Annotated in this window: 51 protein-coding genes and 1 tRNA gene (2 of these 52 cut by a window edge); 15 read left to right on the top strand and 37 right to left on the bottom strand. The window is 39.8% G+C overall.

All coding sequences use genetic code 11. The features are described from left to right. The 4 genes from IEE83_RS15740 to IEE83_RS15725 all read right to left on the bottom strand — a co-directional run. Positions 1 to 368 carry the 5' portion of a YdeI/OmpD-associated family protein gene (locus IEE83_RS15740; protein WP_194121491.1) on the bottom strand. The gene continues 211 nt to the left of window position 1, outside the view, so the window shows 368 of its 579 coding nt (coding positions 1-368); its start codon is at positions 366 to 368; its stop codon lies beyond the left edge, outside the window. 102 nt (positions 369 to 470) lie between these two features. Beyond that, entirely contained in the window at positions 471 to 848 is a 378-nt protein-coding gene (locus IEE83_RS15735; RefSeq protein ID WP_194121490.1) for a DoxX family protein, read from the bottom strand. Between the two features lie 6 nt (positions 849 to 854). After that, complete coding sequence (locus IEE83_RS15730; RefSeq protein ID WP_194121489.1) at positions 855 to 1,322, bottom strand: SRPBCC family protein; 468 nt, start codon at positions 1,320 to 1,322, stop codon at positions 855 to 857. Between the two features lie 6 nt (positions 1,323 to 1,328). After that, positions 1,329 to 1,652 carry an ArsR/SmtB family transcription factor gene (locus IEE83_RS15725; protein WP_194121488.1) on the bottom strand — a complete coding sequence of 108 codons (324 nt, stop codon included), beginning with the start codon at positions 1,650 to 1,652 and terminating at the stop codon, positions 1,329 to 1,331. 150 nt (positions 1,653 to 1,802) lie between these two features. Here IEE83_RS15725 and IEE83_RS15720 point away from each other — a divergent pair, with 150 nt between their 5' ends. Next, complete coding sequence (locus tag IEE83_RS15720; RefSeq protein WP_194121487.1) at positions 1,803 to 2,360, top strand: hypothetical protein; 558 nt, start codon at positions 1,803 to 1,805, stop codon at positions 2,358 to 2,360. 48 nt (positions 2,361 to 2,408) lie between these two features. Here the strand turns inward: IEE83_RS15720 and IEE83_RS15715 are convergent, their stop codons facing one another. Further along, positions 2,409 to 2,849 (bottom strand): GNAT family N-acetyltransferase, encoded by a 441-nt coding sequence (locus IEE83_RS15715; RefSeq protein WP_194121485.1) that lies wholly within the window; start codon positions 2,847 to 2,849, stop codon positions 2,409 to 2,411. Positions 2,850 to 2,934: 85 nt separating this feature from the next. After that, the gene (locus IEE83_RS15710; protein ID WP_194121484.1) at positions 2,935 to 3,333 is read right to left on the bottom strand and encodes an aminotransferase-like domain-containing protein; all 399 of its coding nucleotides are present in this window, start codon (positions 3,331 to 3,333) and stop codon (positions 2,935 to 2,937) included. A gap of 41 nt (positions 3,334 to 3,374) precedes the next feature. Here IEE83_RS15710 and IEE83_RS33285 point away from each other — a divergent pair, with 41 nt between their 5' ends. Further along, positions 3,375 to 3,506: a carboxymuconolactone decarboxylase family protein gene (locus IEE83_RS33285; protein ID WP_262893231.1), complete on the top strand. Its 132-nt coding sequence runs from the start codon at positions 3,375 to 3,377 to the stop codon at positions 3,504 to 3,506. Between the two features lie 116 nt (positions 3,507 to 3,622). Here the strand turns inward: IEE83_RS33285 and IEE83_RS15705 are convergent, their stop codons facing one another. Together IEE83_RS15705 and IEE83_RS15700 are read right to left on the bottom strand one after the other, a co-directional pair. Further along, positions 3,623 to 4,894: a YeiH family protein gene (locus IEE83_RS15705; protein ID WP_194121483.1), complete on the bottom strand. Its 1,272-nt coding sequence runs from the start codon at positions 4,892 to 4,894 to the stop codon at positions 3,623 to 3,625. 284 nt (positions 4,895 to 5,178) lie between these two features. After that, positions 5,179 to 6,714: a sulfatase family protein gene (locus IEE83_RS15700; RefSeq protein ID WP_194121482.1), complete on the bottom strand. Its 1,536-nt coding sequence runs from the start codon at positions 6,712 to 6,714 to the stop codon at positions 5,179 to 5,181. 585 nt (positions 6,715 to 7,299) lie between these two features. Between IEE83_RS15700 and IEE83_RS15695 the strand changes: the two genes are divergently transcribed. The 3 genes from IEE83_RS15695 (at position 7,300) to IEE83_RS15685 (ending at position 9,806) form a co-directional block, all read left to right on the top strand. After that, complete coding sequence (locus IEE83_RS15695) at positions 7,300 to 8,145, top strand: alpha/beta fold hydrolase (protein ID WP_194121481.1); 846 nt, start codon at positions 7,300 to 7,302, stop codon at positions 8,143 to 8,145. 200 nt (positions 8,146 to 8,345) lie between these two features. Next, on the top strand, positions 8,346 to 8,933 hold the full coding sequence (locus IEE83_RS15690; protein WP_194121480.1) for a TetR/AcrR family transcriptional regulator: 588 nt from the start codon (positions 8,346 to 8,348) through the stop codon (positions 8,931 to 8,933). A 72-nt stretch (positions 8,934 to 9,005) separates the two neighbouring features. Beyond that, complete coding sequence (locus tag IEE83_RS15685) at positions 9,006 to 9,806, top strand: nucleotidyltransferase domain-containing protein (RefSeq protein ID WP_194121479.1); 801 nt, start codon at positions 9,006 to 9,008, stop codon at positions 9,804 to 9,806. Positions 9,807 to 10,309: 503 nt separating this feature from the next. On the opposite strand, the gene IEE83_RS15680 is transcribed toward IEE83_RS15685, so the two are convergent. Next, positions 10,310 to 10,396 (bottom strand) — tRNA-Ser (locus IEE83_RS15680). Between the two features lie 237 nt (positions 10,397 to 10,633). Here IEE83_RS15680 and IEE83_RS15675 point away from each other — a divergent pair. Together IEE83_RS15675 and IEE83_RS15670 are read left to right on the top strand one after the other, a co-directional pair. Continuing rightward, the gene (locus IEE83_RS15675) at positions 10,634 to 10,987 is read left to right on the top strand and encodes a YciI family protein (RefSeq protein WP_194121478.1); all 354 of its coding nucleotides are present in this window, start codon (positions 10,634 to 10,636) and stop codon (positions 10,985 to 10,987) included. Positions 10,988 to 11,023: 36 nt separating this feature from the next. Continuing rightward, positions 11,024 to 12,265 carry an RNA polymerase sigma factor gene (locus IEE83_RS15670; protein WP_194121477.1) on the top strand — a complete coding sequence of 414 codons (1,242 nt, stop codon included), beginning with the start codon at positions 11,024 to 11,026 and terminating at the stop codon, positions 12,263 to 12,265. A gap of 31 nt (positions 12,266 to 12,296) precedes the next feature. On the opposite strand, the gene IEE83_RS15665 is transcribed toward IEE83_RS15670, so the two are convergent. From IEE83_RS15665 to ypfJ, 3 genes are all read right to left on the bottom strand, one after another. Continuing rightward, the gene (locus tag IEE83_RS15665; protein ID WP_194121475.1) at positions 12,297 to 12,776 is read right to left on the bottom strand and encodes a DUF6265 family protein; all 480 of its coding nucleotides are present in this window, start codon (positions 12,774 to 12,776) and stop codon (positions 12,297 to 12,299) included. 12 nt (positions 12,777 to 12,788) lie between these two features. Next, on the bottom strand, positions 12,789 to 13,265 hold the full coding sequence (locus IEE83_RS15660; RefSeq protein ID WP_194121474.1) for a YybH family protein: 477 nt from the start codon (positions 13,263 to 13,265) through the stop codon (positions 12,789 to 12,791). Between the two features lie 272 nt (positions 13,266 to 13,537). Then, positions 13,538 to 14,389 (bottom strand): KPN_02809 family neutral zinc metallopeptidase, encoded by an 852-nt coding sequence (gene ypfJ, locus IEE83_RS15655; RefSeq protein WP_194121473.1) that lies wholly within the window; start codon positions 14,387 to 14,389, stop codon positions 13,538 to 13,540. A gap of 596 nt (positions 14,390 to 14,985) precedes the next feature. Between ypfJ and IEE83_RS15650 the strand changes: the two genes are divergently transcribed. Together IEE83_RS15650 and IEE83_RS15645 are read left to right on the top strand one after the other, a co-directional pair. Beyond that, positions 14,986 to 15,771, top strand: a complete 786-nt coding sequence (locus tag IEE83_RS15650; protein WP_194121472.1) for a mechanosensitive ion channel family protein — start codon at positions 14,986 to 14,988, stop codon at positions 15,769 to 15,771. 42 nt (positions 15,772 to 15,813) lie between these two features. After that, positions 15,814 to 17,172: a Gfo/Idh/MocA family protein gene (locus IEE83_RS15645; RefSeq protein WP_194121471.1), complete on the top strand. Its 1,359-nt coding sequence runs from the start codon at positions 15,814 to 15,816 to the stop codon at positions 17,170 to 17,172. 25 nt (positions 17,173 to 17,197) lie between these two features. On the opposite strand, the gene IEE83_RS15640 is transcribed toward IEE83_RS15645, so the two are convergent. Beyond that, a complete protein-coding gene (locus tag IEE83_RS15640) occupies positions 17,198 to 18,127 on the bottom strand; it encodes a Nif3-like dinuclear metal center hexameric protein (RefSeq protein WP_228101828.1) in 930 nt (309 codons plus the stop codon). Between the two features lie 81 nt (positions 18,128 to 18,208). Beyond that, positions 18,209 to 20,674, bottom strand: coding sequence for a TonB-dependent receptor domain-containing protein (locus tag IEE83_RS15635; protein WP_194121470.1), 2,466 nt, complete (start codon positions 20,672 to 20,674; stop codon positions 18,209 to 18,211). Between the two features lie 351 nt (positions 20,675 to 21,025). On the opposite strand from IEE83_RS15635, the gene IEE83_RS15630 reads away from it, so the two are divergent. Both IEE83_RS15630 and IEE83_RS15625 read left to right on the top strand, forming a co-directional pair. After that, positions 21,026 to 22,150, top strand: coding sequence for a sensor histidine kinase (locus IEE83_RS15630; RefSeq protein WP_194121469.1), 1,125 nt, complete (start codon positions 21,026 to 21,028; stop codon positions 22,148 to 22,150). A gap of 19 nt (positions 22,151 to 22,169) precedes the next feature. Then, positions 22,170 to 22,895: a LytR/AlgR family response regulator transcription factor gene (locus IEE83_RS15625; RefSeq protein ID WP_194121468.1), complete on the top strand. Its 726-nt coding sequence runs from the start codon at positions 22,170 to 22,172 to the stop codon at positions 22,893 to 22,895. 2 nt (positions 22,896 to 22,897) lie between these two features. Here IEE83_RS15625 and IEE83_RS15620 read toward each other — a convergent pair whose 3' ends face one another. The 13 genes from IEE83_RS15620 to IEE83_RS15560 all read right to left on the bottom strand — a co-directional run bounded on the left by IEE83_RS15620 (position 22,898) and on the right by IEE83_RS15560 (position 38,968). Next, complete coding sequence (locus IEE83_RS15620) at positions 22,898 to 23,101, bottom strand: KTSC domain-containing protein (RefSeq protein ID WP_194121467.1); 204 nt, start codon at positions 23,099 to 23,101, stop codon at positions 22,898 to 22,900. A 12-nt stretch (positions 23,102 to 23,113) separates the two neighbouring features. After that, positions 23,114 to 23,797: a lipid-binding SYLF domain-containing protein gene (locus tag IEE83_RS15615; protein WP_228101827.1), complete on the bottom strand. Its 684-nt coding sequence runs from the start codon at positions 23,795 to 23,797 to the stop codon at positions 23,114 to 23,116. A gap of 170 nt (positions 23,798 to 23,967) precedes the next feature. After that, positions 23,968 to 24,255 (bottom strand): HU family DNA-binding protein, encoded by a 288-nt coding sequence (locus tag IEE83_RS15610; protein WP_137344307.1) that lies wholly within the window; start codon positions 24,253 to 24,255, stop codon positions 23,968 to 23,970. 145 nt (positions 24,256 to 24,400) lie between these two features. Continuing rightward, positions 24,401 to 26,866: an outer membrane beta-barrel family protein gene (locus IEE83_RS15605; RefSeq protein WP_194121466.1), complete on the bottom strand. Its 2,466-nt coding sequence runs from the start codon at positions 26,864 to 26,866 to the stop codon at positions 24,401 to 24,403. A gap of 31 nt (positions 26,867 to 26,897) precedes the next feature. Continuing rightward, entirely contained in the window at positions 26,898 to 27,173 is a 276-nt protein-coding gene (locus tag IEE83_RS15600) for a transcriptional repressor (RefSeq protein WP_194121465.1), read from the bottom strand. A 132-nt stretch (positions 27,174 to 27,305) separates the two neighbouring features. After that, positions 27,306 to 28,466 carry a PepSY-associated TM helix domain-containing protein gene (locus IEE83_RS15595; protein WP_194121464.1) on the bottom strand — a complete coding sequence of 387 codons (1,161 nt, stop codon included), beginning with the start codon at positions 28,464 to 28,466 and terminating at the stop codon, positions 27,306 to 27,308. A 90-nt stretch (positions 28,467 to 28,556) separates the two neighbouring features. Beyond that, on the bottom strand, positions 28,557 to 29,777 hold the full coding sequence (locus IEE83_RS15590; RefSeq protein ID WP_194121463.1) for a DUF4374 domain-containing protein: 1,221 nt from the start codon (positions 29,775 to 29,777) through the stop codon (positions 28,557 to 28,559). 34 nt (positions 29,778 to 29,811) lie between these two features. Further along, a complete protein-coding gene (locus tag IEE83_RS15585; protein WP_194121462.1) occupies positions 29,812 to 32,208 on the bottom strand; it encodes a TonB-dependent receptor in 2,397 nt (798 codons plus the stop codon). Between the two features lie 244 nt (positions 32,209 to 32,452). Next, the gene (locus IEE83_RS15580) at positions 32,453 to 33,685 is read right to left on the bottom strand and encodes a DUF4374 domain-containing protein (RefSeq protein ID WP_194121461.1); all 1,233 of its coding nucleotides are present in this window, start codon (positions 33,683 to 33,685) and stop codon (positions 32,453 to 32,455) included. Then, positions 33,682 to 34,350, bottom strand: coding sequence for a hypothetical protein (locus IEE83_RS15575; protein ID WP_194121460.1), 669 nt, complete (start codon positions 34,348 to 34,350; stop codon positions 33,682 to 33,684). The genes IEE83_RS15580 and IEE83_RS15575 overlap by 4 nt, the downstream gene beginning before the upstream one ends. A gap of 83 nt (positions 34,351 to 34,433) precedes the next feature. After that, a complete protein-coding gene (locus IEE83_RS15570) occupies positions 34,434 to 34,973 on the bottom strand; it encodes an RNA polymerase sigma-70 factor (RefSeq protein WP_194121459.1) in 540 nt (179 codons plus the stop codon). Between the two features lie 288 nt (positions 34,974 to 35,261). After that, positions 35,262 to 36,575, bottom strand: a complete 1,314-nt coding sequence (locus IEE83_RS15565) for a DUF4374 domain-containing protein (RefSeq protein WP_194121458.1) — start codon at positions 36,573 to 36,575, stop codon at positions 35,262 to 35,264. A gap of 65 nt (positions 36,576 to 36,640) precedes the next feature. After that, positions 36,641 to 38,968, bottom strand: coding sequence for a TonB-dependent receptor (locus tag IEE83_RS15560; protein WP_194121457.1), 2,328 nt, complete (start codon positions 38,966 to 38,968; stop codon positions 36,641 to 36,643). Positions 38,969 to 39,235: 267 nt separating this feature from the next. Here IEE83_RS15560 and IEE83_RS15555 point away from each other — a divergent pair, with 267 nt between their 5' ends. The 4 genes from IEE83_RS15555 (at position 39,236) to IEE83_RS15540 (ending at position 44,718) form a co-directional block, all read left to right on the top strand. Further along, positions 39,236 to 39,424 (top strand): hypothetical protein, encoded by a 189-nt coding sequence (locus IEE83_RS15555; RefSeq protein WP_194121456.1) that lies wholly within the window; start codon positions 39,236 to 39,238, stop codon positions 39,422 to 39,424. A gap of 222 nt (positions 39,425 to 39,646) precedes the next feature. Then, the gene (locus IEE83_RS15550; RefSeq protein WP_194121455.1) at positions 39,647 to 41,398 is read left to right on the top strand and encodes an SMP-30/gluconolactonase/LRE family protein; all 1,752 of its coding nucleotides are present in this window, start codon (positions 39,647 to 39,649) and stop codon (positions 41,396 to 41,398) included. Positions 41,399 to 41,540: 142 nt separating this feature from the next. Beyond that, complete coding sequence (locus IEE83_RS15545) at positions 41,541 to 44,054, top strand: phosphocholine-specific phospholipase C (protein WP_194121454.1); 2,514 nt, start codon at positions 41,541 to 41,543, stop codon at positions 44,052 to 44,054. A 100-nt stretch (positions 44,055 to 44,154) separates the two neighbouring features. Beyond that, a complete protein-coding gene (locus tag IEE83_RS15540; RefSeq protein WP_194121453.1) occupies positions 44,155 to 44,718 on the top strand; it encodes a hypothetical protein in 564 nt (187 codons plus the stop codon). Position 44,719: 1 nt separating this feature from the next. Here IEE83_RS15540 and IEE83_RS15535 read toward each other — a convergent pair whose 3' ends face one another. The 10 genes from IEE83_RS15535 to IEE83_RS15490 all read right to left on the bottom strand — a co-directional run. Continuing rightward, entirely contained in the window at positions 44,720 to 45,793 is a 1,074-nt protein-coding gene (locus tag IEE83_RS15535; protein WP_194121452.1) for an asparaginase, read from the bottom strand. Between the two features lie 19 nt (positions 45,794 to 45,812). Then, positions 45,813 to 46,580, bottom strand: a complete 768-nt coding sequence (locus tag IEE83_RS15530) for a TatD family hydrolase (protein ID WP_194121451.1) — start codon at positions 46,578 to 46,580, stop codon at positions 45,813 to 45,815. A 19-nt stretch (positions 46,581 to 46,599) separates the two neighbouring features. Then, entirely contained in the window at positions 46,600 to 47,601 is a 1,002-nt protein-coding gene (locus IEE83_RS15525) for a glycosyltransferase (protein ID WP_194121450.1), read from the bottom strand. Between the two features lie 53 nt (positions 47,602 to 47,654). Then, positions 47,655 to 48,278: a polysaccharide deacetylase family protein gene (locus IEE83_RS15520; RefSeq protein WP_194121449.1), complete on the bottom strand. Its 624-nt coding sequence runs from the start codon at positions 48,276 to 48,278 to the stop codon at positions 47,655 to 47,657. Positions 48,279 to 48,447: 169 nt separating this feature from the next. Beyond that, positions 48,448 to 49,956, bottom strand: a complete 1,509-nt coding sequence (locus tag IEE83_RS15515) for a glutamate synthase subunit beta (RefSeq protein WP_194121448.1) — start codon at positions 49,954 to 49,956, stop codon at positions 48,448 to 48,450. A 93-nt stretch (positions 49,957 to 50,049) separates the two neighbouring features. Further along, positions 50,050 to 54,633: a glutamate synthase large subunit gene (gltB, locus tag IEE83_RS15510; RefSeq protein WP_379992946.1), complete on the bottom strand. Its 4,584-nt coding sequence runs from the start codon at positions 54,631 to 54,633 to the stop codon at positions 50,050 to 50,052. A gap of 398 nt (positions 54,634 to 55,031) precedes the next feature. Continuing rightward, positions 55,032 to 55,454 (bottom strand): anti-anti-sigma factor, encoded by a 423-nt coding sequence (locus IEE83_RS15505; protein WP_194121446.1) that lies wholly within the window; start codon positions 55,452 to 55,454, stop codon positions 55,032 to 55,034. 53 nt (positions 55,455 to 55,507) lie between these two features. Beyond that, on the bottom strand, positions 55,508 to 56,443 hold the full coding sequence (locus IEE83_RS15500) for a phosphoribosylaminoimidazolesuccinocarboxamide synthase (RefSeq protein ID WP_194121445.1): 936 nt from the start codon (positions 56,441 to 56,443) through the stop codon (positions 55,508 to 55,510). A gap of 18 nt (positions 56,444 to 56,461) precedes the next feature. Further along, positions 56,462 to 57,181 carry a tetratricopeptide repeat protein gene (locus IEE83_RS15495; protein ID WP_194121444.1) on the bottom strand — a complete coding sequence of 240 codons (720 nt, stop codon included), beginning with the start codon at positions 57,179 to 57,181 and terminating at the stop codon, positions 56,462 to 56,464. Between the two features lie 37 nt (positions 57,182 to 57,218). Then, positions 57,219 to 57,671 carry the end of a vWA domain-containing protein gene (locus IEE83_RS15490; RefSeq protein WP_194121443.1) on the bottom strand. It continues 510 nt past the right edge of the window, so the window shows 453 of its 963 coding nt (coding positions 511-963); its start codon lies beyond the right edge, outside the window — the gene reads right to left on this strand; the stop codon is at positions 57,219 to 57,221.

The raw sequence follows: 57,671 nt of genomic DNA, 5'->3' as shown, positions 1-57,671 counted from the left end.
AATTCAACTTTTAACCCTGCTTTTTCCACCTCCATGGCTTCGTAAATGTGGGTTTTTACAATGGATTCCTGATCAGTTATTTCCTTCAAATTAGTGAAACGAATCTGACGCGCTGCCTGCACATTTTCGCTTTGCTGGATCAATATTCCATGCGTGTCCTGCAACAAAGCACCTTTGAAAAACAACAGCGCACAATATTCCTTAAAGACATGTATTAAAACAATATTACCTTTTTGAAATGTGTAACATGGACAGCCCCATTTCAATTCTTCGGTAAGCCCGCAATCAAGAACGATGGCTCGCAATTTCACGATTTCTTTATCCCACTGTCCGGTTTTATCGAAGTAAAAATCAACTTTTGGATTCATTTTGGTCACAGGTTAATCAAAAGAAAATATAACTGCTTACGCTTGCCCGCACGACATCTCATTAATTCAAAACGGTGCAAAAGTATCGGAGCAGAATATCAGTTACTGCATGACCTGAGCTGTACGGTAAGATCTGAAATACCAAGATAATACAGTCAGAATCAATAGTAATACAGGTCCGGAAAATTCTTTGGCACCATCTCCAACGGCTAAATGGGAAAACACAGCACCCGACATAGCGAAAAAGAAACCTGCGTACGCCCATTCCTTCACCACAGGAAATTTCGGAACAAGCACGGCAACGACCCCAAGTATTTTCCAAACCCCTAGTATGGTCAAAAAGTAAAGCGGATATCCCAGATGAGTCATCATGTCGACCTCTTCTTTCATTTTTATGATCTGTACAATTCCGGTTGAAACCATTCCCAGAGAAAGCCAAAGTGTGGCAATCCAGTAGATAATTTTATTTCTTTTTATCATGATATCTTATTTTAATTTGTTGACTGCTTCCTGTAACCGGTTGTGTGCCATATTGATACCTTGGGCAAAAGGTAGTCGCAGCATTTGATCTCTTAGCGCAACAGACCGATATACGACATGCATGATGAGTTTGCTGGTTTCATCAGTAAGTTTTTTAAATTCCAGAAATTCAAGCTGGACATCGAAAGGCGTATTTTCCATTTCGAATGTTCGTATGATTTTCTTGTACGGGGCAAACTCGTGAATTGTTCCGTTGGAACGAAATACCACATTCCCCTGTGCATCGGATGTTTCGAACTGGTAACCGCCGTGCTTTTTATTTTCCAGTTTCAGCACTTTGGTTCCCATCCATTGCTCCACAATTTCAGGCTCCGCGTATGCTTTAAAAAGTAATTCAACAGGAAGATCAAACTCTCTGGTAATCACTAACTCCTGTTTGCCTTCTTCGGCATTGACTTTTGTTTTTCTTTCCATACAAATCTATTTTTCGGGTTTATAATTTTTCATAATACTTTCCAGCTTGTTAAACCTGTCATCCCACATTTGACGGAAAGGCTCAATAAAGTCAGCTACTTCCTTCATCTTTTTAGCGTTGATATGATAATAAATTTCCCTTCCGTTTTGCTCCTGTGCAATCAACTCGCACTCGGTGAGTATCTGCAAATGTTTTGAAACGGTTGGTCTTGCCGTATCAAAATTTGATGCAATGGCACCTGCGGTCATAGCTTGCGAAGCCACCAACAACAGAATGGCACGTCTTGTCGGGTCGGCTATGGCTTGAAATACGTCTCGTCTTAAATTCATTATGTAGTTATTTGACTACGAATATATATGTAGTTATTTAGCTACGCAAATTTTTTTGAAATTTTTGTTTATATTCTGTTTTGAAACTCGGTGCGGAAAGAATCTGATGGAGTAAAATGATATTGTCAAATATCTCAAAATGATCATATTATGAAAAAAGGTAAACTGCTTCTGGTTCTGGTTGCTTTGGTTTTGTTTTATGTCTGGACTAAATGGGAGCACAAGCATGATCGTCCCTGGGCATATTCATCTGATCCCGAACAGCCTGTGCTTTTGGGAAAGTGGGAGGGAGAATTCCGTGATCCGAATGGCATTACAAAACATATGACTGTCGAAATTGACGAGCCGGAGGAGGAAAGCGGGAGCGGTCATTACGAAGACGTAAAATTTGACGAGGCACATACTTTCAAGGGACATGCAACAATTACCAGTAAGCTGGGAACGGAGCGCGACAGAATAAAAGGTGGTTTGGCATCAACTGATGGTCATGATATCGAGCGTATCGATTTTATTCCGCTGGATGAGTCAAAGCAGATACGTGAATCTTTTAATGTATCTGATACGGCACCGGGCGGGATATGGGACGGCGATGAAATCAAATTGACGCTTATGTTTACTTACAGAAGTAAAACAGGATCTGCCTATTCTGATTTCAGCGATCCGAAATATAAAAGCAAGATTCCTATAACATTACGAAGAATAAAATGAGATAACAATGAAATATGTGATAAATGAAAGGGAAATTCCTCTTCCCTTTCATTTTTTCAGATCACTGGCGAGATGTATTGCCACAAGTTCAAATCCATTTTTAAGATATACCTTTTGTGCCGTATTGTTATCGAAATTTGTATCAAGTACCAGGGCGTCCATGTTAGCGGCAAGCGCGGCAGCTTCTATATATTTCAATAATTGAGAAGCAAATCCTTTACCTCTGTGAGATTCCAGTGTGCAGAGATCATCGATATAAATCATATTTCCAGTGTGCAGCGAAGTCATAATGCGGTAGCCGGCAAATGCGACAAATTTATCCTGCTCCCGGATTCCGGCCATGATGTACTTTTCGTTTTTCATCATTTCCGAAATCATTGGCAACCACTTGTTTTTATCCAGATGTGGCCTTAATAAAAAGGCAACTTCCCAGCATTGTTCGATTTCAAGATCTGTCTCGATTTGTTTTATTTGATAAGTATTGTCCATAATTTGTTTTTGTTTGTCTCAAAATTAGAGCAGGGACATTTTACCAAATTATACCAATTTTAAAATAAAGGACGATCCAGGGAAATCAACCTGTTACCTTTTTCAGAATACCGAGTGCATTTATCATTTCCTTTTCTTCCAGTGAGGCAAAACCCATTCGAAGTGCATTGGTAACAAAAGATTCGTTCTGACTAAAAGTGCCGTTTCCAATATAAAGTCCTTGTCTGGAGGCTTCCTCAGACATTAGATTTAAATCGATTTTTTTGTCAAAATCTGCCCAAACCGGAAATCCTCCTTCCGGAACTTTAAAGTCAATTTTATCATGAAAATCGGTTTTTAATATTTCACAAAACAAATTTCTGCGTTGTTTATACATCTTCAAAGATTTTCGAAAATGCCGGTCCATTTCTCCATTATCAAACATGACTGCAAAAGCCTCTTCAAGTAAAGTATCACCTTGTCTGTCTATCAGATGAACAGGCAATATTAGCGCTCACAGAAGAAGTTACCCTGATTGCCAACCATGTGAAGGACGAAACTTATGCGCAGGCGGCCAAAGTGCTGGATGAAGCATATCTGGCGCAGGTGATCATGGCCATTATCACAATTAATGTGTGGAACAGAATTGGTATTACAACCCAATTAGTTCCTGCATAAGATGTGGGAAATGTTAATGATAAAGAAAATTGAATGTTTGTTGTAATATATAATGGCGGCGAGGAATTTTCCTTGCCGCCATTTTTTTAAATTAAATTTTGTTTTTTCGAGACGGTTTAATCAAACAACACATAGGCAATGGCCAGTGTGATAAAGATGTTAAATGTTTGCGCTATCAAAAATGCGTAAAGTGGTTTGCGGTTGTCAGCATTTAATAAATCTGCAAGTCTGGTTTCCAGTCCGATACTTGTGAAAGCAAGCGCAAACCACAATCCTTGCAAACTTTTCAAACTTCCTTTTACGCTATCAATGGCTTCGGCGTTTAATACAAATGAAAAAATTAATGAAGCAGCCATAAAACCCAGGATAAATTTGGGGAAACGCTCCCAGATTACAGACGCAGAAGGCTTGGCTTGCTTAACCGTCTCAGATTCATTTTTGGTATAAGTCCAGTAAACACTGATGGCGAAAGCGGCGACACCCAAAAGTACATTTTGAGAGAATTTGACAATTGTACTGATCTTTAATGCTTCTTCGCCGGCAAGCGTACCGGCAGCAACCACTGCACCGCTGGTATCAATGGTGCCACCGAGCCAGGCTCCGGTAACCTGGGGAGACAAGCCAAGATAGTCTGCGGCATAGGGCATTAAAAGCATCATGGGAATTGCCGTGATCAGAACCAGCGAAATCACATAAGACAATTTTTTACTGTCACCATCAATGGCGCCTGATGTGGCAATGGCAGCGGAAACCCCGCAGATGGATACGGCGGAGGATAACATCATGGTCAGCTCGTCATCCACTTTCAATTTTTTGCAAACCCAGAAAGCAAAATACCAGACTGATAAAACGACTACCAGTGCCTGAATAAGACCAAGTGACCCGGCTTTTAAAACATCACCAAAAATTACACTGGTACCCAGCAGTACCAATCCGATTTTGACAAATAATTCAGTCGATAAAGAGGCGCGGAGCCAGGCCGGAAGATTAACCAGATTCCCGATTAAAAGCCCGATGGCAAGACTGAAAATTACAGCTTCAAGATTCAGGTCTTTCAGGGTTTTATTGCCGGCAAGAAGCAAAGCTCCCAAAGTCAGTATAAAAACAACAGGGAAACCGGGCAGAATTGCTTTGAGCGATTTACCGGTTAGGGCAGTTCCGGCGATAGCGAAAAAATAAGTAAACACGAACTGCTGAAATATGATCCAGCCATTTTCTGCATTAAATACTTTTTCAAAAAGATCGCTGCCGTTTTTCCACCCGAATGAAGGTGCCGGAATCACCAGTCCGGATAGTGAAATGGCAATGATCGCAAGGCCGAGCACAACGACGGTCCAGTCTTCGGTTAGAAGTAGTCTGGATTTAACGGGAACAGTAGAAGCAGACATTTGAGATTGAGTAATTTTGCTAAATTAAATTTATAAAAACGATATGTACAAGTGACTACATCGGAAAGGCCAACTTGACATCTTATTCACTATCTCTTAGAATAAATATTTGTTATTTTTTGTCAAAAGAGGTAGTAAACGGCAATAGGGCAGTAAAATATTTTTGTATTTTGAATTGATTGATTTTTTATATGAACAAAAAGACCTGACATTTTTTCGATCAGGTCTTTTTGTTATTTATAATCCATCCATAATTACACGCTTAATGAAAGTCTAATGGGGGATTAGTTAGCGTCATTGAAAAGTTTTAATGCTTCGTCGTCTTTGTATTGAACGATGAGGGTTTTTAACTGTTGTTTCAAACTTTTCACAACCGCTTCGTTAGATTTTTCTGCATAAACATTTTTTAGTTCGTGCGGATCTTTTTCAAGATCAAACAATTCCCAGGTATTTACGCCGCCATAGAATCTTACAAGTTTGTAACGTTTGGTTCTCACACCAAAGTGCGGGGAAACATGGTGAGGTTCAGGAAATTCGTAATAGTGATAATACGCTGCATCACGCCATGGGGTATTTGCCGTTGCAGTTTTTTCCAACAATGGAAGAAAAGATTTACCCTGGATTTCTGCCGGGATTTTTGCACCAGCCAGGTCCAGCACAGTTGGTGCCCAGTCGATATTTGAAATCAGCTGATCCACTTTTGTGCCAGGTTTGATAACGCCGGGATAACGGATCACAAAAGGAGTTTTCAGCGATTCTTCATATATAAAACGCTTGTCAAACCAGCCATGCTCTCCCATATAAAAACCCTGGTCAGAAGCATAAATCACAACCGTATTTTTTGATAAACCAGTCTTGTCAAGGTAGTCGAGAATCTTTCCGATATTCCTGTCAAGGCCGTTTGCAGTGGCAAGATAATCCTTGATATAACGCTGATATTTCCATTCGGTCAGCGCCTTGCCTGTCAGTTTTTTATCATCAAATTCTTTGGTGATTTTATCATAATAATCCCTTAAAATTTTCTTTTTACTTTCAGGAAAAAACTTGTAGCCAGGAACCTTGTCATAATCCAGATGTACTTTAAGATCTTCTTTTAGCCGCATCGTTTTTTCAATGCTCATATCCTGATCTTTTGCAGCAGCTCTTCCCGTATAATCGTCGTAAAAAGTTTCGGGCAATGGGAAATTGATATCATCATAAGCGCCAAGATCCTGTAAGTCGGGATACCATTCGCGGTGCACAGATTTTTGGCCTACAACAAGAAAAAATGGTTTTTTGGTATCGCGTTTATTAATCCAGTCCAGTGAATTTTCTGTAATAATATCGGCTACATAACCTTCTTTTCTGATGGTGTCATTGGGAGCTGTGATAAATTGCGGATTGTAATAAATTCCTTGTCCGGGCAAAATATTCCAGTAATCAAAACCGGTTGGAAGACTGTTCAAATGCAGCTTGCCAATCCAGGCCGTCTGGTATCCGCCTTTTTGAAGCAAATCAGGAAAAAGCTGTTGAGTGATATCGAATTTTGTTCTGTCGTTGTTTTTATACCCGTTGATATGACTGTATTTTCCAGTCAATAAGGTAGCGCGACTTGGCCCGCAAATGGAATTGGTAACCAGGTTATTTTTAAGCAAAGCGCCTTCATGTGCAATACGATCAATGTTCGGCGTTTTTGCCAATTTGTTTCCATATGCTCCGATAGACTGATACGCGTGGTCATCAGAGAATATAAATACAATATTGGGACGCTCTTTTGTCTGGGCGAAAATACCAGATGAGATAGTTAACAGACAGACAAAAACTAAAATGGATTTTTTCATTCTTAAAAATTTAGGAAAACGAAACGCAAATAAAAGGTGGTTTGAAAAGTGGTAATTTAATAAGAGCTTCTCAAAATATAAATCTAATTATTAGTGTAACCCGCATTTTGGGTCATACTTTGAGAGGCTTGGTCGCCCTATTTAAAACATCCTGATTGAATTGATGAAGTGTGGTAATAAACTACTAATCTGATAGACAAAGTAAAGATAATTATGCCCAGGAATCCAAATTTGTATGTAACAGTTTAGAAGTTTTTTGATTCTTTGAAAAGGAGAAAAGGGCGTTTTGCTCGAATACCAGTTGCTTAAACTTCAATTTAATATGCCGGATTTAGTCGGACTATATATTGTAGTGCACAGAAGTTTATTTCCACTGGCGTAAAGTTTCTTTGCCGCGTTGAATAATCTGGTATCATTCTTCAAAAGATCGCGCAGTTTAATTAATTAAATAAATGACCATTTGGTCATTATTTCTCTGATTCAACAAAACATTTTACCTTTTTTTGAATAAATGACCGAAAGGTCATTTATATTTGTATTGTCATTACTGAGTGGTCATGATGTTATAAAAAACAAATTTCAACAATGGATAATTACAGTCATCACACCGCGCCAACACAATTTGTATCAGGCGGTGGTATCACATTCGCGTATCGCAGGTTTGGAAAAATCAACCAGGTTCCCGTTTTATTTTTTCAACATTTTACTGGAACACTTGATAACTGGGATCCGGCCGTAACAGACGGGATTGCAAAGGATCGTGAGGTTATTATTTTTGACAACGCCGGAATTGCCAGTACCGACGGAGAAGTTGCGTATACGATCAAAGGTATTGCAGCCACGGCTCTACATTTTATTGATGCGTTAGGTCTCAAAGAAATTGACATTTTTGGTTTTTCTATGGGAAGTTTTGTGGCGCAGCAGATTACCCTAGAGCGTCCGGGGTTAGTTCGGAAACTCATTCTTGTAGGTTCGGCACCTCGGGGCGGTGAAGGTCTTGCCACTTTTTCACCTGAAGTATGGGCGATGTTTTCAAAAGAGTACGCCCAGCCGGACGAATTGCTTTTAGAGACTTTCTTTGCACCTACGGAAACCAGTCAGGCGGCAGGCTGGAAGTTTCTAAACAGAATTCGTGCAAGGGTTGAAGGCCGTGATGTCAATATTAATGAGAAAGTTATACCTGCCCAGCTAGCTGCAATTGCCGAGTGGGGAGCGCCTGCGGAAGGTTCTTATGAATATTTGAAGGAAATTCAGATTCCTGTGCTGGTTGTTAATGGTAAGAGAGACGTTCTTTTTCCGACCATCAATTCATATATTCTTCAGCAGTATCTTCCGGATGCACAATTGATCATCTATCCGGATTCAAACCATGCTTCGCAGTCTCAGTTTACAGAAAATTTCCTTACGCAAGTAGGTCTGTTTCTTAATTAAACCTGAATCTACCTTTTAGTTTACTTTGCAGGCAGTATAACTTGCCTTCCAATAAATGACCTTTCGGTCATTTATTGGAAGGCAAAAAGGTTTATCAAACGCTTCCCGTGATCCATAATTTAAGGTTCCCCACGATATGCCCAGACATAATTTTGAAATGACCGTTCGGTCAACGTATCTTTGTGTATTAATTTTGAGATATGACAAAGGCTGAACGAACCAAACAATTTATAATCGAAAAGGCAGCACCAATTTTTATGACAAAAGGTGTGGCCGGTACCGCCATGAGTGATATTATGGAAGCCACCAAACTCGCGAAAGGCAGTTTGTATGTTCATTTTGAAAACAAGGAAGAACTGTCATATAGTGTCGTAGATTATAATCTTAATGCGTTTATAGACAGAACTCTTGCAGCCGTGAGCAACTTGAAAACGGCCAAACTTAAACTTTTTGGTATGCTCGACTTCCTTTCTGATCCATTAAATCCTCCGGTGGCGGGCGGGTGTCCAATGATGAATTTCGGGATGGAGGCAGATGATACCAGTCCGGTGATCAGGGATAAGGTCTGCAAAATTATTGTTGACGTTCAAAAATTTATCCGTGAAACAGTGGAGTCAGGAATTGAGGCAGGAGAATTTAAGCAAGGCTGGGATGCCAGGACTTTTGCTACTAAAACTTATGCGATGATTGAAGGCGGTATTCTGGTTTCAAGAGTTGCAGGAAATAACGACCAAATGAACATTCTCGTGAATATCATGAAGGCAGAAATTGATGAAAATTCTCTTTGATTTATTAATTGCAAAAAAATAATTTAGCTTCGTTTGAAACGATTTTCATAATTCTTCACGCAATGCAAGTGTATGAAACCAGTCTACTTTCAGGAATTTGTCGATTTATTTTCAAAAATATTATCTTCCAATGAAGAATTCGTCGCGCTTGCGGCTGGCGGCTCTTGGGTTGAGGGCAGGATGGACCGGTTTTCAGATATTGATCTGGTGATCGTACATAATTCAGAAACGATTTCACTTTTGGAAAAAAGAGCTTTGGCACAATCCGCGGGTGAATTGCTGGCCTGTTTCACGGGCGAGCATGTTGGAGAACCGCGGTTGCTGATATGTTTATACAACAATCCCATGCTGCATGTTGATCTGAAATTTGTTCATTTGCCTGACATGTCAATAAGGGTTGAAGATCCGGTGGTGATCTGGGAGCGGGACTATTTATTGACAAATTTGCTCAAACAATCGGGTGCTGAATTTCCTTTTCCTGACTTTCAATGGATTGAAGATAGGTTCTGGGTCTGGATACATTATGCTGCGACAAAGATTGGACGCGGAGAATTTTTTGAAGCCACTACCTTTCTGTCTTTTATTCAGCAAAATGTTTTGGGACCATTGGCTTTGATAAAAAATAACGAGCTCCCAAAAGGAGTGAGAAAAATTGAAATGCTTTTGCCGAATGATGATTTGGAGTTTATGAAGAGTACGATGGCTGAGCACAATCGGCAATCCTGTTTGACTGCGCTTCGGAATGCCGTCCAATATTATACAGTTTTAAGAGAATCTGTAATGCCGGCTTCAAATTTGCGTAATCAAAAAGCCGAGGAAGCAGTAATGACTTATTTATCAGAAATATCAGAATCCGGGAATCTTAAACAGTAATTATGGTTAATTGAATTTACGACAAAGTTTTTCAGGTGCTTCACAGACCAGCATTCTATCATCATCGTCGTCTACAAAGTAAATCGTCTTCCCGTTAGCTAAGTTTGTTCTTGTGAAGTGTCCATGATCCGGACGATCCCGAATTTTGTGTAGCAAAACTGCTTTCAGACATTAATGAAAGGTAAGTCTTTTAAAAGCACTATCACTGGGAATTTTATTGAGGTAGCGTGAATTGTAATTTGTATGTTGAATTGGTTAGTAGAAATTATACTATTCAAAGATCAGTTTTTATATTTAAATGAAAAGATTAGCAATCAAAATTTATTTAGTTTGGAGATATTGTAGTATTTAAGAGAAAATATAATTGCAGGTATTTGTTTTTTTATTTAGAGAGGAAGAGACTCAAACTCTCGATACAGTTACCCGCTTACGCGCTTTCCAGGCGTAAAAAAAAGTCCTGTAAGTTATTTACAGGACTTTTTTTTATAATTAATATAATTTTGTAGAGAGGAAGAGATTCGAACTCTCGATACAGTTACCCGCATACACACTTTCCAGGCGTGCTCCTTCAACCACTCGGACACCTCTCTGTCTTTTAATCAGGGTGCAAAGATAGCTTTTTCCGAGTTATATGCAAGTGAAATGGTTGACAGAAGTTATCAATCTGATTGTTTCATCTGACGTCAGCAATCAGTTTGTTGATAATTAATACTTTATCTGATATCGGGAAAATTTTGTTAAAAAAATATTTTTCTATCCTTGTCCTATTTCTGTTATTTCACTTGATATGTAAGTGTAATTTATTTTAAACACTTTAATTATATAAAATGGAAGAGTACATTTTAATTTTCAGACATGAAGATGGACAAAAAATAGCCTCGCCGGAACAAATGCAAATCTGGATGAAGCAAACGATGGACTGGATTGGTGGTATTGCAGCTCAGAACAAATTTAATGGTGGCAATGGATTACCCTTTGATGACAGTCGCGTGGTAAAACCAAATGGTGTCGTAATCAACGGGCCCTTTGGAGATATTAAAGAAACTATTGGTGGTTATATTATCGTAAAAGCTGATTCCATTGACGAAGCAGTTAAATTTGCACATGGCTGCCCTGTTTTACAAGGTGAAGGAAATAGTGTGGAAGTAAGGAAAATCGCGAAAGGGGACGGAGTTCATTAAACACCTGATTTGTAAGTTTCAAGCAGCAAAGTAAATATGGAAAATCAGCTGATACCCCATTTGTTCCGAACGGAGTATAGGAAAATAACTTCTGTACTTTGTAAACAATTTGGTATTGAACATATTGAAATAGCGGAGGATATTGCCAGCGATGTTTTTTTGCTGGCCGTAGAGGTGTGGACTTATAAAGGTGTACCTGAAAATCCAACAGCCTGGCTGTATGCCGTTGCCAGGAATAAAGCGAAAAACCAGCTGATACGAAATACTGTTTTCTCAGAAAAAGTCACCAAAGAATTGCTGCATCAGACAGACAGATCAGTTTCACGATTTGAAATTGATCTGTCTGACAAAAACATTTCAGATAGTCAGCTGCTCATGTTGTTTACGCTATGTCATCCTTCTATTCCGGTTGAGTCGCAGATTAGTTTATCACTCAGGGTTTTATGTGGATTCGGCATTGAGGAAATCGCTGACGCATTTCTGACCAACAAGGCATCGATTAATAAACGCCTTTTCAGAGCAAAAGAAAGACTTCGTACAGAAAATATACCAATCATTTTTCCGGATGAAAAGGAAATTGATAAACGTCTGGAAACTGTTTTGACAACTTTGTACTTGCTTTTTAATGAAGGATATTACTCCGAAAGCCGAAATGAAATATTGCGTAATGACTTTTGTCTGGAAGCCATACGTCTGACATATCTGCTTCATGAAAATGACAAAACAAATAAACCTCCGGTTAATGCGCTGCTGGCTTTGATGTGCTTTCATGCATCTCGTTTTGGAGCAAGAAAAAACAACCAGGGGGAATTAATTCTGTATGATGATCAGGACGAAACGCTTTGGAATCAAGAACTAATTGCACGGGGTACGTATCTACTCAATCTGGCCGCACAGGGAGAAATAATTTCAAAATATCATATAGAGGCCAGTATTGCTTATTGGCACACAATCAAGGCAGATTCAAAGGAAAAATGGGAGAATATTTTACAGCTCTACAATCAGCTTTTAATACTGGATTATTCTCCAATCGCCGCTCTTAACAGAACTTACGCGCTTTCCAAAGTGAAAGGAAAATTGGCGGCGATTGCAGGGGCAGAAAAGCTGAATTTAAAAAACAACCATTTTTACTTCACACTGTTAGGTGCGCTGTATGAGGATATTGATCATGAAAAAGCAAAAATGAACCTGCAAAGAGCCCTTTCACTGGCTAAATCAGAAACTGATAAAGAGATAATTCGACAGAAAATATTAAAATCAGATCATGTTTTGAAATAGAACAAATGCGGGAACGCTCAGGTCGAATTAATTATTTCTTACGCCTATAAGCAAAAACCATCTTTTCCATTTCATTATTTTTATTCTTCTCTTCCAAAACCACTTCCAGATTTTCATTGACCAACTGATAAATCAATCTCAAGGATTTGTCTTTTGCTTCAAATACTGCTTTATTTTTAGAAAGAGAAGATAGCGGGTATTCCAGTGGCGAATTTTTATCTTCCCAGCCAATACTTCCAGGGTTAAAATGACGTAATTTCATCACCGGAACGTTTTCGCCTTGTTCTATTACAACAAATTCATAAAAAACCACTTTCCCATCTTTTACGCAGCGATAGCTGGATATAAGGGAATTACCCATCGGAGGACCCCAAAATTCTTCCATATCTCCCCACTCATGTTTCATAGTCCAGGTTCCGGACATAAATGCCAAATCGCTGATGGAAGCTTTGAATTCCTGACCATAGGAAGCGGCAGACAACAATAGGAAGAGTAGTAGTTTTGCTTTCATATCAACGTTTTTCTATTTTTCGTCCGGCGCGGCCTGAGCCATTTCGCGGATGGATGCCCAACCTGTTGGACTATCTTTATACCGAATGTAAATCACCATGGCCCGGCCCCTGGAATAGGAAATTGGGCGGCCATTTTTTGGGGTAGCTTTCATTGTAAATATACTGGTTTCAACGGCAGTGTCACCATTAAATAATGTATTTTCTATCTTGTTTTCTGTAAATTCCAGTTTTACGCTGTTAAATGTTTGGATCAAACCTTTTACCATGGCGTCGCGTCCGTCGACGTAGTTATTTCCGCCAAAAGCCTTGATCACGTTGGGGTGATGCAATGAAGTTATCATAGCGACATCACCTCGGGCAAACGCTGAACGAATCATTTCGGTCGTTTTAATAAAATCCTTTTTATCCTTTTCCAGGTCATTCCTGTCACCGGCCGAGCAGTTAATTTCCAACAAAATAAATACAAGGCAATACATCAGGGTTTTCATAAGCTTTCTTCAAGTTTAAGATCGTGATAAATAAAAGCTGCAATAATTATTTATCAAAGAACGGTCACTCAAAGAGGAATGAAAAATGCTTTGACCAAAGTATAAAAGCAATTGACCAAATACACTTTTGAAGGAGTACAATGCCAGGGGAGACACAAACAGAAGAATAAGTAAGAGGAAAATGTTATCAAAAGTGACCGGGATAAATTTATAGAAACAAAAAAGCCAGGACGTTTAAATCCAGGCTTTTTTGTAAATATTTTAATGGTAAATTACTGTATGTCATCAAATTTTCCCTGATTCAAATCTCCCGTATCAAAACCTTTTTTGAACCAGTACATTCTTTGTTTTGATGTCCCGTGAGTGAATGCATCCGGGACCACATAACCCTGAGATTCCTTTTGTAATTTGTCATCACCAATAGCATTGGCAGCCGTAAGTGCCGCTTCCAAATCTCCTGGTTCCAGAATATTTTCCATCTTTTGCGCATGGTTTGCCCACACACCGGCAAGGAAATCTGCCTGCAATTCCAGTTTAACTGATAACTTGTTGTAATCTTCTTCGCTTAAACGCTGACGCTGTTGTTGAAGTTTATCGCTGAGACCCATAAGATTCTGGACATGATGACCAACTTCATGGGCCACCACATAAGCCACCGCGAAATCTCCCGGGGCATTGAATTTATCTCTGAGTTCATCACAGAATGAAAGGTCGATATATACTTTTTCATCGGCAGGGCAGTAAAATGGACCCATTGCTGAAGACGCACCTCCACAGGCACTTTGGGACGAATTTTCGAAAATCTGTAAGGATGGTGTTTTGTATGTACTACCATTTTCTTTATAGATCTCCCCCCAAACATCTTCGGTACTTCCCAGGATTTTTGATACCATTTCAGCTGTTCTGTCATCAGGCCGCGGACCAGCCGGCCGTTCCTGAACCTGCTGTTCCGAGGTTTGGTTGTTCTGAATGGTATTTAAAATTTCTGACGGATCCTGCCCGGTTAAAAGTCCAAGTACCACAACGATAATTACACCAATTCCGCCTACTGCAACTTTGCCGCCACCGGACATCCCGCGCCGATCGTCAACATTTCCGCTACTTCGTAAATCCTGCCACTTCATAAATAGTATAGTTTAAGTCTTTGATTAATCTGTTGAATAATGACAATTTTCTTTCAAATATTCTTTCAAAGAATATCTTGTAAATAATGTGCCACCGGTCTACAATTAAGTATTTTCAAACATCATTGCCAAAATTTTTTCATTTTACACTGTCTAATCAATACGCAAGTCAGGGGTGATTTATCCTCAATTCTAACCAGAATGTACCTCCATTGGTTTATTTGACATAAATCTTGTTTGTAGTCTGTATTTCAAAAAAAACTAGGATCACAAATCAGAATTCATGATTAAAGCAATGAATAACCATGAATTAAATACTTCAACCTCTTTTGAATATTCTTTTTTACTGAGGTATCAATTTTCTTAAATGTCTTTATTTCAGAACTATATATAGTAATCAAGTTTGGGCTGTTGTGATTTTGCGATTTTCGTTAAAGTTACGCTTTAACGAAATGTCAGTGTTTTATGCATGTTTTTAGTTTTACAAAACCAGAAGACCAGACATGTCCCAAAAGTACATTGATCATCCATTTGTGATTTTGGAACGAAAATTTCACGTATAGCCATAAATCAAAGGTTTATTTAATATGATGGTAATGAAAATAAGTGAATTTTATGATAAGGCTTATCTTTGGATTCTGGACAAAGGGCCATCATTTTTACTTGGAGTTGCGGTTCTTGTTGTCGGTTTCTGGCTGATAAAAATGCTATCCAGATACATGTCGGCGCATATGGTCAGAAAAGAAATTGACCCTTCGCTGACACCTTTTCTGCTAAGTTTAACGATTACTGTTTTAAGGGTTTTACTGGTCATAGCTGGTATGCAGATCATCGGTATACAGATGACCGTTTTCGCAGCGTTAATCGGTGCAATTGGCGTTGCAGCGGGTCTGGCTTTGTCAGGAACATTGCAAAATTTCGCCAGCGGAGTTTTGATCTTGCTTCTAAAACCTTTTCAGGTTGGAGATAATATCCTGGCCCAGGGGCAGGAAGGAACCGTTACGGCAATCAAAATATTTTACACGATCGTCACCACATTCGACAACCGAAAAGTGGTAGTACCCAACAGCAAATTGTCGAACGAAGTCATTATTAATATCAGTGGCTCGGGAAGCAGAAGACTTGATATTGAATTGAAGTTCAGTAATGCAATTGATTTTATCGAAGTGAAAAAAATTGTTAACAACGTTCTTGATAATGCTCAAAATATCCTCGAATCTCCTGAAAGAAGAATTGGTGTTTCATCCATCGAATCCGATGGTTATAAAGTGATGGTCAATGTCTGGATCAACGCGCATGGATTTATTGATACCAAGATGACGGTTCAGGAAAAAATAATGGAAAGTTTAAAATCCTCAGGTCTGAAATTGCCCGGTATGTGATTTGTATAGGCTTTATCCATTACATCTTCATCAACATAAATCATGGAAAAACAATCAAGGAAACAAAATTATTTCTCAGGTAAAAATTCAGATTTTTCAGCCATTTCCCGAAAAGGATTTTTGTCAGAAACAGGAAAATATCTGGCTATTGGCGCAGTGGGAAGTCTTGTAATAGAAGGAGCAGGAATGGATGTATTTGCTCAAAGTTCCATAAAAGCTACCTCGCCGCCTTCTAAAATTCCTGCCGATAAGTCAGAACCGATCGTCTTGGAAAAATGGAAATCGGAGGTGGATCAGCAATCCGGACCAACACCAACACCTATGCCTCCGGATCAGAGAATTGGCTATGCAGTAGTTGGGCTGGGACATCTATCACTGGAAGAAATTCTTCCTGCTTTAAACAGCTGCAAAAATTCGAAACTGACTGCCCTTGTAAGCGGTAGTCCTGAAAAGATGAAAAAGGTTGCAACCCAGTATGGTATAAAATCTGAGAACTGTTATAGTTATGAAACATACGACCAGATAAAAAATAATAAGGAAGTTGACGTCATTTATATCGTATTGCCTAACGGACTGCATAAAGAATATACCATCCGCGGTGCTAAGGCGGGGAAGCACATATTATGCGAAAAGCCGATGGCTAATACTTCCCAGGAATGCAGGGAAATGATTGATGCCTGTGCGAAGGCTGGCGTTAAACTGATGGTTGCATACAGGATCCAGTATCAGCCTCATAACAGAAAGGTGCGGGAATTGATAAAAAATAAAGAATTTGGAGCCCCCAAATTCCTGGAAGCATCCAATTGTCAGAGCAGCGCAAATCCGGATCACTGGCGCCACAAAATCAAGCTGGCCGGTGGAGGCGCATTACCGGACATCGGTTTGTACTGTTTAAATACGACAAGATTTGTTTTAGGAGAAGAACCAACCGAGATTTTCGCCTATAAATATACGACGCCCGGAAACCCGTTATTTACGGAAATTGAAGAAATGGTTTCCTGGCAGATGCGTTTTCCAAGTGGAGTAATTGCGAGCTGTTCTACGAATTATAATGTGCATGAAAGTAGACATTACCGGGTGCTTTGTGAGAAAGGTTGGGTTAATCTGGATAAGGCGTTTGCGTATAAAGGCCAGAATTTAACGACGGCCAGAGCCGAAGGAAAACTGGAATTAAACCAGAATGTGGGCATTGCTGAAACGGATCAGTTTGCAATTGAGATGGATCATTTTTCGGATTGTATCATCAAAAACATAAAACCTTATACGCCGGGTGAAGAAGGTTTGCAGGATCATATTCTTATGGAAGCCATTTATCAGTCTGCCAAAGAAGGCAAGCCAGTCAAAATAAATTCTTCTTCGGCAACTGCCGGAATTCATGGTCCGGAACCTGAGCTGGACTGATCAGATTCCGGAAATATTTCAAGATTTAAAGCCAGGTAAAAGGGTCACCAGATGCCAGATGTGTAATTTTCACGTCTGGCAATTTTGGTTGCAGCCATTCCGCAAACCATTCCATTCCAGGCTCTTCACTCACAGCATGTCCGAGAATAATCAGCGAAATTTTCTGGCCAAAACTTCTTGCATCCCTGATATACTCCGCTGTTTCCCATTCGGATAATTCTCCAACAATAAGTACATCCGGCTTTTCTTTTTCGGCTGTTGAAACCTGCATCGGACCACCCCAGGCACCGGGAAGGAGTGCGATACGCTCACAGCTTTGCTGCATATCTCCAATGACCCGTACATGGGAAATTCCGAGTGATTTTTTCAGATGACTGACAAGATTTTGTAGCGTAACAGCGGGGATTTTTAACATTACATCCCCCGTTTTGTAATAGGATAACCAATTGGCTTTTTTCGCAACACCATAACTTACGGCATCTGGTTTCAAGGAATGGCAATAGTCATGAAAACGCCAGATTACCATCTTATGTTTATCCAGCAAGTCCTGTTTCTTTTTAAGTACGGCGTTGTTTTTTACCCAATCAGATTTGTCGTTGTGATTGTAAAATGAAGGTTCGTGTGCTATAATAAAATTGGCGTTTCGTTTTGCAGCCTCCTCAATGATGGCAATAGTAGGGAACATCGTGGAAATAATTCCCGTAACAACCTGATCTGCTTTCCCGATTTTGATCATATCAACTGTCTCTTTCAAAGGTGTAAGTCCGCCTTCTTTTAATACAAAATCCATTATTTCCTGCACGGTCCATTGTTTTTTGACGGACCAGTTATTTTCTTTTGCAAAGGCCGGACTGAGATTTATCATAGCCAGGCCGGCAGCGGATTTAATCGTATTAATGATAAATTTTCTTCGGTCCAAAACGGAGATGCCGGGCGACAGAATCGGTTTTTTCATATGACTTTATAGGAAAAGGTTTAAAAGTCATTCAAGGTATATCTAAATATTTGCCCAGCCAATATACCGAAGTTGTTTGTTTTAATTATTCTTCAAACGATCCGCTTCGTCTTTCGATCCCGGGGAAGAAGCCTGTCGGATTTTATTATTATTTCCTCCAAATGTTCTGAAATATGTTAGTTTGAAAATAGGAGAAACGCGGGATTCGGTATTAAATGTTACGTGATTTTTGATTGAAAAAGCTTCCGTTGTCAAGGTGCCATAGTAGTTGTTTATCTGCATTGTCCTCAAAATATCAGACACTGAAAATTGGAAACTTCCTCCATTGCCTTTCAGCGTTTTCTTTATTCCAGCATTCAGCATTCCAAATCCGCGCATTTTGATTGAGCCATTGTAAAATGAAGAATTGTACCAACCGGAAATTTCCATGGAAAAGTTTTTTGGCAACTTAAAGAGTTGACTGAAATTGGTGGAATAACTAAGATATGTTTTTTCAACAGGAACCAACGTGTACGATATCTTAAATTTTCTCCATGCCCCGACAAACCCATAATTCATGCTCCACCAGTCATTTATTTTCAATGGCAGACTTGCTTGGAAGGTAATATTTTTTTGGAAATCCAGATTCTGTGGAGATATGTAAAGCAAATTTGCTTGGGGTCTTTGTGTGATCTGATAACGTGCAATGGGGTTTTTGTCTTGGCTGTAAAGTATTGAAAATGCCAGATTTCGGTAGTTGTAGCCAAGTTTTATATTGTCAGTGATAGTTGGTTTCAGTAAAGGATTACCTGTATAAACCGCTGTGGGATCACTATATGCCACATATGATGCCAGATCCGTGTAAGTTGGTCGACTGATTCTTTTAGCGTATGAAAACTGCAATTCATTATCCTCGTCGAATTTTTTGGAAAAAGACATGTTTGGAAAAAATTTCCCAAGCCTGCGGTCAATCGTATTTGCTTCCGTTTTCGGATCATCCATATGGGTATGTGAATATTCAACCCGGGTACCAAAATTTAGATTTATTGTCGGATCAGGCTGGGTATTGACAGAAACGTATCCGGCACTGATACTTTCCTTCATGTTGATCTGGTTGGAAGTTTCAGATCGGTTCACCCATTGCCCATCCACCAGACTTTTAATTCCCGACAAACTTTTCCCATCCGAATAGGTTTGTTTAACACCAGTTTCAATCTTGATTTTTTTTGTAATAGATTTTGAATAATCTGATTTGAAAACACCAACATTTATTGAAGTTTCTGCAAATCCCCGCTGGATAGGTGCAAAAAGACTGTCATTAGTGCCAGCCCGTGTTCCGTCGGGATTGAGGAAAGAACTATTGACAATAGTCGGGCTATCGTATTTGAACCGCAGATAATCAAGATCAAAATTCACTTTCTCACCTGCTCTTATTTCTTTTTCAATATAAACAGAAGAGTTAAGCGTTTTCCAATGGTTATTTCCTGAAACCTGACCATGATAAAGCAAAATTGAGTCCGGTAAAACATTGTAAGATGCACGTGTAATGGACAACGGGGATGAGCTGCTTGCATTATAACTAATATTTCCACCCAAAGTCATTTTGGGATTTATCCTGTAATCAATTCCGGCGGTGGCGTTATGATTATTTTGCTCAGAGCGGGTGGTATCGTATACAGTCGCAAAAATCCGGCCTCCAAGAACCGGCATATTTTGGTTGCTTGTAATGTACATGTAACTGTATGTCCGGTCGTGAGAAAAGGAGTAGGAGCCGTAAGTACTGATTTTCCCCGTGTTTTTACTCAGATTAAAACCAGCCATTGCTTTTTCACGATAACCATAACCACCTGTAAGTGTGATCGATCCGCTTGTGCCCTGGTCTTTGTTTTTTTTCATTACAATATTAATCAGTCCGGCGTTTCCATCAGCATCATATCTTGACGGCGGAGATGTCAGCAATTCTATTTTTTCAATATCACTGGCATTCGTGCTATTCAGTAAAGCCACTACCTGCGCCAAAGCCATACGCATCAGTTTTCCATTAATCATAACCATCACACCTTCTTTCCCATTCAAAGAAATGCTGCTATTCCTATGGTCAATCACTACGCCGGGAGCGCGTTCCAAAACACTTAGCGCAGAACTTCCTTTTGTGAGGATACTATTTTCAACATTCACCACCATACCTTCAATTTTTTGTTCGAACAAAGGTTTTTCAGCTTTAATGACAACTTCCCCCAATTGTCTGGTATCTTCCTGAATCACCGATGTTCCAAAATTTTTGGTTAATTGTTCATCCGTCAGTTCGAAAGTACCGGAAGTCCAGGTTTGAAATCCGACAGCGGTGAAGCGTAATAAATATTTATTCGCCGAGGCATTTTCAATGACAAAGTCACCGGTTTCGTTGGTCAAAGAACCTTTTACTAAGGATGAATCAGCCGGATTTAAGAGCAGTACCGTGGCAAAAGGAATAGGTTCTTCCTTTTGGGAGACAAACTTTCCGGTAACCTGGCCCAATGCATTTTGTGCCAATACCAGAAATAGCAAGTTTAAGACCAATGATTTCATAGTGAGATTCTTTTTTGTGAAAAGTGTACTATCGTCTGTTTTTACAAAGCGACAGCGGATCGTGACACAAAAGAATCATGAGGCTGACTGAGGAAGAAACTGGATTGACAGCCGCCTGCAACTAGTTGATCAAATACTGAAATGAGCTCATTCCTGTTTTTATTTTGAGAAAATCAATAACACAAACCGTTTACACTTCCAGTGATGCATTTCGTCAATTAGTAGCCGCATTTCAGCCTTGCAATAAAGAAAAGAGAATGAAAATCATTATTTTCGAAAGTGAAATTGAAGATTGATATAGAATGAGTTACGGTTATTTACATTTGAAAAGGACCGAAATCAGATTAACAAATGATAACAACAGAAAACACATCAAACCAAAACTGGTTTTTTAAATACAAGCTGTATCACATTCCGTTCTGGTGTGCATATCAGTATCTCTGGTGGGTGATTGCGATTGGTAATCCTGTTAAAGCGGCGGCCAGTATTCTGTTTACAGCAATGTCTGTGAAATTTCTGTTTTATGTTGTTTTCCAGGTCATTGCCATTTGTTTCAATCTGTATTATCTGATTCCGAAATTTCTGGAAAAAAGCAGATTTACAGAATATGTCATTTATCTGACATTGACCATTTTGGCGGCGTCTTTGCTGATAGTGCCTGGCTATTATCTGGCTGCATTTTTCGCCGGAAAAACGCTTGTTGACATGTATGGTCCTGATGGTGGATGTCTATATTTTTTGTCTACAACATCTTTTCCTTCAACACTTGCCAGTATGACACTCGCAATGAGCATTAAACTGACTAAAAACTGGATTCAAACCGAAAGGCGGCAACGGGAACTGGAAAAAGAGAAACTGGAAACGGAATTGAAGTTTTTGAAAAACCAGTTCAATCCTCATTTTCTTTTTAATACAATCAATTCAATTTTTTTCCTGATTCATAAAAACGCGGATATGGCGTCTGATGCGCTGGCCAAATTTTCCGAACTTTTGCGATATCAGCTTTATGAATGCAACGATATCCAGATTCCGTTAAGCAAGGAAATCGCATACATGAAAAATTTTATTGAGCTCGAAAAATTGCGGCAGAATGACAATGTGGAAATTGATTTTCAAATGAATGCGGCAGATACCGGTCATCTTGGTATCGCGCCTTTTGTATTGATGGTTTTTGTTGAAAATGCGTTTAAGCACGTTTCCAAGAATAGCGGCAAAACCAACTGGATTAAAATACATCTCGAACTGAAACAAGCCGAGCTTAATTTTTCGGTTTCGAACAGCACATCACCTCAGTTGACTACTGATTTGATCCATTATGGTGGAATTGGTTTGAAAAATGTAAAGAGACGGCTGGACCTTATTTATCCGGAAGATTACCAACTAGAAATCCAAAATAGAGATTCAGATTTTGAAGTAAAGCTTTCCTTGAAACTTTCTGAACTTGTGGTTCGTAATTTCGAAGAAATCGCGGCCTGATTCCCAAACTCATATTATTATGTTGAATTGTGTTATTGTTGATGATGAGCCACTGGCACGTGAAGGGATTGCCAATTATGTCAGAGAAGTTGATTTTCTGCATCTGACAGGAACATGTGAAAATCCGGTAGAGCTTATCAAGATGCTGGATGAAAATCCGGTGGACCTGATTTTTCTCGATATTCAAATGCCGAAAATGAGCGGAATTGATTTTTTGAAAATTGTGAAAAATCCTCCGTTGGTTGTGATCACAACCGCCTTCCCAAGTTTTGCATTGGAAAGTTTTCAACTGGATGTACTCGATTATCTTTTGAAACCGATCACTTTTGAGCGTTTTTTCAAAGCAGCTTCAAAAGCGAAAGATTATCATAATCTGATCAACAGAGAAAATAGCAGTGAAAATGCGACTGAAACTGGTGCAGATTATTTCTTTATCAAATGTGGAAATAAATATGAAAAGATCGTCCTGACAGACATTCTGTTTATTGAAGGAATGCAAAATTACGTCACAATTTATACCAACAAAGGAAAGTTTGTGACTTTACTATACATGAAAAACCTCGAACAGAACCTGGATAGCAGGTTTTTTATCCGTGTTCATAAATCTTACATCGTTTCGGTAAACAGGGTAGAAGGTATTGAAGGAAATGAGATTTTTATTCAATCGCATAGAATTCCGGTAAGCAGAAATCATCGGGAGCAGGTTTTGAAGCAGATCGTAAGCAAGAATTTATGGGTAAAGTGATTCTACTTTAATTCAACTTTCTCAAACTCATATCGGGTCTTGATCTGCTGATTTAAAAAAGTCCCTTTGGAGCCAGAAGCTTTCATTGCTTCGTAGACTTCCAAAGGGACTTTTTTATAATCGTATACCATTCCGGAAACATAAATGATTCTTAATGTTTCTGTTTCATCATTATAGATCATTTTGGCTACAACGGATGATGGCATATTGAGTTAATTTTATTTAAAATTTTCCAGCTTATTTTTCAAATCTGCAACCAGATTTGAATCTGTGTGTGATGAAGTCAGGATCGTGTTAGCATCAGAAGAATCATCGTAAAATTCATTATTTGCTTTTCCATCCACAGACAATACCGCTCCGTTTAAGGTAATACCTGCAAAAAGTCCTTTGCTTCGCGAATAAGAATAAACTTCTGCTTCTAACTTATAATCCGTTTGTGCTGAGGAACTTCTTCCTACCGGACCTGCCGCTACTGATAAGTCACCTCCAAGGGTAAAGCTGCCTTTTCCAATTTCTGTCAAAGTCTTGCTGTTCTTGAAAACCAAAATTAAATCAGTTGCCTGTACGCCAATTTGTGCGCCAACGCTTCCGCCTGTAATGGTAACGAAAATTGGGTCACTCCATTGGCCGTTCGTTCCTTTCACCATCGCAATACCTTTGCCATGTTTCGCTCCGACCATCAAGCCGGCGTTAATCATTTTTGGCACTATGATAATTCCCTGAGAAATGGCGAGCAGCTGCGCCGGAATATTTTCTTTCATCTGACTAAAATCATTTAGAACAGATGTGGCCGCTTTAATTTTATCATCTTCCTTATCCTGCGCAACGGCTGGTGAAAAGGATGCAATATTGAAAAGCATCGCAATCTGGAATATCTGAAAACTTAATTTTTTAATAAGCATGGTTAGTTTGGTAAAGTTTTAACTGTGCTGTGAAAATTGTTTCACATTGTTAAAAACTATTCAACTATCGTGCCTGAGCTGTTTTTTGGGATTAATAAAATAATTTGAATACAAAAAAAGCCCCGCAACAATTTGCGGAGCTTTCATTACTTAAATATTATGCTGCAAGATTATTTTGGCTGTCCTTCTTTTACCTGGTTCGTAAAATCCGGTGAAGGTTTGAAAAAAGGTATAAAGCTTGCCGGTACCATCACTGAGGATTTTAAAGAAATGTTTCTGGCGATTTTTGCAGCTCTCTTTTTGACAATAAAACTACCGAAACCACGGATATAAATATTTTCGCCTTCACTCATTGAGTCTTTAACCGTTGAGAAAAAGGCTTCCAGGATTTGTTCAGTTTCCTCTTTTTGTATTCCGGTCATTTCCACAAGTTTGGAAACGGTTTCTGCTTTTGTCATTTGCTAATTTTTTATAGGGTCCATTATTTTACAAAGCTACAATTTTGCCTTGAAATAGAGCACTTTAATCTTGATTAGCAGCCGAATTTTTTTGATTGAGCGGTGAAGTTTGAAATTGATATTTCATCATCCCAAACCTATTTCGTTAGTTTCCCCCTTTCACCCGATTTTGGATATCTTCACTTCCCGAGTTTCGTTTACGAACAGGCGTGATGTCTTTCCCAAAACGATAGGAAAACGAGATTGTAGCCATACGGCTGTCGAAACGGATATGCCCATCCATATCCAGATTTTCATATTTTGCAGTATTGCGTCGCTGCCGTGTTTGGAAAATATCATTGACCATCAATTTTATTGTTCCTTTTTTATCCAGAACCTGTTTTTGCGCACCTGCGGAAATCACATAAAAACCTTTGGAAACAAAAACTCCGTAAACGGATTTTGAATTGTAAAACCCACTCAACTCAGCCGAGAAGCCTCTTCCAAGCTGAAAAGTGTTCTGACTGTTGACAGAAAAACTCCATATTCCGTTGTTGAGATTCCCGCCTTTCTGATCGCCTTTATAATCATTTCTGAAAAAATTAGCAAAACTGTTGCTGGTCCACCAGCTTGCCGGTTGGAGCGATGCGGTAAAACTGATACCATAATTGATGAAACTTTTCAGGTTTTGCGGACTTTGGTATGTTGTGTTTAAAGAATCGACTTGTCCCATCATCCAGTTCATCACATCGGAAGTATAGCTGTAATTGATTACGGTTATGAATATTCCTTTGAAGGTGTGACTCAACTCAACAGAATGTGTAAGTTCCGGTTTTAAAAACGGATTTCCTTCATAGTATAAAAACGGATCACGGAAGAAACGGAAAGGATTCATGTCGTCATAATCCGGTCGCTGGATCCGGCGACTGTATGAAAATTGTCCGGTATGATTTGTATTAAAAGTTTTCGAAACAAACAGGCTTGGGAAAAGCTGGAAATATTGTCTTTTCACCAGCGAATCCGTGGTAACCTGATGGCCGGTTGTTTGTGTATTTTCTCCTCTCAAACCTGCCTGAACGCTTACAGAGCCAAATTGTTTGCTAAAATTGATATATCCCGCATGAATGGTTTCCTTATAAGTAAAATGATTGCTCCAGGATGGATCCGGAATCCATTGCTCGTTGCGCAGCGTATCATATTTCAGGTTATTGTCCACGGAAACATTGCTGCTTTTCCATCCCATTTCCAGTTTTGCTTTCTCGCCAAACGGATGTGTATAATCGATTTTTCCCACATACACATTGGTAAGCGACGGAACATATCCACGGCGCACTGAGCGTGCCTCGACATTTGAATTTTCCGCGCTGAGATACCTGGTGTCCATATTTTGGTTGGAGCGATTATCATTTTGGGAATAATCCAGATCCACTGAAAGCTCACGGCCACTTTGATTTAGTTTGTGTGTATAGTTGACATTATAAGCGTTACTATTCCAGCGATCCAGATTGTCATTATGCGTCAGCGGATTGCTCAGCGTTTCACCAGTTGCGGAAACCAACAGGTTTGTCGTATTATTATCATTGGCATAGGTCCCGAAATTTCCGTTCACAAGCACACCAAAAGTATTTTTAGCATCCAGGAAAATATCCGCCCCGAGTTTGTAATTGTTGGTATGCAAAGGTTCGTTGGTAGCGGAATTCTGATAAGAAATTCTGTCGGGTTTTCCGCCTACATTTCCATCATAAAACCGGCGTGTAAAACTCAGATATTCAATTTCACCGCGGAAAGCATGATCATAACTTCCGTAAACATTGAATTTTCCACTTCTGTAATTGAGGCTGGCACCGCCGCCATATCGGTTTGCACGGCTTCTGGCGCCATTTACATAAACGTTTCCGTTTATTCCAACCTTCTCATTTTTTTTGAGAACGATATTAATAATACCTGAATTTCCGGCAGCGTCATATTTTGCGGAAGGATTGGTGATCAGTTCAATTTTAGAAACTGAACCGGAGGAGGTTCCCCGTAGTAATGTCGTCAGTTCTTTCTGGGAAAGATATGTAAGTTTGCCATTGAGCATCACGCTCACACCAGGTTTTCCTTTCATAGAAATATTCCCCTCGTCATCAACGGTAATTCCCGGTGCTTTTTCCAGTAATTCAAGTGCCGTATTTCCTTCGGAAAGTATGCTGTTTTCTAAATTGAGAACGGTTCGGTCTATTTGCTGTTCAACCAGTGGTTTTTTTGCAGTAATGACAACGGCCTGCAAAGTTTTGTCGTCGGCATCAAGGACTGTGTTTTCCAGAATAATTTCATGTTTTGCCTTATTGATAGAAAAAGTTTTACTGGTAAAAGTTTTATAACCCAGAAAAGTTGCCTGGACGTAATAATTTCCTTCTGCTGTTTTTTCAAACAAAAATAAACCTGACGAATCCGTAATGGTGCCTTTTACAATCGTCGAATCAATGGTTTTATACAAGGCAACAGTCGCAAATTCAATTGGTTTTTGACTAGTATCCAGTAATTTTCCTTTAACTGTTCCGGTAGAAGTTTGCTGAGAGAAACCTGAAAAAGATAGTAAGAGGTAACAGGATAAATTTAGTAAGATGAAGGGTTTGTTGATGAAATGCATAATTGAAGGTGAGTAGTTAATGTATTGATACTTAGTTTGACAGGGTAGGTGTTTCCTTGATTTGGTACAGACTTTTCCTTCCTTTCAAAATTTTTGTTGCATAACCAAGATCGACCATCCAGTTGAGCGCCTGGTAAACGGAAGCGATACTAATATTCAGTCTTTTCTCCCGGATCATGATCCAAAGCGTTTCAGCAGCCACTTCCGTCTGATAGGTCGTCAGATATTTTGCTACCAGAATTTTCTTGTTAGACCTCCGCAGATTATTTTGGTCAAAATAGAGTAAGATCTTTTCCTCAATGCTCATAAAAAGGCTCGTCTGTTTAATGAAGAATTATTAAGATTTCTATATCGTTTTTTGAAAAGGCAATAGAATTCCACTCAGGTCAAATATGACCAGAAGTGATTATGATTACTTTTTTTAGTTCAGGTAGAAATATCAGACTTCGGTATGCAGCGAAGAGGCTTTAATTTTTTTTGCCTTTTTGGGTTTGGCAAATCTGCTTTTTCCCCACCATATATAAGCTCCTGTGAGCGGAAGTGTGGCGCAGATAAGACTTGCCAGGAAATACAGGATTTTGGTTGGAATATTACCTATCGCGCCAACATGTATGGCGTAATTAGTTCTTTTGAGCCAGTCGGCCAGCTTCAAATTATCGATATGAACCTGTGTTGAAGGTAATTCTTTAAGTGTGTATTGATCCAGATAAACGTATCGCCATGAACCATTGTACATGTCAGTACAAAGAGAAATTGGTTCGGAAGGTTCGTCGGGAAAGGAAACGATTATCGCATCCTTATTATATGTTCCTATTTCGGTAATTCCTTTTTTGAATGCAAGATCAACGTTTTTCAACATATTGTCACCTGCTATTTTGGTCGTGTCTGAAAGTGAGTTGACATAAGGTGCCGGCGATTTTCCACCTGAACTTAGCCAATATACGCTTTGTGAAAACCAGGCAAAACTCATAACAAGTCCAGTCATGGTGATAACAAGTGCAACGATTAATGCGTAAAAGCCAAGCACATTATGAAGGTCATAATTAATGCGTTTGAACCTTGCACTCCATTTAATTTTGAAACTTTTATCCCGGTTCGATTTATTCCATTTTTTTGGCCACCATAAAATCAGACCGGATATTAAAAGAACAAAAAATATTAGCGTAGCGTAAGAAACGATAAGCTGGCCGACATTCTTTTTGTCAATTTTTGCTTCTATCCAAAGCTTGGTATGTCCTTCAAGAATGAAATGGAAAAAATCCTCTTCATTTACAATCGCAACAACATCTGCCGTGTAAGGATTGACATATATCACTGAATCGGAATTCATGCTTACGGTCGCAGTTCTTTCCTGACCATAATACCAGATTCCACTAATTTCCTTACCCGGGAAGCGGGCAGAGACTTTATTTTTAATAACGGAAGGAAGCAAATATTCCGCGTTTATGGGCTTTTCTACATGCAGCCAGGATTGGGTCAAAGATTCAAATTCCTGCTCAAAAACCAGTACACAACCGGTCAGTGCGACGATAAAAACAATAATTCCGGAAATCAGACCTAACCATAAATGTAGCCAGGCGTTTATCTTTTTTAGAACCATGGTGAGTTTTATATGTTACCTCCTGCCTGCCATTTATGAGGAGGCAGGAGGTAGAATTTAATCTTAGTCGTCAGAGAATTCCTGGATATATTATTTGGTTTTTTCCAGACGGAGTATGTAATCAATTCCGCCAACAAATTCAGCACCATGTGTTAGCTTGTCAGTGGCAGGATCATATTCCCAGATGTAATCTTTGTCAACAGCATTGACCGCTATATAAGCTTTGCCATCTTCAACAATTACAGCCTGAACCATCCTTTCTCCTTTGTCGACAGGAAGAGCCAATTGTTTGATAAATGTTCCCGTTTTTACATCAATAACAGAATAGAAATGGTCTGCGTCAATAGATTCTCCGGCAGCTCTTGTTCTCACAATGGCTTTTCCGTTACCGATATACCACATAGCGGCACCCATCTCATTTGTAACTTTTGATGAGAAATCAAGGTAGTAAGTTGGGTCCAGTGTGCTCGAACCGCTTTTGATTCTGTACACAGCAGATGGCGATTTGTAATCGTAGTTACTTACCGGATCGCTGATGAAGTATATGTCGTTGTTTTCATCTACAAAAGAAGATGGCGCATAAATAGGAGAGCTTCCCGGAGCGGTTGAACGCGTATCCGAAACAGAAGTTTCAATTGTCATGGCCGGATAGCTGATTGTGGCTACGTTGAATTTTTGATATACCGGCATTGCAGGATAGTTCGTGAAATCCGAAGATCCGAAACCATACCCAAGGTATATTTTGCCAGCGCGATATTCAGCAAACCCAACATTATAAGTGTTAAAGCCGGTCGGAAGAGCTTCAAGATTAAGTTTTCCTGTTGTTACCGACATATCTGCAACTTTAATGATCGCATAACGCGCTTCGTCAATTCCAGCATTTTGTCCGATACCAAAAATGACAAGCGTCTGATCGTCAGCCCAGGTGTAGGAAGTCCAGTTCAGATATGTAAACGGAACTTCTTTGTCTGTAACTAAGGCGCCGTTGGTAACATGGTATTTTCCTAAGCGGCCGCTTCCAAAGTTGGCGTGGTAATAAAATCCATCTTTTTGAACGATATCCTGAGCATATACTTTACCCGTCATTTCTGCTCCATTGCCTTGTAAACTGATCGTACCCGTTGTTAACGAAGGAACGTCGGCGATGTAATATGCAGTATTTGGCCAGCTGCCTACACATAAAACAGCTGAATATTTACCTTCCTCGCTGCCTGCGTCTACCTTGTCGTCATCACTGCTGCAACTGTTTAAAGAAAGGGCAACAACCGCAACCAGCAATGCTTTTCCTGAAAAGCTAAAAATTTTGTTCATTTCTGTCTTGTTATAAAATATAAAGTGAATTGGATTATTTTAAAAAATATCGAAGCTTGACTGAAAATGCTCGTCCGGGTTTTTGCAATCTGAAATTGTCAAAAGCAAGGTCATCTGTAAGATTCCTGCATTCTGCTGATACATTGTAGCGACCGTCTTGAAATGAATAACTTAATGAAGCATTTTGGATAAACTGTGTCGGAATGCTTGATTTTCCGTTCACATTTCCATATGCTTCCCAGGTCAGATAGAACCAGTGAACATACTGGGCAAACCAGTTAAATTGCAGTCGTGAGCCTTTTTGGAAAACATTATTTTTTCCTATGCTGAGATTGGCATTGCCAAACATCCAGGGCTGGTTAGGAATTTTGTTTTTGTATGTAGCCTCGTAAGTAGTGGAAGCTGTACTTCCGAATTTGGTCATATTAACTGCACTTTGATAAGTAGCGTTAACATTAAAGGAAAGTAAATCAGAGTAATCGTACCGAACTTCGGCTTCAAAACCCGTTACTCTTACACTGGATTTATTTTCATTTTTCAAAGCTTTTGATCGCTGATCAGGCACAGGATAGATAAAGTCTTTTGCATTTCTGTAAAATCCTGACGCTTCCATGAAGAATCTGTGTTTGTCGATTCTGAAACCGTAATAAGAACCCAGATTTACGTTATCACTGCTTTCCGGTTTCAGGTCCGGGTTGGGTTGTACGTTTAATCCGTCACCAAAAACTTCTTCTACTTCCTGTAACCGGTAAGCGTGTTCAAGCGATACTTTTATTCCCAGATCAGGTAAAAGTTTGTAGCGTGATGCGATTCCGTATCCGTAATTGTTAAACTGGTTTTCAAGAACTCTATAAGCGTTGTCGACATATTTTTTTCTTTCCAAACCCAGACCGTAATATTTAGCGAAAAAGGTATTTACCCATTTCGTTTCCAAAAATTCCTGTTGATAAGCAACGCCCAGAATCTGCTTGTCCATCAAACCCGGCATATCATCTGACGATGTAAGCAATTCGTTGTAGCTTTCGTTTTTAAGATGATCAAGCGTATAATTGATATTGAAGGAGTGCTTTTCGTTAAGTGTATAACTAAGATTTGCACGAACAAATGTTCTTGGGCGGATGATGTTGGACAATGTTTTGATTGAGCCCATTTCAGTAGCTCCCTTTGCCGTCCAGGTGCCATCCCAGTAATATTGCCGCATAAGCGTGTCGGCAGTTACATAAGTATCTTTTGAATGTGAAGCGAAAAGGCTGAGATCAAGGCCATTCACCAGTAAATTTGTTTTTTTGTAACGAATTGTCCCATTGTAGGCCTTGCTGTTACGGGTTACATTACCATAAACAATGGTTTGTTCAAAACCGGTTTGCAGATCCTGTTTTCCCTCCGAATAACCAAAACCGCCATAGAGAACATCAGCCCATTTTTTATTTGAAACTCCAACTTCTACCTGACCCATGGCAGAACGATAATCGTCATGGAAACGGCGGGTATTGGTTGTTACAAAAGTAGCGCCGCTAAGATCTGTGATCTGGTTTCCATTTCTGGTACCACCTTCCAGGATTTCCACGTCTTTCATCTTGTAATTATTATTTGAATAATTAAAGAATGCGCTGGCTTTGACCGTTATGCCGGTTTTCGGATGAACATATTGTCCGGTTAATGAAGATCGATGGGTATTGAATGATCCGTAACTATGACTCAGATCAAGATAATTCGTTTGTTTTTGATTAGTAATAACGTTCACTGCACCTCCCATGGCATCAGAACCCAGCTGCACCGGCACTACACCTTTGTACACTTCAATACGTTCAGCCAGGTTGACAGGTATATTGTTCAGGGACATGGCACTTCCCATAATTTCCATAGGGACGCCGTCAATGAAATATTTTACAGCCTTACCGGAAAGACCATTAATCGAAAAATTAAAGCTGGATCCCAAACCACCCTGTTCGCGTATACGTACACCTGCGCTGCGGTTAAGCACCTGGTTAAGGTCTGCCGTGGTATTGGCATATTGTTTGGTTTCGATGGCATTGACGGTGAAAGCCTGTTCCTTAATTTCCTGCGTTTCCGTTTTTCCATGAACGGTTACTTCGTCGATAACTTTTGTATCACTTTTTAGTGTAAAACTGGATTTAAGGTGCTGACCACTTTTAAGTGTTACAGATTTTTCCTGGGTGATATGACCCACAGATGAAATAGTAAGGGTATAGTTTCCTGGTTTTGAGATATTTAGTTTATAAGACCCTTCTGAATCCGTTTGAGTGCCTGTTGATGTTCCTTTCAACATAACACTCACGCCCGGAAGTGTTGTGCCACCTTCATCCTGAATGATTCCTGATATTATAATTGTGTTTTGGGCGTGAACTGTCCCGCTCAAAAAGAGTAAACTGATAAAAAATATGAAGAGTAGAGATTTACCTGACTGCATTGGATTAGCTATAAATACTGGTTATTAAGAATCAGACCAATTTCATGTTCTGACCTTTTCTAACACGAAGTAGCATAACACGGAGATTCCCGAAGGTCTTATTGAGAAAAAAATATTATTTTTTCAGAGGAAGCGAAATCCTGATTTGATAGAGGGAAGTGATAGTGGTTTTAAAAAAAGAAACCTGTTACACGATTTTCAAGTCGGTCATATAAAACTACCTGGCAGCCAGAACAGTTACCGGCTAATCCTCATACAATTTTTCGACACGAAGTATGTAGTCAATGTCACCATCAAGTTTTAAACCTTTTGTCAGGGTTTCGGTATCAGGATTGTAAATCCAGATATAATTTCCAGCAGTGTCGGAATTGATAGAAATATAAACATTTCCCTTCTCTACAAGTACACACTGGCGTGAAGTACCTTTATCAAGTGGCAGATCCAGTTTTTTGATTGTTTTCTGTTTCAGGTCCAGTACATAAAATTCTATGTGAGGCACTTTGTAGTGATCTTCAACCCCTGTGAAAAGATCTCTCCTTTCACTGCGGAGAATGGCTTTTCCATTGCCAATGTTCCACAATCCATACCCGTGATTTTTGATGGATTCAGAAATATTCCAGAAGAAAGTACTATCAATTGTGTTTTCATCCTTCCTGATTCGATACAAAGCGGTTGGCTTATCCGGATGATTTCCCAAAGCAATTCCAGGGCAGGCTAGGAAATAAAAGTCGCCTTTTTCATCTTGAAAAGTGTTAGGCTGAGCAGTGTTCGCTCCTCCCGGATATGTGGATCTTGAATCCTTTAATGTTTTTTGCCATTTGAGCTCGGGATAGCTTAAAATGTCAACATAAGCGGTGTCGGTTGTTGAAAAGTTGCTGGAAGTTATGCTGTGGTAGCTATATCCAACCAGCAATTGTTTATTTCTCAGTTCGGAAAAACCAACAGACATAGAATTAAATGGAGCTTTTGGCAAAGCTACCGGCATAATTCCCAGCCTGGCTTTCATATTTTTTACATTCACTTTGGCATACCTCAACCCGGCATTTTTTCGGTCGTAAGAGATTAGGAGTAAGGTGTCCGGATGAACCCAGTTATAATTGTCCAGATAAGTCAGCGGTGCAATTTCAACTGAATCAACGGGAACATATTGATTGTTCTGAACCGTATATTTTAAGAAATAATGCGTTTTTCTATGCAGCCGGTAATAGAAACCGTCTCTGACGATAAGATCGAACCAGATCTGTTTTGGATAAGTCCGGGCTCCGTTTTTGACAGGATCTGCTTTTCCGGAAGACAAATTATCAACCTGGATAATGTATTCCTTATAATCCTTGGCCATCGTATAAATACTATACGTCCTGGTTTCCGGAGCACTGTTTTCGGAGCATCCGGATATAAAGCCAATACTGATAAGAAAAAGGATTTTAAAAAATGTCAGACTGCCTTGGGCACGCATCGTTACAGGGGAAGATTTCAAATATTAAACTGATCCATAATCTGCCTTTTTACAATTGGCGGCAAACCCATCAGCAATTTTTCGTCCATTACAATCAGCTCATTATCTTTCTTGTTTCTGTAATTAAGTGCGATGTAAGTTTCTCCCTTTTTAAAATTCATTTTACCGGAATTTCTTTTGGTAGTAGTGCATATATTTTTGAAAGAGAGATCAATATCCTTTTTAGGGCTGATTAAAATTGTTCCACAGAAATCTATTAAACCTGTGTTTGCATCAATACGGGCATTACTTTCCGGCCCCAGGGAGATGGTGTAATCTTTGGAATCAATCTCTTTATTTTCTGACAAAGAAACATTTGCCGAAGTAATTACAGATTCTTTGTTGTTTATTTTAAATAGCAAAAATGAAAAAGCAACCAAAAGTAAAACGCTGGCGGCAGCGGCCAAACCGAAAGAATTAAATCCTGAAATTGTATTGAATTGGAATCTCTTTTCTTTTGCGCCGGGAAGTGAAGAAGCAATATCCTGCCACATTTCCGCCTTTACATTTTCCTTGTGAAGGTTTTCTGGTAGAATAATTTCTATTTCAATATCATCGTCGAGCAGCCAATTTTCCACCATAGCGGATTCCTCGGGAGTACATTCTCCTTTATGGTATTTTTCGATAAGCTCTTTACTGACCGTCATGAAAGCCTCTTTTTAGAATGCAGAAGTACTTTTTAGTAAAAGTAGCATATCTAACGGTTTTACGAAGCAGGCAATAAAGAAAATCAACAGGAATATTCTGTAAGGTGGGATTTCAGCGAAGTTACGGCTTTGGAAATATGATATTCCACAGCTCTTTCCGAGATAAGAAGATCCGATGCAATTTCCTTGTTGGAAAGCCCTTGTTCTCTGCTCATTTTAAAAACTTTACGGCATTGGGATGGTAAGGTGTCAATCAGCGAAGTGATTCTTTCTTTAAGGCTGCTTACCAATACTTCGTTTTCAGTATAATTGAGCGAAGAAACCTGGCTTGCAACTATGATTTCGTGATGTTGTTCCCGGATTTTTTTGTTTCTGATATATTCAAAAACCTTGAATTTAGCCGAACGGACAAGATATCTTTCCACAGACTGATTAATTTCAAGTTCATCTTTTCTTTCCCAAAGCGACTTAAATATTTCCTGAACCATTCCTTTGGCAGGCTCAGTCTCGCCCAGATTGGCATAACAAACCGAAAAAACTTTCTCCCAATAAAGATTATAGATTTCCTTAAAGGAATCCTCGTCGATTTTGAATGAGATTTTTTCTGGCTGATTGATATGCATGATAATGCTGACGTCTTTCGAGACAATCTGTTTGCAAATATATATTCTTATTTATATCTAGTCCAAATAATTTGGAGATAATTTAGAAATTCGGGTATTAAGTTTGATGATTTAAGAAAATATTTGATGTGTTGAAGAGTTTAGAATCGCCGTTTGGATCGAATAATAACTATTGAAAATGGTTTCCCAACTCCGTCGAAGTTTTCTGAAATTTCAGAAGTTTTCGACAGGAGTTAGGAAATCCTTTGTTAGATTTATGAAAATGAATCCGTTTTTTTAATTCATTACTTACTTCGTAAACTTCACGAAATCAGTCACTAACCCGCCAGCTGTTACTGTGTTGATTTTCTCTGATTTTGAAGTTGCAGGATCATATTTATAAATTCCGTTCAGTTTCAAATCGGGATTGTAAACCGGGAGATAAAACTTGCCGTCGTAAATTTTTGAATTTGGATAGGCATATCCGGCAGTCAAAGGCATATCCGAAATAAATGTTGCCGTTTTTGCATTCATATCAAGTCTCGCCCAGCGTTGATTTGGACCGTAAAATGCAAGGTTTGTTAATTCAGAATATTCGGTTGCAGTGATTGTCTGATTGGCCAGTTTGGCAATGAGTTCAAGTAAACGCGGTGGATCCTGCTGACCTGAAATACACGCATAAACAATACCGTTCGCATCATAAATTGTACCCAAAACTAGCTGGAATAACAAATTTGGCAAACCAGCTGCACTAACCGGATTGAAAGAATAAGTCAGGTCAAAATCTGTCGTGCCTGCCGGAATTTTCAGGATTTGTGGTTTTGAACGTTTGGCAGAATTAGGGCCCAATTGGCCATCCAATCCATATTGGCCCTGCGTTACGATGTAGACGTTACCTTGTTCATCTACCAGTCCGTTCTCCGCACCTCTGGAAACAGGGTAAGTCGCCTGTGGGAACATCGCCGTTTTTTCCCATTTTTTTGTTGTCAGGTTGATCACTTCCACATACACATTTTCTGCATCATAAAACTGACCTGTTTTGCTGCTGTTGGTAAATAAGGTTGCAAACAAACGATTATCCGACTTGCGATAGGCAAGGTGGGTGTAGATATTCGTTTCATTTGCCGGGAAGTTTTGGGCAGAAGTCATATCAATCTGACCAATGTTTTCCATCGTCGTAGGGTTAAACAAAAACAGCGCTCTGTTTCCGCCAGTCGTGTAAATCCCAAGGTCATCACTGATGATTTTTATGGCTGAAACGTAATCTATAAGAGGAATTGCGGCGACCTCCACAATGGCTCCGGTACTTTTCAGGATCGCGAGTTTTGACACTTTTTTATCGCCATTTAAAGCAGCTCCATAAATGAAATTTTTGTAACCTGTTCTGATAGAAAAAGTACTATATGCAGCTTTCTTCGTCAGATCAATATCACCCGATGGAAGCTCATTGAAAAATCCTGCATAATAGCTAAATCCCGCTGTGGATTGAGAAATGGATGCCATCACGTATCCTTCTTCCTGATAAAGAGATTCCGGCTCAACATCAGTATCGGTTTTGTCACTGTCACCGCAAGAAAATAAAGTGGCAGATAAAAGAAGGCCTAGTAAAAATTTAGTTTTCATTCGTGTTTTTGTGTTAAGAGATGGACTGGATTTTAAAAAGTATGGGCTGAAAAAGTCAGTAATTATTAGAAATTCAAAAGTTGATAAATCAGTTTTACGTTGAAATTTGTACCTGCACGTGGCACCAGATAATTATCAAACAGCTTGGCATTCAGCAAGTTGATTGCATTGATGGAAGCAGTTAATCCATTGCTTGCGAACTTGTAGGAAAGTCCGGCGTCAACACGATGCTGAACGGGCACATAAGCCTCAGGTGTATTTTTCACACTATTTTCCTTACCAACGGTGATGTGGTTGAAAGGTGCGATATAAGTGTAGAAAACGTAGGCGCGGAATCGGTCTTGTGTTTTTAGCAAACCACTCTTTGCCCAGGCAAATTCGCTGTTGGCGTAGAAGTTGGGATTATTTGGGAATGCAGTTCCAACCAAAAACTGACTTTCCTGGATTTTGACTTTTGTAAATGTTTTACGCAGAAATGTAACATTGGTTTTGAGTGTAAAAGCGTTTTTGTAAGTCAGCGAAACATCACCTTCCACACCCACAGTTCTTACCTGATCCGCATTGTCGTACCTTTTCACAACACCATCACCAATAAAAATGATATCATGCTGCTGACGGTAAAAACCGTTTACGGTAGATGAAATATTCAGGATTTTGTTGATCGGGCGTGCGATAGAAAATCCTAAATTCAGATTGTCACTGCTTTCAGGAAGAAGATCCGTATTCCGGACAATATCTGCGCCATTTCCTACAAACTGGGCAAACAGTGGAATAAGATATCCTTTTTCGTAAGAAGTCCGGATAAACATTCCTGGTGCCAGATCATATTTTAAGCCTGCATTATATCCCCAGATTCCGCCTTTTTTCTTGAACAACTGAAAAGTATTATTTTCGGCACCATCCAGAATGTAATCGAATCTTTTAAGTGCTGTTGAAAACGTTAACTTATTCCAGAAAATACCTTCATACTGTACCCCAGCCACATTTTTTGTTAAATATTGAGGTACCCGTAAATAATCTTTTGCAGGATCTTCTTCCAGATAATCGATACCTGTCAATTTTTGTCTTGCATATAAATTGGATATCAGGAGCTTGTGATTGGCTGATAATTTGTAAGAAAAACTGGCCCGATTTACCAAACCTTGAATGTAAGTTTTGGTATATCCAAGTGAATATTCACCTTCTGTACCTTTTCTGCCTATTACTTTTCCGCTCCAGCTATAAACGTTGCTGGTAGTATCGATATAGATTAATTGCTGATCGCTGTAATTGAAGGTAGTCGAAAACAAGGCTTTTTCATTCCACAATGACTTGTCATATTTCAGAATTGCCGATAAATTTTTTGCTTCATAAAGTACCTCTCCAAAAGCGAGACTGGAAACTCTTGCGCCGTTTTGAAGTTGTTTGTCTCCGCTGGAAAGATTCAACGTTAATTTCAACTCATCGGCCCAGGGTTTGCTATGCGTGCCGATGGTTATGCCACCAAAGCCAATTCTGTATCTGTCATGAAAACGGTGAATTCTTTCTACCTTATTATTCTTTTCGTAGATCTGCGCATCCATTCCATAATTATTATCCGAGTAATTATAGGCTCCGGTTACGTTGACAAAATAATTTTTGCTGTTGGCCAGCCCTAATGAAAAATCGGCAAGATGGGTGTTGAAGGATCCCACATTATACGAAGCCCGCAACGAGTTGTATGATTTTTGTTCAGTAACCAAATTTATTCCACCACCTAACGCATCCGTACCTACGTCAACCGGAAGCACGCCTTTATAAACGTCAATGCGTTTCAGATTACCAATTGGCAGTGTGGAAATATCAAAATTGGGATACATAAATTCCATCGGAAGACCGTCAATATAAATCCTGACAGCATTTCCCCGCATTCCGTTAATTGACACATCAGAGGTTTCGCCCAGGGAGCTCGACCGGCGAATTCTTACACCGGAAAGCCGGTCTACAACGTCGGTGATCAGTACATTTTGGCTGACCACATTCTTGATTTCAACACTACTGATCGCAATCGGTTTTGTTTCAAGAACCTTTGATTGCTTCTCGGACGTGACAGTTACTTCATTCAGCTCGGTTGCGGCATTTTCAAGATTGATCTCTTCAAAAACAGATTTGTTGTGAATTTTTACAGTTTTTTGAAGCTTCTTAAAGCCGATATGGCTGATAATCAGTTTGTATTCTCCCTGACTGACACCTGAAATTTTAAACTTTCCCTCCTGATCCGTCAGCGCGGAGTAATTTGTATTTTGTAAAGAAACATTTACTGAGGATAAGGCATCATCGTTTGCATTCTTAACAATACCATTTATTTCAAAACTTTGTCCAGGAGAACAAAAGGAAATAAAGCATAGTAAAATGGGGAGTAAAGTTATTCTCATAAAGGTTGGATAGTGAATTTTGCCCAAATGTAGATATATTATTTATAATTGGAATAAATAATGATAAATATTTTTTTGAATTTAACATGTTTCCCGACTTGTATTTTTCTCAGGAAGGAGTCATGAACTGATTCTATTTATATCAAAAATTGGTGACTTAGTTGAAAGTCCGGATGCTGCTGCGGGTAAGCAGGTAGCCATTCCATGCAACTGTAATCGCAAAAACATTAGCTATCTTTACCGTTCTGAAAAAATGAAATTTTAAAAATGGCTGTACAGAAATATAATGATCGTGTCAAGGTAAAAGTTAAAAACCATCCGGATACGTGGATGATTCTTGAACATGAAAACATCAAAAAAGGCGCAACTACCAAATTTACCGGCAAGGTGAAATGCAGAAATACGGTGACCGGAGAAGTGAAATTTTTTAGTGAAAACAGTTGTGAACTGGCTTAAATTATCCTGACTCAAATCAGAATATTTGATATTTGAAACAAAAAACTGGCAACTGTGAGGTTGCCAGTTTTTTGTTTTTAGTCCAAACGATGATGCAAAAGTGGCTGATTTGAAGCGTGTGAACGAAATTAAATAGTTTGGGAATTTGTACCGAAATGGATTAGGTACAGTAGATTTTGTGTGATCATTATTTATACTAGTAAATCCCTAACCCTTAGATCGATGAAACATATTTCATTTATTCTGCTGTTATTTTTCGTTCATTTTTTGAAAGCACAAAGTCCTGCTGAAAACTATGCAGTGGATCCAGCCTCGGAAGAGCAGCCGGGTGTACCAAAAGGTGAGGTATTGAAATTCACCTTTGAAAACTCCAAAATATTTCCGGGAACCTGGCGTGAATACTGGGTTTATATTCCGGCTCAATATAAAGCAGATAAGCCCGCTTGTGTGTATGTCAACCAAGACGGAATTCAGTGGAAAGCGCCAACGGTTTTTGATAATCTGATTCATAAAGGCGAAATGCCGGTTACCATCGGCGTTTTTGTAATGCATGGAAAAGTGAAGGCGGAGAATTCAAATGAAGCACTCGACCGTTTTAACAGGAGTTTTGAATTCGACGGATTGGGCGATGCTTATGCGAAATTTATTCTGGATGAAATTTTACCCGAAGTCGAAAAGCAAAAAGCAAGTGATGGCCGAGCTATAAAATTATCAAAAAACGGAAATGACCGGGCCATTGGCGGATCAAGCAGTGGAGCCGTTTGTGCTTTTACGGCAGCCTGGGAAAGGCCGGATGCGCTCACCCGGGTTTTCAGCGCAATTGGAACCTATATTGGTCTGCGTGGTGCTGATCGTTACCCGACTTTAATTCGAAAATACGAACCCAAACCGTTAAGAATATATTTGCAGGATGGTAGCAACGACCTCAACATTTATGCCGGCGACTGGTGGATGGCGAATCAAACAATGCTTCGCGCCTTGACTTTTTCAGGTTACGAAGTAAATCACCAGTGGGGTGAGGGAGGGCATAATGGGAAACAGGGAACTGCCGTTTTTCCCGATGCTATGCGTTATTTATGGAAAGACTGGCCTAAATCTGTGCCGACTGGAAAAAGCCAGAATCAGTTTCTCTCGACGTTGTTGCTGCCCGAACAAAACTGGGAATTGGTTGGAGAAGGATATCGATTTACCGAAGGTCCAACCGTAAATCAAGCCGGCGATTTGTTTTTTCAGGATATTCCAAATGGAAAAACATATAAAGTTGGGAATACTAATAAGGTAGAAATTGTCAATGAGACTTCGTATAATGCTACTGGTGCCGAGTTTGATAAAGACGGGAATCGCTATGAAGTTGCCCAAAAAGCATCGTCGATTGTTAAGTATTCGCCGGATGGGAAAAAGGTGGATATTGCGACTAACATCGTTGGAAATGATTTGACTGTTGCAAATAATGGAAATGTCTATGTAACGGTTCCCGACGGTAAAGAAAAACCGTCCTCAATTTTTCTGATCAGGCCAAACGGAGAAAAAGTCGAGGTCGATAAAGGTCTGCTTTATGCCAACGGACTGACACTTTCCCCGGATCAGACCTTACTATATGTTACGGAATCGGCCTCGCATTGGGTTTATGCTTATCAGATTTTGAAAGACGGAACATTGGGAAGCAAGCAAAAATTTGGCTGGCTGCATGTACGTGACGTCGACGAAAATGCCTGGGGAGACGGCCTGACCTGTGATCGTGACGGGAGGATTTATGTTACCACAAAAGCGGGAATCCAGATCCTTGATCAAACCGGCCGGGTAAATGCAATTTTACCAACTCCTAATGGAAATGCTTCCAATGTGGCTTTCGGCGGAAAAGATTTTAACATTCTCTTTGTCACTGCAAATGACAAAGTCTACAAACGTAAATTGAATGCAAAAGGAGCGAATAACTGGGATAAACCAAATAAACCAGAAGCTCCCAAATTATAGAAGTTCAGCTTTTTAATTGTTTCTGAAAAATGTGATGGTTAAAAGTTAATCTGTACTTAACATACGCTTAGATTTCCGGGGATAAATTTGATCCTTAGATGATATTTAAAAGCATTGAAAGGTATTTAGCATTTTAATACACATGAATTCAAGGAGAGATTTTTTAAAGAAAGCCGCGCTTTTATCAGGTACGGGTGCGATGGCCAACATGTTACCGGCTGTGATTGAAAGAGCTATGGCCATAAATCCGGAACTCGGCAGTACCTTTTATGATGCTGAACACATCGTATTTCTAATGCAGGAAAACCGGTCATTTGATCATCAGCTTGGTACTTTGCAGGGTGTTCGCGGTTTTAATGATCCCCGCGCAATTCAACTTCCGGATAAAAATAAAGTTTGGCTGCAAACCAACAAAGAGGGTGAAACTTATGGACCTTTTCAGCTTAATGTAAAGGATACAAAAGTGGCCTGGATGGGCTCAGTTCCTCATGGCTGGACGGATCAGACGGATGCCATGAATGGTGGAAAATACGATAAATGGCTGGACGTAAAAAAGGCTAGAAATAAAGAATACGCAAAGATTCCATTGACAATGGGTTATTGCGACCGCGTGGATTTTCCCTTCTATTATTCGCTGGCTGATGCATTTACAGTTTGCGATCATAACTTTTGTTCAAGCATAACGGGAACGCACCCGAACCGTCATTATTTTATGACAGGAACCGTTCGTGAAAAAAATGAAGTGGAAGCAATCGCGCATTTGTGGAATAACAGTAATTATGAATACCCGGAATTAAGCTGGAAAACTTATCCGGAACGTTTGCAGGAAAATGGTATTTCATGGAAGGTTTACCAGAACGAGCTGACAATGGGTTATGGCCTGAAAGGCGAAGAAAGTGCCTGGCTCAGCAACTTTGGTACCAACGTTTTGGAATATTACAAACAGTATAATGTTCGGTTGCATGAAGGGGGAATTGCCAATTTGCAGTCAAAAAAGGAGAATCTTTTGCAGCAGATCGGAGAAATGGAAAAGCAGCCTTCGGACGAAAAAGTTTCTCAAAGGCTTGCAGCAGCTAAAAAACTCCTGACTTTAATTGAAACGGCGCAATCAAGATTTACGACTGAAACCTATAACAATCTTTCAGAGCAGGCGAAAGAGATTCATAATAAAGCATTTATAACAAACATAAACGACGCTTATTACCACGAGCTGGAAGAATTAAAATATGATGACAAAGGCACAGAAAGAGAATTGAAAGTGCCGAAAGGTGATGTTTTTCATCAATTCAGAGCGGATGTTAAAAATGGTACTTTGCCGACGGCATCGTGGCTAATGCCTCCTGCACATTTTTCCGATCATCCGGGTCAGCCGTGGTTTGGGCCCTGGTATGTGAGTGAAGCCATGGAAATTTTACTTGAAAATCCTGAGGTTTGGAAGAAGACTATTTTCATTGTTACCTATGATGAAAATGACGGATATTTTGACCACATGCCGCCTTACACTGTACCAAACCCGTACAAGGAAAATACAGGAAAAGTATCGAAAGGCATTGATCCGAAAATGGATTTTGCAACAAAAACGCAGCAGAGTAATCCATCCATGCAGGAGAGTAATCTTCGGGAAGGTTCGATTGGCTTAGGATACCGCGTTCCTATGATTGTTGCATCACCTTGGTCTCGCGGTGGTTTTGTTAATTCCGAGGTTTTTGATCATACTTCATCTTTGCAATTTTTGGAAAATTTCCTTGAAAAGAAATTTAGTAAAAAGGTGAAAGAGGAAAATATCACTCAATGGCGCCGGACAATTTGTGGTGATTTGACTTCAGTTTTCAGACCTTATAATGGAGAGACAATTACCAAACCTGATTTTTTAATTAGAAAACCATTTATTGAAGGAATTCATCAGGCTCAATTTAAAAATGCTCCCGATAATTACAAGCAATTAACAAAGGCAGAAATTGAGCAGATTAATACCAATCATCACGAATCTCCATATTTCCCAAAACAGGAAAAAGGCGTGAGATCTGCCTGTGCATTGCCTTATGAAAATTATGTTCATACGGTTTATGACAAAAATAAAAACAGTATTGGGTTATCATTCAAAGCCGGAAACAAAGTGTTTGGTAATAAAGCCACGGGTTCACCATTTCGTGTATATGCGATGAATTCATACCAAAATGATCCGCTAAAATCCTGGGATTATAGTGTTGCGGCTGGTGACGCAATTTATGACGAATTCAATCTGACTGATTTTGAAAAGGAAAATTACCATTTCCGGGTTTATGGCCCGAATGGATTTTTTAGAGAATTTGCCGGGGACAAAAATAATCCATTGGTTAAACTTACTTGCACGTACGAAGCAAGCAGGCTCAATCCGTCACGATTAACGGGGAATGTGTTGATCACGGTTACCAATAATGACACAAAACCACACGTTTTAACGATACTGGATAATAGTTATAAAGCCAAAAATCAGAATAAAGCGATACCAGCCGGAGCTCAAACTTCGATCGTTTTAAATTTATCTAAAAATTATAACTGGTACGATTTCAGCGTAAAAATTAAAGGATTTGATTCTTACCAGGAACGTTTTGCCGGTCATGTTGAAACTGGCCAAGTAACTAAAACGGATCCTTTGATGGGGGGAATTGTTTAAGTAAATTGACGTATACTTGACCCTGAACAACTTTTTATTTATCTTTTCAAAATGGATAGCAAAGTGGTTCGGGGTCATTTGTTTTAAAAGCCAAAATAAAATGGAAAACATGTTTTCAGCGCAGGAGATAGAAGTTGTTGTTTCAAAGGAAGCAATTTTTACAGCGGAAACGGTCGTTTTCTGGTCATCTTTGAGCTTTACCAATAAAGAGTCTTTCGAAAGCGGTTTTACATCAAAAAACAAAGAATTCCTGGATTTTCTTAACAGCAACAGACTGGAAATAATACGCACAGTTGATTCAACATCAAGCTTTGGTGAGTATGTTTACAATACGCCTGTATATCAGATCTTGTTGAATCATGATCAGTATCTGCTTTTAGAAAAATACAGAGATAGTCATCCTGAACTTGGCGGAATGGCTGTAAAGCCCGAATTTTCTCAGAAAGACAAAGAATTGTTATTGCACGACATCACAGTACAGGCCTGGCGCGAAGCTGATGAAATAGCTATCAAAAAGGGTCTTGTGCTGAAAAATGAATATAAGTCAGAAGAAATTATCGAAAAGAAAAATTCATGGGTTACTGGTCCGCCCGCTTCCGCACGATATGATCACTTCAAGCAACCGTTGTCAGCTACCTATAAATTCACTTTCAAAACCTTGTAAATCAAATCGTCATTTCCCCACGCATTGGATTTTTAAGCATTTCAACGCATTTCGAATGATCTGATTCTTTACCAAAAACATACATCATTTTAGTAATGGCAGCTTCGGCCGTGATGTCTGAACCACTTACCACACCGACCTGTTTCAGGAATTTACTGGTTTGGTAATGTCCCTGAGCCACACGACCGCCGTCGCATTGAGAAACATTAAATATAATTACTCCTCGTTCAATAGTATTTTGTATTTCTTGCAAAAACCATGGTTCGGTAGGAGCGTTGCCTGCTCCATAAGTCTCCATTACTATTCCTTTCAATCCTTCAATTCCTAAAATTGATTTTACAACCTGTTTGTTAATGCCAGGAAACAATTTCAGGAAAGCTACGTTGGTATCCAGTTTGGATTGAATTTCGAGCTTTTTACCTTCTTCAAAAGTTTTGATGAAGGGCAAATTCCAGTCGATTCTTACGCCTGCATTTGCCAGAAGTGGATAATTTTCGGAGTGAAAAGCGTTAAAATCAGAACTCTCCTGTTTTTTTGAACGGTTACCGCGAAGCAGATGGGAATTGAAATAAATACAAACTTCGGATAGGATAGGTGTGCCATCTTCATTTGTTGCAGCTGCCAGTTCCAAAGCCGTTATAAAATTTTCACGCGCATCCGATCTGGCAACACCGATTGGTAATTGCGCGCCAGTCAGGATTACCGGTTTGTTCAAATTTTCAAGTAAAAAACTTAATCCGGAAGCCGAATAGGCCATCGTATCCGTTCCGTGCAGAATGACGAAACTGTCAAACTTTTCGTAATTGTCAAAAATAATCTGTGCAAGTTCAATCCATATTTCCGGATTCATATTGGATGAATCAATCGGCTCATTTAATGTCAAAAATGTAATTTCAAAATCCAGCCGTCTTATTTCCGGAACTCTTTCAATAACCTGCTCAAAATTAAATGGCACCAGCTGTTTCCCCTTTGTTTCGTAAACCATACCCAAAGTTCCTCCGGTATAAATGACAAGAACAGAAGCGCGAGGTGGCTCAGGAGAAATCGGATTTATGTGGATTGTATTGTAAGACATTTATGAAAGCGGATTATTTTTAACTCGCCAAAGTTAAGAGAGATTTCGCTGTTTTTGTGGTTGTGGCAATGACTTCCTGTTTTGTTATTTGTTTCAAATCCGCAACACGCTGCGCGACCAAATCGATGTAAGAAACTTCATTTCTTTTGCCGCGGTACGGAGTTGGCGCAAGGTAAGGACTGTCGGTTTCCAAAACGAGATTTTCCAGATCAACAAATGGAATTACCTTATCCAGACCTCCATTTTTGAACGTAGAAACACCACCGATACCTAACTTAAATCCCAAATCGATTGCCTTTTGCGCTTCTTCCAATGATCCTATAAAACAATGGAAAATACCAGTTAAAGAAGAATCTGCAAATTTTTCAATCAATGCAACAGTTTCCCAAAATGCATCACGACAATGAATATCAATCCAGAGATTATGTTTTCTGGCAAGTTTACATTGATATAAAAAAGCTTCTTCCTGCTGCGCACGAAAAGTTTTATCCCAAAATAAATCCATCCCGATTTCTCCAACGGCAATGAATTTATATTTTTCCAGCCACGCTTCCACGATCTCCAATTCTTTTTCAAAACCTTCTTTTACATAAGTAGGGTGAAGACCAATCATAGGCAAACATCGGTCCGGATAGGTTTCTGCAAGCTGCATCATTCCCGGAATTGTTGTATGATCACAATTGGGCATCCATATTTGTTCGATTCCTAAATCCCAGGCACGTTGCAGCATTTCAGTACGGTCATCGTCGTACTTTTCATCATATATGTGGGCATGCGTTTCTATCATAATTTTGTATTTAATCTATTCAATAAGTTCTCTCTTTCCAGGTGGTTTTACCTGGCAGCATATGAATTATCAGCATTAGTACGCTGATACCGATAAGATAAAACCAAAAGAGAAAAACTGCTTTCCATAAATCTTTTTGTTTCAATAAAATTACCGGCACAAGTACAATCGCGGTGATCAGCATGTAGTTTTGAATAAGCATTCTTAAACTTCGTTCCGGATCCCAGATGGCAATGACTGCGATAACAGGAATTAAAAGTGCTGATATGATGAGGCAAATACGGAGTACAAGCGGTGACTGCATGATGCCGTGCATCCACCTTTTTCTTTGGATCGTTAGTTCTTTAAAAGTTTTGACCGGCTCGGAAATAGCTATAATTTCAGGAATGTAGGTTTGTACAAAGTCAAATTTATTTTTTACAATAGCCATGAAAAGCGCATAATCTTCCACGATGGAAAACCCGATTCCTTCATAACCACCAACGGAGTCATAAGCTTTTCTGGAAACTGCCATATTATTCCCCAGACCCGTTATTCCAATATTAAACAAAGAGAAAAAACGCATTACTGTTAAAGTAAACAGCCATTCGAGAGAAAGGAAATCTGCAAAAAAACGGCTTTTTTTCATTCTTGTTAAGCCTACAACAATGCCGGTATTTTCCATGAAAAACGGCAACATGTTAGTAATCCAGCCAGTTGGAACAGCTATATCAGCGTCGCAAAAAAACAGAAAATCACCCGTTGTAACGTGTGCAAGCTGAGCCAAAACATTAGCTTTTCCCTTTAAACCATCTGTTTGTTGAGAAATTTTATAGTATTTAAACTGAGGTTTTTCCTTAATATAAGCTTGGATGATTTCGGCAGTTTTGTCAGAAGAATCATCGTCTCCAATACATATTTCCAGATTTTCTTTTGGAAATTGCAGAGCGTCAAGCGATTTTAAACAACGTTCAATATTTGCCTCTTCATTGCGGGCGGCCAACAAAATACTTACTTTAACTGGTTGTATTAGATTAGACATAAAGTCCGGTTCCGGAAATTTTTAAAGGATGGTCAAGCGCTAACCAAATAAGTTCAGCTCATTGGTAACGCTTTAAACTGGTAATCTTTGTTTGAAAAATGTTCCAAAAAGCGTGGTAAAGTATATTGCATATTTTTTGCCGCTTTGAGGCTGTCATGAAATAAAACAATCGAGCCAGGACGGGCGTATTTTATTGTCTTTTCAAGACAGACTTCCGGCTTTACCGCGGCAGAAAAATCTCCGCTCAAAACGTCCCACATAATAATTTCCTTGGATTCAGGGAGTTGCCTCGACTGACTTTTTTTCATTCTTCCATAAGGCGGACGAAAAAGATTAGTTTCAAGTTTGAGCTGTTTTTCACACAACTCGATATTTGCCAGATATTCCTGATCTTTACTTTTCCAGCCATTCATGTGATTGAATGTATGGTTTCCAATGGAATGGCCTTCACTAATCACTTTTGAGAAAATAGCCGGATGTTTTTTTACATTATCACCAATGCAAAAAAATGTTGCTTTGGCTTCAAACTGTTTCAATGTATCCAGTACAAATTCTGTAATATCAGGAATTGGTCCGTCATCAAAAGTCAGAAAAATTTCTTTTTCCGCGGTTGGAACGTGCCATTTATAACGTGGGTATATCGCTTTTAACCAGAATGGAGAATAATGTAAAAACATTAGTATGTGTGTTTACAGAAAATTCAATAATCAGATTTCTAATCCAAATATACGGATCATCACCGGGAAAAATTGATTATTCAAAAGTGAGAAAGCATCCAAACAAAATAAGCCACTCATAATGAATGGCTTATTTTGTTAATTCTTATTGTGAAATTATGTTCTCGAATCAGGCATGAGCAAAAACCGGATTCAGCATAGAAACTGCTTTTGCTTCCAGGAATGACTCGCCCATCAGGAATTCGTCCACAGCGCGGGCTGCTTCACGGCCTTCGCTGATCGCCCAGACAACAAGGGATTGTCCACGGCGGCAGTCACCTGCTGCGAAAACTTTTTCGTTTGTTGTAGACTGGTAACCATTTGCTTTTATGTTACCACGTTCATCAAATTCCAGGTCAAGATCTTTCAAAAGTCCTTCCTGCTGAGGATGCAAAAATCCTGCTGCCAAAAGTGCAAGTTCACAAGGCAATACCTGCTCGCTTCCTGCTACTTCCTTCATTTGCATGCGGCCGGTTTCAGGATCTTTTTGCCAGTCAAGCTCAACAATTTTCAACCCGGAAAGATTACCGTTTTCGTCTCCAATAAAAGATTTTGTGTTGATGGACCAATGTCTTTCACAACCTTCTTCATGTGAGGTAGAAGTACGAAGCATCATCGGCCAGTTTGGCCAAGGTGTACTTGTGTCACGATCTTTTGGAGGAACTGGCATCAGCTCGATCTGCGTTACAGATTTTGCACCATGACGGTTTGAAGTTCCAACACAATCGGATCCAGTATCACCACCACCAATTACTACCACGTTTTTACCGGTTGCCAAAAGCTGACCATGTGCATATTTCTTGCCCTGGTGATCTACTTCCGGGAAAATATCAGCCACACGTTTATTTTGTTGACTCAAAAATTCCATCGCATAATGAACTCCCTTCAATTGACGGCCTTCAATATTCAAATCTCTTGGAACCGTTGATCCCATAGTTAAAACTACTGCATCGTATTCGTTTAAAAGTTCGTCCGCTTTGATATCCACACCAACATTTACGTTGGTAATAAACTCAATTCCTTCTTCCTGCATCACAGCAAGACGACGGTCGATTACTTTCTTTTCAAGTTTGAAATCAGGGATACCGTAACGTAGCAGTCCACCGATTTTATCAGCTCTTTCAAGCAACGAAACTGTATGACCAGCCTGGTTCAACTGATTTGCCGCAGCCATACCAGCAGGACCAGAACCTACAACCGCAACTTTTTTACCAGTACGTTTCTGAGGAAATCTTGGTTTAACAAGACCAAGTTCAAATGCTTTTTCAACAATTGATTTTTCAATAAATTCAATTGCAACCGGTGGTTTGTTAATTCCCAAAACACAGGATGCTTCGCAGGGCGCTGGACAAATTCTTCCCGTAAATTCCGGGAAGTTATTTGTCGATGCTAATATTTCATAAGCCAATCCCCAGTTTCCGTCATAAACGGCGTCGTTGAATTCCGGGATGATATTTCCCAGCGGACAACCGTTATGGCAAAAAGGAATTCCGCAGTCCATACAACGTGCTGCCTGCTCCTTGGATTTTGACTCTATTGGTGCTGTTTCAATTTCTTTATAATCATGAAGACGTTCTTCAACGGCTCTTTTCTTTGGTAATTCCCTTTCAAACTCAATAAATCCGGTTGGCTTTCCCATTCTTAATATTTCCTTGTTAATCGTGATTCAAATTGGGGCTGTCTGGTTTTCTTGGCGGCCGAAACAAACAGCTGATAACTTACGGCTCAGAGCTTACAAATGGTCTACATCAACAACAATGTCCTGATACACAACATTTTTATCGGCAATCTGCTGGGCAAGTGTTATACCGCGTCCGTCCAAAGCCTTCTTAAAGTCATTTGGAAGTACTTTTACAAATAAACCAATCGATTCTTCCCAGTTTTGTAATAACTGGAACGCCACGTTACTGGTTGTGTACTGGAAATGTTTTTCCAGAGAATCACGCAGAATAAGCTGATCTTCTTCATTGATCGCATCAACTGCCACCATCTCGAAGTTCACTTTTTCGCGGAAATCTCCTGCTCTGTCAAGTACATAAGCAACACCTCCCGACATACCCGCTGCAAAGTTTCTACCTGTTGAACCAAGGATAACGGCCAAACCACCCGTCATGTATTCAAGTCCGTGATCTCCAAGTCCTTCAACAACAACTTTCGCTCCTGAATTTCTTACACAGAAACGTTCACCAGCCGTACCGCGGATATAAGCTTCACCAGAAGTAGCACCGTAGAATGCTACGTTACCAATGATAATATTTTCCTCAGGTTTGAATTTAGAATCACGATCCGGATAAACAATCAGTTCCGCGCCACAAAGACCTTTTCCAAAGTAATCATTCGCATCACCTTCCAGTTCCAGACGAATTCCGGCTGTATTAAACGCACCGAAACTTTGTCCCGCTGTTCCACGGAAACGGAAATGGATGCTACCTTTTGGAAGTCCTGTTCCGCCGTGAACTTTGGAAATTTCGTTGGATAACATCGTTCCAACCGCACGGTTCAGGTTATTGATCGGGAATTCCCCGTAAACCTCTTCTGAATTTTCAAGAGCTGCTTTTGCTGCATCAATCAATTTCAGATCGATGATTTCACTGATTCCGTGATCCTGATCTTCCTGTTTGTATTGTGCTACCGAAAGATCTGAATCCTTAAACAGGATCGCATCGAAATTAAGGTTTTTATATTTCCAGTGTTTTAAATCGTTGCGTGGTTCAAGGTATTGAACTTGCCCAACCATTTCATTAACCGTACGGAAACCAAGCTGAGCCATAATCTCGCGAAGTTCCTGCGCCATGAAAGTAAACATGTTAACCACATGTTCTGGTTTTCCGGAGAACAAAGCACGAAGCTCTTTATTCTGCGTAGCAACCCCAACCGGGCAAGTATTCAAGTGACACTTACGCATCATAATACAACCTGCCGCAACAAGTGCTGCAGTAGCAACACCCCATTCTTCCGCTCCAAGCATAGCGGCAATCGCAAGGTCTTTGCCTGTACGAAGCTGACCATCAGCCTGAACCGTAACGCGTCCGCGCAATTTATTTTTAACCAGTGTCTGATGCGTTTCAGCCAAACCAAGTTCCCATGGAAGCCCTGCATGGCGAATCGAACTCAACGGCGAAGCACCTGTTCCTCCGTCATACCCTGAGATCAGAATGTGGTCGGCATGTGCTTTTGCCACACCCGCAGCAACGGTTCCAACACCCGCTTCGGATACCAGTTTTACACTGATACGAGCCGCACGGTTTGCATTTTTCAAATCGAAAATCAGCTGAGCCAAATCTTCAATTGAATAAATATCGTGGTGTGGTGGGGGAGAAATAAGTCCTACACCCGGAGTCGAGTGACGTGTACGTCCGATCCAGTCATCTACTTTATGACCCGGCAGCTGACCACCTTCACCCGGTTTTGCACCTTGTGCTGTTTTAATTTGCAATTCACCTGCATTGCTCAAATAATGGCTGGTAACTCCGAAACGTCCCGAAGCAACCTGCTTGATCTGAGAATTCATGCTGTCGCCATTAGCCAGATTTTTGTAGCGAAGTTCATCTTCTCCGCCTTCACCTGAATTGGATTTTCCACCAATACGGTTCATAGCAATGGCCAGCGTGGTATGCGCTTCCCAAGAGATCGAGCCAAATGACATAGCACCTGTTGCGAAACGTTTGAAAATGTTTTCAACCGGTTCAACTTCTTCGATTGGAATTGGCGTTCCTTTTTTGAAACGTAACAATCCACGAAGTGTTAGTGCTTTATGTGTTTGATCATCAATCAGTTTTGAATATTTCTTAAATTCAGCGTAACTGTTGTTTTTTGTCGAGTGTTGTAACAAATGAACAGTTTGCGGATTAAAGATATGCGCTTCGCCGCGTTGTTTCCACTGATAAAACCCGCCAACTTCCAGACGCGGAGTCATGTTAGGACTTTCGTGGTAGGCAACTTTATGACGAACCAATACTTCACGCGCAATTTCAGCAATACCCATACCGCTGATGCGGGAAATGGTACCCGTGAAGAAGCGGTCAACCACATCTTTGTTCATACCAACACATTCGAAAATCTGAGCGCCTTGATAAGATTGAAGTGTTGAAATTCCCATTTTTGAGAAAATCTTCAAAAGCTCTTTGTTAACAGCTTTGATGTAGTTGTAATATAATTTATCGTCTGTGAATTCACCATCAATCATGTTTTTGCGGTTCATGAAAGAAAGCGTTTCAAATGCCATATAAGGACAAACACCTGCTGCGCCATAACCAATCAGCGTAGCAAAATGATGTGTTTCCCAAACGTCACCAGCTTCAACAAGCAAACCAACTTTTCCTCTCAAACCTTCGCGGATCAAGTGGTGGTGGATTGCCGCCGTGGCAAGCAAAGTAGGAATCGGTGCGTGATCAGAATCGATCGCACGGTCGGAAAGAATGATGATTTCAAAACCATCTTCAATCGCTTCAACCGCGTAACGGCAAATTCTTGCCAAAGCACGTTCCAAAGCTTTTCCGCCTTCATCTGCCCGGAAGTAGATGTTGATTGTTTTTGCCTGGAAGTGATTTTTATCAATAAATCTTAATTTATCAAATTCCGTAACGGTCAAAACCGGGTGAGGCAATTCGATCTGACGGCAATGCTGAGGCGTTTCCGTCAAAATATTTTCTGTGCTTCCTACGAATGAAATCAGTGACATGATCGCTCTTTCACGAATCGAGTCAATAGGAGGGTTTGTTACCTGCGCAAAAAGCTGCTTGAAGTAACTCGACATATGCTGACTTTGTTCAGAAAGAACAGCCAGGGGAACGTCAGTACCCATAGAACCGATTGCTTCCAAACCACTTTGCGCCATCGGAGCAAGGATCATCCGCAAATCTTCCGAAGTAAATCCGAAAGCCATCTGACGTTTCAACAACGAAGAATCTTCATATTGTCTGTATGTACGGATTGGCTGATCAAGATCTTCAACGCGTAGTTTATTTTCATTCAACCATTCCTGATAAGGCTGTGCTGAACAAATCTGTGCTTTAATTTCTTCGTCAGGGATGATACGACCTTGTTCCATATCAACGATGAACATACGACCTGGCTGCAAACGGCCTTTTGTCACAACTTTCGCCTGATCAACTTCCAAAACACCTGCTTCGGAAGCCATGATGATTGTATCATCATCCAAAACCCAATAACGGGAAGGACGAAGACCGTTACGGTCAAGCGTAGCACCTACCATCTTTCCGTCTGTAAACGAAATCGAAGCAGGTCCGTCCCAAGGTTCCATGATCGCTGCGTGATATTCGTAAAATGCTTTACGTTCCGCATCCATCTGGTCATTGCCATCCCAGGCCTCAGGCACCAGCATCATCATTACATGAGGAAGCGAGCGGCCTGAAAGGTGAAGCAATTCAATAGCGTTGTCAAGATTTGCAGAATCGGATTGTCCACGGTCACAAATAGGAAGGATCATATCCATTTCCTCTTTGCTGAAATATTCCGACTGAAAAGCTTTTTCGCCGGCACGGATCCAGTTCACATTTCCTTTTACGGTGTTAATTTCACCATTATGGGCTATGTAACGGAAAGGCTGTGCCAATTCCCATTTCGGGAAAGTATTGGTTGCAAAACGAGAGTGAACAACAGCAAGCGCTGAAACCACTGACTCATTTTCAAGATCCGGGAAATAATATTTCAACTGAGCAGTTGTCAGCTGACCTTTGTACGAAATCGTGCGGCATGATAAAGAAGAATAATAGAAGCTTCCTTTTGCTCCTTTTACCGTATCCTGAATCAGACGTGCCGAAACCTGGCGAAGTATATAAAGTTTGCGTTCGAAAGCGATATCTTCAGTAACATCGTCCGGACGTTTGATGAAAACCTGTTCTACATAAGGCTCCACAGACAAAGATCCTTCACCAAGCGTGTTGTTTAGTGTCGGCACTTTTCTGTAACCCATCAGGGTTAAGCCCAATCGTTTTAACTTTCGGTTGACAATATCCCTGCATTCTTCCCTGACAGTCTCGTCATTTGGAAAAAAGATCATACCTACACCATACTCACCCGCAGGAGGTAATTGGAAACCGATTTTTGAGCATTCTTCTACAAAATACTCGTGGGGAATCTGTATCAGGATACCGGCGCCATCACCGGTGTTTGGATCAAAACCGGTAGCACCCCGATGCTCCATTCTTTCCAGCATGTGAATTGCGTCCGCCACAATTTGATGTGACTTACGACCCTTAATGTTGGCACGGAAACCTATCCCACATGCATCATGTTCAAATTCCGGGCGATAAAGCCCCTGTTGTTCTACCATTGGTTCTGACATTTGCGACATATATCGAAGAGTGTAGACTTTTTTACAAATTCGTGTGTAGAATTTATATAAATAAGCAAATTAAATTAAACGCTTTGCCGCTATCGCATTAAGAATAGAGTAAAGCCACGCAAGATAATGATAAAAAATATTTGGTGTAATATCAAAACCACGAAATTTTATCCAACCTATATGAAATTGGTTGTTTCGTTACAATAAATCTGAAAATACTGATAATTTGATAACGATCCTGTACTATTGTTATGAATTTTTCAAAAGAAAATGGTGCGATTTTTTGTTTTCCTACTTTCATCAATATGCTTTTCCACATTGTTAATTTACGAAATTTTAGGCAAAAATAAAAAAACCATCATCCCGAGGATGATGGTTTTTGGCTTAAAAAGAACGATTCTAAGTAATCAGGGCTCGCTTGATTCACTTACGTTGTCATAATCTTCGGCATCATAATCGTCATCTCCCGCACCGAATTCGTTTTCAAGATTATTCATAAAAACGGCGTCAATTGCTTCTTCCTGCGTGGGAAGTATATTCAAATCAGGAATTTTTAGAGATTCAAGTAAGTCAATAAAATCGTCGTCTTTGGTAACGATTACCAACATACCCAGGTCATTCTTGCATAACCAGTTTACTTTTTTCAATACCGCAGTTCCACTGGCATCAACGGATTTTGTGACCTGCATATTGACAATCAGGTTATTAAATCCCTCGCGAAAAAGCTCACGGGATTTTTCCTCAAATGCGGCTGGAACTTCATTAGCAAACGCCGTTTCTTCAAGGTCGATGTAGGCGTATTGTTCTTTTTTTTGTAGGCTGTGATTCATACGAGTTTTTGTTAAAACCAGATGATTTGTTAGGTTAATTACTTTTGACCAGACTAGGCCAATGCTCTAAGTATGGCTTTTTCTATGCGTTGCAATGGATTGTCTAAGTTATTTTTCTGAAATTTTTTGCCAGATACTTTTTCAAAAAGCTCAATGTACCTTTCAGAGATTTGCCGGATCCAATCCTCTTCCATGGCAGGAACGGTTTGTCCTTCTTTTCCCTGAAAACCATTCTGAATAAGCCATTCTCTTACAAATTCTTTCGACAATTGTTTCTGAGGCAGGTTCAATCTTTGGTTTTCCTCATAAGAATCCTTGTAGAAATAACGTGAGGAATCCGGCGTATGGATTTCGTCTATTAAATAAATCGTGCCATTCAATTCTCCAAATTCATATTTCGTATCCACAAGAATAAGTCCCTGGTCAGCAGCCATTTCCGTGCCACGGTTAAATAGTGCCAAGGTGTAGCGTTCCAGGTGTTCGTAATTATCCTGCGATACCAGTCCCTGACTTAAAATTTGCTCACGAGAAATATCTTCATCATGGCCTTCGTGTGCTTTGGTGGTCGGTGTAATGATTGGCGCAGGCAATTTATCGTTTTCTTTCAATCCGTCAGGTAAAGAAACTCCGCAAACCTCTCTTTTCCCTGCTGAATATTCTCTCCATGCATGTCCAGCCAGATAACCACGAACCACCATTTCAACAGGAAAAGCTTCACATTTAATACCCAAACTTACATTCGGATCCGGAACTTCTTGTAACCAGTTTGGGACAATATCCGCCGTAGCCAATAAAAAGTGTGCTGCAATCTGATTTAAAACCTGGCCTTTATAAGGAATTGCTTTTGGCAAAATAACGTCAAAAGCCGAAATTCTGTCGGTGGCAACCATAACCAGTTTGTCTTCAAAAGAGTATACATCACGTACTTTTCCTTTGTAAAAACCGGTTTGATTTGGGAATTGAAAATTAGTTTCTGGTATGCTGTTCATGGAGTCTTATAGTAAAAATTACCATTCTATTGTTTCATTTCGCTCAGACTTCTTGGCGTACTGCTTTCGTCTGAGTTGGTAAATATATTGGGATTCGTTTGATTTCATCGCATCCAAAATAAGACGGGCCTGCTCTTCCGACATATTCATGGATTTCAGACTGCGTAATAATTGTTCACGTTTTGCAGCTTCCTCCTGTTCAAAACCTTCCGGTTTTGCCTCTGGTTTTGACGGAGTTGGCTTATTTGTACTCGCTTCGTTTTTCGCCATTCTATTGTCCTGGCTCGACTGCGAAGGTTGTTCTATTCCTGAAAAATGTGTTTTTAAAATAATATAATTTGACCTGGCAACGGTATTTCTGGGTTCAAGGCGTAAGGAAGTTTTTAATCGTTCCAGTGCGCCAGCCGTATCTTTTTTTGAAACAAGAATAAGTGCCACCTGACAGTTGGCCACCGAAGCAATCGTTTTATCTTTTACATGATCCAGAAGTTTGTATTGATATAATGCATCTTTTAGCTGGCCGGCCTGATAATAGGAGTGGGCCATGTTCAACCTCGCTGCCGGATCAGAAAAAACGGAGCCGTAAGTGATCTGATGATATAGTTTAGAGGCATTGACAAACTGCTTTTTCTTAAAAGCCATTTCAGCACCAATCTTCCTTTCATTCGTTTTTGTAATAGCGTCGAACGTCCGGTTGTCCCATAGCAAAAGCAGTAAGTACAATAATAAGGCGTTCATAATATTTCTGTTTGGAGGCAAAAATAAGAAGAGATACTCAGAGTCGGAAAGTTCCGATAGTAATTAACACATCAAGGATTAATAAAAACAGCGCAGCACCCAGGAAATAATAATATTTATTACTGACCACAGTTACTGTTCTGGTGTCAACAAGCGTTCCGTCTGCATTATTAATATCGCTGATCATCCGGTTTATCTCGTTTTTTTCATTATTCAATTCGTAGTATGCCCCTTTTGTACTGGCTGCCAGAGTTTGTAAAAAATCGTCGTCAAGTTTGCTGATGACCAGATTGTCCTTTTCATCTTTCAAAGGTTTTCCTCCGGATGGAATGCTGCTGCCATTTTTCGTTCCCACAGCCGCAACATATATTCCGACGCCAAACCGCCGTATGTTGTTATATAATGATCGGTAACAATCGCCTTTATTTTCACCGTCTGTAAATATGACAATCATTTTAGAGCGGCCTGAGCGGTCATTCCCGTCAACAAG

Origin of the sequence: Dyadobacter subterraneus (assembly GCF_015221875.1) — a bacterium.
Lineage (GTDB): Bacteria > Bacteroidota > Bacteroidia > Cytophagales > Spirosomataceae > Dyadobacter > Dyadobacter subterraneus.
The sequence above is the reverse complement of the archived record's forward strand: the minus strand, read 5'-3'. Positions and strand labels throughout refer to the sequence as shown.

Excerpts from the sequence above, each read along its gene's own strand:
- IEE83_RS15735 (WP_194121490.1), bottom strand. The coding sequence starts at position 848 with ATGATAAAAAGAAATAAAATTATCTACTGGATTGCCACACTTTGGCTT.
- IEE83_RS15730 (WP_194121489.1), bottom strand. The coding sequence starts at position 1,322 with ATGGAAAGAAAAACAAAAGTCAATGCCGAAGAAGGCAAACAGGAGTTA.
- IEE83_RS15725 (WP_194121488.1), bottom strand. The coding sequence starts at position 1,652 with ATGAATTTAAGACGAGACGTATTTCAAGCCATAGCCGACCCGACAAGA.
- IEE83_RS15720 (WP_194121487.1), top strand. The coding sequence starts at position 1,803 with ATGAAAAAAGGTAAACTGCTTCTGGTTCTGGTTGCTTTGGTTTTGTTT.
- IEE83_RS15715 (WP_194121485.1), bottom strand. The coding sequence starts at position 2,849 with ATGGACAATACTTATCAAATAAAACAAATCGAGACAGATCTTGAAATC.
- IEE83_RS15705 (WP_194121483.1), bottom strand. The coding sequence starts at position 4,894 with ATGTCTGCTTCTACTGTTCCCGTTAAATCCAGACTACTTCTAACCGAA.
- IEE83_RS15700 (WP_194121482.1), bottom strand. The coding sequence starts at position 6,714 with ATGAAAAAATCCATTTTAGTTTTTGTCTGTCTGTTAACTATCTCATCT.
- IEE83_RS15695 (WP_194121481.1), top strand. The coding sequence starts at position 7,300 with ATGGATAATTACAGTCATCACACCGCGCCAACACAATTTGTATCAGGC.
- IEE83_RS15690 (WP_194121480.1), top strand. The coding sequence starts at position 8,346 with ATGACAAAGGCTGAACGAACCAAACAATTTATAATCGAAAAGGCAGCA.
- IEE83_RS15685 (WP_194121479.1), top strand. The coding sequence starts at position 9,006 with ATGAAACCAGTCTACTTTCAGGAATTTGTCGATTTATTTTCAAAAATA.
- IEE83_RS15675 (WP_194121478.1), top strand. The coding sequence starts at position 10,634 with ATGGAAGAGTACATTTTAATTTTCAGACATGAAGATGGACAAAAAATA.
- IEE83_RS15670 (WP_194121477.1), top strand. The coding sequence starts at position 11,024 with ATGGAAAATCAGCTGATACCCCATTTGTTCCGAACGGAGTATAGGAAA.
- IEE83_RS15665 (WP_194121475.1), bottom strand. The coding sequence starts at position 12,776 with ATGAAAGCAAAACTACTACTCTTCCTATTGTTGTCTGCCGCTTCCTAT.
- IEE83_RS15660 (WP_194121474.1), bottom strand. The coding sequence starts at position 13,265 with ATGAAAACCCTGATGTATTGCCTTGTATTTATTTTGTTGGAAATTAAC.
- ypfJ (WP_194121473.1), bottom strand. The coding sequence starts at position 14,389 with ATGAAGTGGCAGGATTTACGAAGTAGCGGAAATGTTGACGATCGGCGC.
- IEE83_RS15650 (WP_194121472.1), top strand. The coding sequence starts at position 14,986 with ATGAAAATAAGTGAATTTTATGATAAGGCTTATCTTTGGATTCTGGAC.
- IEE83_RS15645 (WP_194121471.1), top strand. The coding sequence starts at position 15,814 with ATGGAAAAACAATCAAGGAAACAAAATTATTTCTCAGGTAAAAATTCA.
- IEE83_RS15640 (WP_228101828.1), bottom strand. The coding sequence starts at position 18,127 with ATGAAAAAACCGATTCTGTCGCCCGGCATCTCCGTTTTGGACCGAAGA.
- IEE83_RS15635 (WP_194121470.1), bottom strand. The coding sequence starts at position 20,674 with ATGAAATCATTGGTCTTAAACTTGCTATTTCTGGTATTGGCACAAAAT.
- IEE83_RS15630 (WP_194121469.1), top strand. The coding sequence starts at position 21,026 with ATGATAACAACAGAAAACACATCAAACCAAAACTGGTTTTTTAAATAC.
- IEE83_RS15625 (WP_194121468.1), top strand. The coding sequence starts at position 22,170 with ATGTTGAATTGTGTTATTGTTGATGATGAGCCACTGGCACGTGAAGGG.
- IEE83_RS15620 (WP_194121467.1), bottom strand. The coding sequence starts at position 23,101 with ATGCCATCATCCGTTGTAGCCAAAATGATCTATAATGATGAAACAGAA.
- IEE83_RS15615 (WP_228101827.1), bottom strand. The coding sequence starts at position 23,797 with ATGCTTATTAAAAAATTAAGTTTTCAGATATTCCAGATTGCGATGCTT.
- IEE83_RS15610 (WP_137344307.1), bottom strand. The coding sequence starts at position 24,255 with ATGACAAAAGCAGAAACCGTTTCCAAACTTGTGGAAATGACCGGAATA.
- IEE83_RS15605 (WP_194121466.1), bottom strand. The coding sequence starts at position 26,866 with ATGCATTTCATCAACAAACCCTTCATCTTACTAAATTTATCCTGTTAC.
- IEE83_RS15600 (WP_194121465.1), bottom strand. The coding sequence starts at position 27,173 with ATGAGCATTGAGGAAAAGATCTTACTCTATTTTGACCAAAATAATCTG.
- IEE83_RS15595 (WP_194121464.1), bottom strand. The coding sequence starts at position 28,466 with ATGGTTCTAAAAAAGATAAACGCCTGGCTACATTTATGGTTAGGTCTG.
- IEE83_RS15590 (WP_194121463.1), bottom strand. The coding sequence starts at position 29,777 with ATGAACAAAATTTTTAGCTTTTCAGGAAAAGCATTGCTGGTTGCGGTT.
- IEE83_RS15585 (WP_194121462.1), bottom strand. The coding sequence starts at position 32,208 with ATGCAGTCAGGTAAATCTCTACTCTTCATATTTTTTATCAGTTTACTC.
- IEE83_RS15575 (WP_194121460.1), bottom strand. The coding sequence starts at position 34,350 with ATGACGGTCAGTAAAGAGCTTATCGAAAAATACCATAAAGGAGAATGT.
- IEE83_RS15570 (WP_194121459.1), bottom strand. The coding sequence starts at position 34,973 with ATGCATATCAATCAGCCAGAAAAAATCTCATTCAAAATCGACGAGGAT.
- IEE83_RS15565 (WP_194121458.1), bottom strand. The coding sequence starts at position 36,575 with ATGAAAACTAAATTTTTACTAGGCCTTCTTTTATCTGCCACTTTATTT.
- IEE83_RS15560 (WP_194121457.1), bottom strand. The coding sequence starts at position 38,968 with ATGAGAATAACTTTACTCCCCATTTTACTATGCTTTATTTCCTTTTGT.
- IEE83_RS15555 (WP_194121456.1), top strand. The coding sequence starts at position 39,236 with ATGGCTGTACAGAAATATAATGATCGTGTCAAGGTAAAAGTTAAAAAC.
- IEE83_RS15550 (WP_194121455.1), top strand. The coding sequence starts at position 39,647 with ATGAAACATATTTCATTTATTCTGCTGTTATTTTTCGTTCATTTTTTG.
- IEE83_RS15545 (WP_194121454.1), top strand. The coding sequence starts at position 41,541 with ATGAATTCAAGGAGAGATTTTTTAAAGAAAGCCGCGCTTTTATCAGGT.
- IEE83_RS15540 (WP_194121453.1), top strand. The coding sequence starts at position 44,155 with ATGGAAAACATGTTTTCAGCGCAGGAGATAGAAGTTGTTGTTTCAAAG.
- IEE83_RS15535 (WP_194121452.1), bottom strand. The coding sequence starts at position 45,793 with ATGTCTTACAATACAATCCACATAAATCCGATTTCTCCTGAGCCACCT.
- IEE83_RS15530 (WP_194121451.1), bottom strand. The coding sequence starts at position 46,580 with ATGATAGAAACGCATGCCCACATATATGATGAAAAGTACGACGATGAC.
- IEE83_RS15525 (WP_194121450.1), bottom strand. The coding sequence starts at position 47,601 with ATGTCTAATCTAATACAACCAGTTAAAGTAAGTATTTTGTTGGCCGCC.
- IEE83_RS15520 (WP_194121449.1), bottom strand. The coding sequence starts at position 48,278 with ATGTTTTTACATTATTCTCCATTCTGGTTAAAAGCGATATACCCACGT.
- IEE83_RS15515 (WP_194121448.1), bottom strand. The coding sequence starts at position 49,956 with ATGGGAAAGCCAACCGGATTTATTGAGTTTGAAAGGGAATTACCAAAG.
- gltB (WP_379992946.1), bottom strand. The coding sequence starts at position 54,633 with ATGTCGCAAATGTCAGAACCAATGGTAGAACAACAGGGGCTTTATCGC.
- IEE83_RS15505 (WP_194121446.1), bottom strand. The coding sequence starts at position 55,454 with ATGAATCACAGCCTACAAAAAAAAGAACAATACGCCTACATCGACCTT.
- IEE83_RS15500 (WP_194121445.1), bottom strand. The coding sequence starts at position 56,443 with ATGAACAGCATACCAGAAACTAATTTTCAATTCCCAAATCAAACCGGT.
- IEE83_RS15495 (WP_194121444.1), bottom strand. The coding sequence starts at position 57,181 with ATGAACGCCTTATTATTGTACTTACTGCTTTTGCTATGGGACAACCGG.